This window comes from Streptomyces sp. NPDC002698 (genome assembly GCF_042888945.1).
In the GTDB taxonomy this organism is placed as follows: Bacteria; Actinomycetota; Actinomycetes; order Streptomycetales; family Streptomycetaceae; genus Streptomyces.
On the sequence record NZ_JBIAQM010000001.1, the window covers coordinates 328,331 to 386,001 of the forward strand.

46 protein-coding genes (2 of these 46 running past the window's edge) are annotated in these 57,671 nt (G+C 71.7%); 28 read left to right on the top strand and 18 right to left on the bottom strand.

Translation table 11 applies throughout. The features are described from left to right. The 3 genes from ACFYW9_RS01460 to ACFYW9_RS01470 all read right to left on the bottom strand — a co-directional run. Positions 1-239, bottom strand: partial view of a helix-turn-helix transcriptional regulator gene (locus ACFYW9_RS01460; protein ID WP_389143574.1) — the 5' portion only. Its footprint begins 142 nt before the window's first position; only the first 239 of its 381 coding nucleotides appear in the window; it begins with the start codon at positions 237-239; the stop codon falls past the left edge of the window. Positions 240-388: 149 nt separating this feature from the next. After that, complete coding sequence (locus tag ACFYW9_RS01465) at positions 389-802, bottom strand: SHOCT domain-containing protein (RefSeq protein WP_351859272.1); 414 nt, start codon at positions 800-802, stop codon at positions 389-391. 243 nt (positions 803-1,045) lie between these two features. After that, the gene (locus ACFYW9_RS01470; protein WP_389143134.1) at positions 1,046-2,284 is read right to left on the bottom strand and encodes a DUF2254 family protein; all 1,239 of its coding nucleotides are present in this window, start codon (positions 2,282-2,284) and stop codon (positions 1,046-1,048) included. A gap of 326 nt (positions 2,285-2,610) precedes the next feature. On the opposite strand from ACFYW9_RS01470, the gene ACFYW9_RS01475 reads away from it, so the two are divergent. Then, on the top strand, positions 2,611-2,808 hold the full coding sequence (locus ACFYW9_RS01475; RefSeq protein WP_326785570.1) for a hypothetical protein: 198 nt from the start codon (positions 2,611-2,613) through the stop codon (positions 2,806-2,808). A 138-nt stretch (positions 2,809-2,946) separates the two neighbouring features. Here ACFYW9_RS01475 and sodN read toward each other — a convergent pair whose 3' ends face one another. Beyond that, entirely contained in the window at positions 2,947-3,342 is a 396-nt protein-coding gene (sodN, locus tag ACFYW9_RS01480) for a superoxide dismutase, Ni (protein WP_261707948.1), read from the bottom strand. Between the two features lie 145 nt (positions 3,343-3,487). Between sodN and sodX the strand changes: the two genes are divergently transcribed. Continuing rightward, on the top strand, positions 3,488-3,922 hold the full coding sequence (sodX, locus tag ACFYW9_RS01485) for a nickel-type superoxide dismutase maturation protease (RefSeq protein ID WP_351859629.1): 435 nt from the start codon (positions 3,488-3,490) through the stop codon (positions 3,920-3,922). On the opposite strand, the gene ACFYW9_RS01490 is transcribed toward sodX, so the two are convergent. Then, the gene (locus ACFYW9_RS01490) at positions 3,826-4,455 is read right to left on the bottom strand and encodes a CGNR zinc finger domain-containing protein (protein ID WP_389143139.1); all 630 of its coding nucleotides are present in this window, start codon (positions 4,453-4,455) and stop codon (positions 3,826-3,828) included. The genes sodX and ACFYW9_RS01490 overlap by 97 nt on opposite strands. Positions 4,456-4,555: 100 nt before the next feature. On the opposite strand from ACFYW9_RS01490, the gene ACFYW9_RS01495 reads away from it, so the two are divergent. Next, on the top strand, positions 4,556-5,314 hold the full coding sequence (locus ACFYW9_RS01495) for a class I SAM-dependent methyltransferase (protein WP_389143142.1): 759 nt from the start codon (positions 4,556-4,558) through the stop codon (positions 5,312-5,314). Positions 5,315-5,527: 213 nt separating this feature from the next. Here the strand turns inward: ACFYW9_RS01495 and ACFYW9_RS01500 are convergent, their stop codons facing one another. Genes ACFYW9_RS01500 through ACFYW9_RS01510 form a run of 3 tightly spaced genes read right to left on the bottom strand, consistent with a single transcriptional unit; the run spans position 5,528 to position 8,239 of the window. Continuing rightward, on the bottom strand, positions 5,528-6,289 hold the full coding sequence (locus ACFYW9_RS01500) for an amino acid ABC transporter ATP-binding protein (RefSeq protein WP_389143145.1): 762 nt from the start codon (positions 6,287-6,289) through the stop codon (positions 5,528-5,530). Further along, the gene (locus ACFYW9_RS01505; RefSeq protein WP_389143148.1) at positions 6,286-7,251 is read right to left on the bottom strand and encodes an amino acid ABC transporter permease; all 966 of its coding nucleotides are present in this window, start codon (positions 7,249-7,251) and stop codon (positions 6,286-6,288) included. Before ACFYW9_RS01505 ends, ACFYW9_RS01500 begins: the two co-directional genes overlap by 4 nt. A gap of 28 nt (positions 7,252-7,279) precedes the next feature. Further along, positions 7,280-8,239, bottom strand: coding sequence for an ABC transporter substrate-binding protein (locus ACFYW9_RS01510; RefSeq protein ID WP_389143151.1), 960 nt, complete (start codon positions 8,237-8,239; stop codon positions 7,280-7,282). A gap of 539 nt (positions 8,240-8,778) precedes the next feature. On the opposite strand from ACFYW9_RS01510, the gene ACFYW9_RS01515 reads away from it, so the two are divergent. The 4 genes from ACFYW9_RS01515 to ACFYW9_RS01530 all read left to right on the top strand — a co-directional run bounded on the left by ACFYW9_RS01515 (position 8,779) and on the right by ACFYW9_RS01530 (position 12,270). Next, a complete protein-coding gene (locus ACFYW9_RS01515; protein WP_389143154.1) occupies positions 8,779-10,002 on the top strand; it encodes an NADP-dependent malic enzyme in 1,224 nt (407 codons plus the stop codon). Between the two features lie 334 nt (positions 10,003-10,336). Continuing rightward, positions 10,337-11,302: a zinc-binding dehydrogenase gene (locus ACFYW9_RS01520; RefSeq protein WP_389143157.1), complete on the top strand. Its 966-nt coding sequence runs from the start codon at positions 10,337-10,339 to the stop codon at positions 11,300-11,302. A gap of 171 nt (positions 11,303-11,473) precedes the next feature. Continuing rightward, positions 11,474-11,683 (top strand): helix-turn-helix domain-containing protein, encoded by a 210-nt coding sequence (locus tag ACFYW9_RS01525; RefSeq protein ID WP_148010429.1) that lies wholly within the window; start codon positions 11,474-11,476, stop codon positions 11,681-11,683. Then, the gene (locus ACFYW9_RS01530; RefSeq protein ID WP_351859287.1) at positions 11,683-12,270 is read left to right on the top strand and encodes a Clp protease N-terminal domain-containing protein; all 588 of its coding nucleotides are present in this window, start codon (positions 11,683-11,685) and stop codon (positions 12,268-12,270) included. Before ACFYW9_RS01525 ends, ACFYW9_RS01530 begins: the two co-directional genes overlap by 1 nt. A gap of 330 nt (positions 12,271-12,600) precedes the next feature. Here the strand turns inward: ACFYW9_RS01530 and ACFYW9_RS01535 are convergent, their stop codons facing one another. Together ACFYW9_RS01535 and ACFYW9_RS01540 are read right to left on the bottom strand one after the other, a co-directional pair. Next, positions 12,601-13,680, bottom strand: a complete 1,080-nt coding sequence (locus ACFYW9_RS01535) for a helix-turn-helix transcriptional regulator (RefSeq protein ID WP_351859289.1) — start codon at positions 13,678-13,680, stop codon at positions 12,601-12,603. A 1-nt stretch (position 13,681) separates the two neighbouring features. Further along, the gene (locus ACFYW9_RS01540) at positions 13,682-14,797 is read right to left on the bottom strand and encodes a DUF4097 domain-containing protein (RefSeq protein ID WP_389143162.1); all 1,116 of its coding nucleotides are present in this window, start codon (positions 14,795-14,797) and stop codon (positions 13,682-13,684) included. A gap of 164 nt (positions 14,798-14,961) precedes the next feature. On the opposite strand from ACFYW9_RS01540, the gene ACFYW9_RS01545 reads away from it, so the two are divergent. After that, complete coding sequence (locus tag ACFYW9_RS01545) at positions 14,962-15,795, top strand: hypothetical protein (protein ID WP_389143165.1); 834 nt, start codon at positions 14,962-14,964, stop codon at positions 15,793-15,795. A gap of 42 nt (positions 15,796-15,837) precedes the next feature. Here ACFYW9_RS01545 and ACFYW9_RS01550 read toward each other — a convergent pair whose 3' ends face one another. Continuing rightward, positions 15,838-16,023, bottom strand: coding sequence for a DUF6104 family protein (locus ACFYW9_RS01550; protein ID WP_007266501.1), 186 nt, complete (start codon positions 16,021-16,023; stop codon positions 15,838-15,840). A 154-nt stretch (positions 16,024-16,177) separates the two neighbouring features. Between ACFYW9_RS01550 and ACFYW9_RS01555 the strand changes: the two genes are divergently transcribed. The 13 genes from ACFYW9_RS01555 to fxsT (ACFYW9_RS01615) all read left to right on the top strand — a co-directional run bounded on the left by ACFYW9_RS01555 (position 16,178) and on the right by fxsT (ACFYW9_RS01615) (position 38,338). Then, positions 16,178-16,714 carry a CU044_2847 family protein gene (locus ACFYW9_RS01555; protein ID WP_389143168.1) on the top strand — a complete coding sequence of 179 codons (537 nt, stop codon included), beginning with the start codon at positions 16,178-16,180 and terminating at the stop codon, positions 16,712-16,714. After that, positions 16,711-18,834, top strand: coding sequence for a trypsin-like peptidase domain-containing protein (locus ACFYW9_RS01560; protein WP_389143171.1), 2,124 nt, complete (start codon positions 16,711-16,713; stop codon positions 18,832-18,834). Before ACFYW9_RS01555 ends, ACFYW9_RS01560 begins: the two co-directional genes overlap by 4 nt. 156 nt (positions 18,835-18,990) lie before the next feature. Further along, positions 18,991-20,019 (top strand): AAA family ATPase, encoded by a 1,029-nt coding sequence (locus ACFYW9_RS01565; RefSeq protein ID WP_389143174.1) that lies wholly within the window; start codon positions 18,991-18,993, stop codon positions 20,017-20,019. A gap of 7 nt (positions 20,020-20,026) precedes the next feature. After that, entirely contained in the window at positions 20,027-23,338 is a 3,312-nt protein-coding gene (locus tag ACFYW9_RS01570; RefSeq protein WP_389143177.1) for an SAV_2336 N-terminal domain-related protein, read from the top strand. A gap of 54 nt (positions 23,339-23,392) precedes the next feature. After that, a complete protein-coding gene (fxsA, locus tag ACFYW9_RS01575; protein WP_389143180.1) occupies positions 23,393-23,755 on the top strand; it encodes an FxSxx-COOH cyclophane-containing RiPP peptide in 363 nt (120 codons plus the stop codon). A gap of 542 nt (positions 23,756-24,297) precedes the next feature. After that, complete coding sequence (locus ACFYW9_RS01580) at positions 24,298-25,554, top strand: FxsB family cyclophane-forming radical SAM/SPASM peptide maturase (protein WP_389143579.1); 1,257 nt, start codon at positions 24,298-24,300, stop codon at positions 25,552-25,554. After that, positions 25,554-27,035: an aKG-HExxH-type peptide beta-hydroxylase gene (locus ACFYW9_RS01585; protein WP_389143582.1), complete on the top strand. Its 1,482-nt coding sequence runs from the start codon at positions 25,554-25,556 to the stop codon at positions 27,033-27,035. Before ACFYW9_RS01580 ends, ACFYW9_RS01585 begins: the two co-directional genes overlap by 1 nt. A gap of 273 nt (positions 27,036-27,308) precedes the next feature. Continuing rightward, positions 27,309-30,320: an FxSxx-COOH system tetratricopeptide repeat protein gene (gene fxsT / locus ACFYW9_RS01590; protein ID WP_389143183.1), complete on the top strand. Its 3,012-nt coding sequence runs from the start codon at positions 27,309-27,311 to the stop codon at positions 30,318-30,320. Positions 30,321-30,452: 132 nt separating this feature from the next. Beyond that, on the top strand, positions 30,453-30,821 hold the full coding sequence (locus ACFYW9_RS01595) for a CU044_2847 family protein (protein ID WP_389143186.1): 369 nt from the start codon (positions 30,453-30,455) through the stop codon (positions 30,819-30,821). 59 nt (positions 30,822-30,880) lie between these two features. Beyond that, positions 30,881-31,777 (top strand): AAA family ATPase, encoded by an 897-nt coding sequence (locus ACFYW9_RS01600; protein WP_351859307.1) that lies wholly within the window; start codon positions 30,881-30,883, stop codon positions 31,775-31,777. Positions 31,778-31,786: 9 nt separating this feature from the next. After that, positions 31,787-33,598, top strand: a complete 1,812-nt coding sequence (locus ACFYW9_RS01605) for a magnesium chelatase (protein WP_389143190.1) — start codon at positions 31,787-31,789, stop codon at positions 33,596-33,598. Further along, a complete protein-coding gene (locus tag ACFYW9_RS01610) occupies positions 33,588-34,895 on the top strand; it encodes a CHAT domain-containing protein (RefSeq protein WP_389143192.1) in 1,308 nt (435 codons plus the stop codon). Before ACFYW9_RS01605 ends, ACFYW9_RS01610 begins: the two co-directional genes overlap by 11 nt. Beyond that, complete coding sequence (gene fxsT, locus ACFYW9_RS01615; protein WP_389143196.1) at positions 34,892-38,338, top strand: FxSxx-COOH system tetratricopeptide repeat protein; 3,447 nt, start codon at positions 34,892-34,894, stop codon at positions 38,336-38,338. Before ACFYW9_RS01610 ends, fxsT (ACFYW9_RS01615) begins: the two co-directional genes overlap by 4 nt. A gap of 99 nt (positions 38,339-38,437) precedes the next feature. Here the strand turns inward: fxsT (ACFYW9_RS01615) and ACFYW9_RS01620 are convergent, their stop codons facing one another. The 5 genes from ACFYW9_RS01620 to ACFYW9_RS01640 all read right to left on the bottom strand — a co-directional run bounded on the left by ACFYW9_RS01620 (position 38,438) and on the right by ACFYW9_RS01640 (position 46,024). Further along, on the bottom strand, positions 38,438-42,235 hold the full coding sequence (locus ACFYW9_RS01620; protein WP_389143200.1) for a multifunctional oxoglutarate decarboxylase/oxoglutarate dehydrogenase thiamine pyrophosphate-binding subunit/dihydrolipoyllysine-residue succinyltransferase subunit: 3,798 nt from the start codon (positions 42,233-42,235) through the stop codon (positions 38,438-38,440). Positions 42,236-42,516: 281 nt separating this feature from the next. Then, positions 42,517-43,656, bottom strand: coding sequence for a HAMP domain-containing sensor histidine kinase (locus ACFYW9_RS01625; protein ID WP_351859318.1), 1,140 nt, complete (start codon positions 43,654-43,656; stop codon positions 42,517-42,519). Between the two features lie 62 nt (positions 43,657-43,718). Then, the gene (locus ACFYW9_RS01630; protein ID WP_037620929.1) at positions 43,719-44,456 is read right to left on the bottom strand and encodes a response regulator transcription factor; all 738 of its coding nucleotides are present in this window, start codon (positions 44,454-44,456) and stop codon (positions 43,719-43,721) included. Positions 44,457-44,569: 113 nt separating this feature from the next. Continuing rightward, positions 44,570-45,247, bottom strand: coding sequence for a spermidine synthase (locus tag ACFYW9_RS01635; protein WP_351859320.1), 678 nt, complete (start codon positions 45,245-45,247; stop codon positions 44,570-44,572). A gap of 498 nt (positions 45,248-45,745) precedes the next feature. After that, positions 45,746-46,024: a hypothetical protein gene (locus ACFYW9_RS01640; protein WP_389143205.1), complete on the bottom strand. Its 279-nt coding sequence runs from the start codon at positions 46,022-46,024 to the stop codon at positions 45,746-45,748. Between the two features lie 191 nt (positions 46,025-46,215). Between ACFYW9_RS01640 and lon the strand changes: the two genes are divergently transcribed. Next, complete coding sequence (gene lon / locus ACFYW9_RS01645) at positions 46,216-48,630, top strand: endopeptidase La (RefSeq protein ID WP_351859324.1); 2,415 nt, start codon at positions 46,216-46,218, stop codon at positions 48,628-48,630. A 153-nt stretch (positions 48,631-48,783) separates the two neighbouring features. On the opposite strand, the gene ACFYW9_RS01650 is transcribed toward lon, so the two are convergent. Beyond that, positions 48,784-49,602 carry a lysozyme gene (locus ACFYW9_RS01650; protein WP_351859326.1) on the bottom strand — a complete coding sequence of 273 codons (819 nt, stop codon included), beginning with the start codon at positions 49,600-49,602 and terminating at the stop codon, positions 48,784-48,786. A gap of 296 nt (positions 49,603-49,898) precedes the next feature. On the opposite strand from ACFYW9_RS01650, the gene ACFYW9_RS01655 reads away from it, so the two are divergent. Continuing rightward, positions 49,899-50,417, top strand: coding sequence for a MarR family transcriptional regulator (locus ACFYW9_RS01655; protein ID WP_351859328.1), 519 nt, complete (start codon positions 49,899-49,901; stop codon positions 50,415-50,417). Between the two features lie 170 nt (positions 50,418-50,587). Here ACFYW9_RS01655 and ACFYW9_RS01660 read toward each other — a convergent pair whose 3' ends face one another. Then, the gene (locus ACFYW9_RS01660; protein WP_389143210.1) at positions 50,588-51,376 is read right to left on the bottom strand and encodes a protein phosphatase 2C domain-containing protein; all 789 of its coding nucleotides are present in this window, start codon (positions 51,374-51,376) and stop codon (positions 50,588-50,590) included. Between the two features lie 369 nt (positions 51,377-51,745). Here ACFYW9_RS01660 and ACFYW9_RS01665 point away from each other — a divergent pair, with 369 nt between their 5' ends. The 5 genes in view from ACFYW9_RS01665 to ACFYW9_RS01685 are tightly spaced (at most 31 nt apart) and all read left to right on the top strand, a layout consistent with a single transcriptional unit that may run on beyond the window. Beyond that, the gene (locus tag ACFYW9_RS01665; protein WP_389143214.1) at positions 51,746-54,874 is read left to right on the top strand and encodes a nitrate- and nitrite sensing domain-containing protein; all 3,129 of its coding nucleotides are present in this window, start codon (positions 51,746-51,748) and stop codon (positions 54,872-54,874) included. Beyond that, entirely contained in the window at positions 54,871-55,371 is a 501-nt protein-coding gene (locus ACFYW9_RS01670; protein WP_351859334.1) for a roadblock/LC7 domain-containing protein, read from the top strand. Before ACFYW9_RS01665 ends, ACFYW9_RS01670 begins: the two co-directional genes overlap by 4 nt. After that, positions 55,371-55,781 carry a DUF742 domain-containing protein gene (locus ACFYW9_RS01675; protein WP_326785542.1) on the top strand — a complete coding sequence of 137 codons (411 nt, stop codon included), beginning with the start codon at positions 55,371-55,373 and terminating at the stop codon, positions 55,779-55,781. Before ACFYW9_RS01670 ends, ACFYW9_RS01675 begins: the two co-directional genes overlap by 1 nt. Next, on the top strand, positions 55,762-56,400 hold the full coding sequence (locus ACFYW9_RS01680) for an ATP/GTP-binding protein (protein WP_328671385.1): 639 nt from the start codon (positions 55,762-55,764) through the stop codon (positions 56,398-56,400). Before ACFYW9_RS01675 ends, ACFYW9_RS01680 begins: the two co-directional genes overlap by 20 nt. 31 nt (positions 56,401-56,431) lie before the next feature. Further along, positions 56,432-57,671 carry the 5' portion of a styrene monooxygenase/indole monooxygenase family protein gene (locus ACFYW9_RS01685; protein ID WP_389143219.1) on the top strand. It continues 14 nt past the right edge of the window, so 1,240 of the gene's 1,254 nt are visible here — the first part of the coding sequence; its start codon is at positions 56,432-56,434; the stop codon falls past the right edge of the window.

Genomic DNA, 57,671 nt, shown 5'->3' on the forward strand with positions numbered 1-57,671 from the left:
GTGAACCGCGAGCTGAACGAGCCGAGGGAGGTGCAGCCCACCGCGAAGCACACCTCGGTCACCGTCAGGTCGCCGCGCCGCAGCAGAGCCTTCGCGCGCTCGATCCGCCGGGTCATCAGATACGTGTACGGCGTCTCGCCGAACGCCTCCCGGAAACTGCGCTGGAAGTGTCCGGGTGACATCAGCGCGGTGCGCGCGAGCGTGGCCATGTCCCACGGCTCGGCGTACTCGCGGTTCATCCGGTCGCGCGCCTGCCGCAGCCGGACCAGGTCTTCGAGCGGTCGGGGATTCGCCACCTCCCCAGAATGGCACACGGACCGCCGCCCCCCGGGGGATCACTGGCCCGGGGGACGGCGGTGGTCGTGCGTACGCGGGGGTGCCCGTGCCGTCAGGCGGCGAGGACCTTGGCCTTGGCCTTCTCGAACTCGTCGGCCGTGATGTGGCCGTGGTTCTTGAGGTCCGCGAGCTTCGCCAGTTCGTCGGCCTTGCCGGTGGTACCGGCCGTCTCGCGGATGTAGGAGTTCATGTCCTCCTGGCTCTTCTGGATGCGCCGCATCTCACGCTCACCCATGCCGCGGCCCCGCGCGATCAGGTACACGAAGATGCCCAGGAAGGGCAGGATGACGACGAAGACGCACCAGCCCGCCTTGCCCCAGCCGTTCAGGTCGTCGTCGCGGAAGATGTCCCCGATGACGCGGAAGAGCAGCATGAACCAGAGGATCCAGAGGAAGAACCACATCGTGGTCCAGAAGACCTGCAGCAGGGGGTAGTCCGCTGCCAGATTGACCGTCGAGCCGTTCATGGTCGAACTCCTGTCGGTTGCGCGACATCTCCGCGAGCGTGACGTCTTGCTTCGGCTCCAGAGTGCGGTCACTCCCCGCCCCGGCGGATCACCCTCCGCGGGTGAGCTCGCGGATCCGCCTCCGCGGGTTCCTCGGCGACCGGCACCGGCACCGGTATCGGCACCCGCCACGGCGACGGCACCGGCGGCCGCGCCCGGCGGATCCGCCCCAGCCGGGTCACCCCGGAGGCCCCGGCGGGCCGCTCACCCGTCGCGCTCCTCCGCGAGGGCGTCCCGGAGGCGGGGGAACCGGGCGTCGAGCTCCTCGTCCACCCAGGTCAGCCGCCTGGTGAGGGGCGCCCCGCCGCGGCCCGCCCCGCGCAGGTCCTCCAGGAGGGTCCGGAGGCGGATCAGGACCATCGGGGAGTTCCGGGCGGCCGGGATCACCTCGTCGACGGCGGTCCGCAGGAAGTCCTCCCAGCCCGGCAGCGGGACGACCACGCGAAGGCTGCCCGCGCGGTCGGCGATCTCGCGGGGCCGGGCCCGCGCCGGGACCGGCCGGCGCAGCAGATCGTCCACGGCGTCCAGGGCCTGGACCGCCGTGGCGGGGTCGTTGACCGCCGGGGACAGCGCCCTGAGCGCGATGTCGGCGAGCAGCCGGAAGGCGAGTCCGGGGTCCTGGTCGAAGACGCGTTCGGCACCGGTCTCCAGGCCGCGCAGCACGGCGGAGGCGGCCAGTTCGCCGCCGTACACCTCGGCTACGGTCGCGCCCTGCTGCACGGTGGCGCCGGGGGCCACCCGGAGCACGACGACCGCGTCCGCCGCCCGTGCCGCCCCCGCCAGCAGGTCCTCGTCCACGCGTTGCAGCACCGCGCCGCCCTTGGGCCAGCGGACCGTCGAACACGGCCCGCCCGGACCGGCCGGGTCCCCCAGGTCTCCCCGGGTGCCCGGATACAGGACGTCGAGGTTGTGCCGGCCCCGTTCCGTGATGGAGCCGAGCACCGGGGCCAGCTGGATCGCGGCGACGGCCCGCAGCAGGAGGGCGCGCAGCAGCGTCAGCAGCAGGAGGAGCAGGACGCCCGTGCTGATCGGCACGACCACCGAGACCTCGTCCCGGTTGGCGATGGTCAGGGCAGCGGTGGCACAGAAGACGGTCAGTCCGACGGCGAAGGCGAACGTCCGCCACACGATCGGCGCGTCCCGGAAAAGGGTGAGCCGCGGGGTGAAGGTGGTGGCCGCCCACTGCACCACCAGGAACAGCACGGAGAAGATGACGGTGGCCGTGCCGAGCACTCCGAAGCCCGTCGCGAGCAGCATCTCGGCCACCTGGCGGGACGGCAGCACGGGTCCTCGGGCGAACTCCGGGACGAGGAGACCGAGGCCCAGTCCGATGCCGATGAACAGCAGTTGGAGGAGGCCCGCGCGCCACCACCGCCGACGGCGGAACGCGGCGTGGCCGGTGCGGACGGAGGTGCCCCGGCCGGCTGCCGCGAGAGGGTTCATCGGACATCCTCCGAGGCGGTCCCGGGGGCCGCCGGAACGCGGACCCGCCTCCCCAGGTTCGCCGTCCGCGCGGTCACCCGCATCACCCGTCGAAGGTGAGCCCCCGCGCGGCGAGGGCCCGCTCACCCTTTTTTCGGCCTTTTCCGTCGCCCGGAGGGCGTAGCGCCGGGGTACGGGTGGAAAGTGGAGTGGCGAGGGCGTGAGCGGGAGAGTTCCGAGGTGGGCGGATGTCGCCCGCACCGGGGGATGTCATGTCGGTGCGGGCGGCCGACGATGGCAGGGCTTCGCAGCGGACCCCGCGCCCCGGCCCCGAGGGAAGTGCTCGTATGCGCTACGAATTCCGCATCGCCGGCATTGTTTCGGACACGCTCGCCTCGGCCTTCTCCGAACTCGACAGGGTCCGTACGAAGGAGCAGACCCTGTTCTTCGGCACCGTGATCGACGACGCCCATCTCTACGGACTGCTCACCCGGTTCCAGGCCCTGGGCCTCCGGGTGATCGAGATGCGCCAGCTTCCCGTGTGACCGGGGGACGTCCACCGTCCCGGGAAAGCAGTACGCGCCCGGACCGTCGGGCCGCCAGGAACGGCGGCCCGACGGTCCGGGCGCGTACGGACGGGCGACGCGATCCGCGCGAACGCGGCCCGGACGCCCGGACGAAGGTCAGGCCTTCTTGGTCTCCCAGAAGATCTTGTCGATCTGGGCGATGTAGTCCAGCGCCTTCTGGCCCGTCGCCGGGTCGGTGGACGCCTTCGCGGCCGAGAGGGCCTTGAGGGCGTCGTTGACCAGCTGGTGCAGCTCCGGGTACTTCTCGAAGTGCGGGGGCTTGAAGTAGTCGCTCCAGAGCACCGACACGTGGTGCTTGGCGAGCTCGGCGCGCTGCTCCTTGATAACCGTGGCGCGAGCCTGGAAGTGCGGGTCGTCGTTGCCGGCCATCTTGTCCTGAACGGCCTTGACCGACTCCGCCTCGATGCGGGCCTGGGCCGGGTCGTACACGCCGCAGGGCAGGTCGCAGTGCGCGCTGACCTTGACCTTGGGGGCAAACAGGCGGGAGAGCATTGAGCTGTCCTTCCTCGTGATCGTCTTCTCAGGTGGGACATTACTCCGTGGGAGACGCTATTTCGCGGGTGCCCCCATGGGCTTAGGGCAAAAGTCCGGGGTGAAACTGGGACTGGTGGAGGATAGGACCGGGGAGGTGCCGGTGATGCCGGAGCTGTCGCAGGAGACCGGGCGGGGGAAGGCCCTGCTGCCGTTCGGGGCGGCGGAGGTGACGGGCCCTTCGATGGTGCCCACGCTCCAGCACGGGGATCGGCTCGTCGTTCAGTGGGGGGCGAGGGTGAGGCCGGGCGACGTCGTCGTCCTGCGGCATCCGTTCCAGCAGGACCTGCTCGTCGTGAAGCGGATCGCGGAACGGCGTGAGGGCGGCTGGTGGGTGCTCGGGGACAACGCGTTCGCGGGCGGGGACAGCACCGACTACGGAACCGTTCCCGAGGAACTCGTCCTCGGGAAGGTGCGGTTCCGTTTCCGGCCGCCGAAAGCGGGTCAGCGTTCGCCGTTCGCCGTCGTCCGCTGGGTGCTGGTGGCCGCCAGGCCCGTGCTTCCCGTCCGGTCCGCCTCCAGGCGCTTGCGGGCGCGGTAGGCCGCGACGTTGGCGCGGGTCGCGCAGCGGTCCGAGCAGTAGCGCCGGGAGCGGTTGGTGGAGGTGTCCAGGTAGGCGTTGCGGCACGGGGCGGCCTCGCACAGGCCGAGACGGTCCACGCCGTACTCGGTCAGATGGAAGGCGAGGCCCATCGCCGCGATCGCCGCGTAGCCCGCGGTCGCGTTCGACGGGTGGTCCGCCAGATGCATGTGCCACAGCGGGCGGTCGTCGTCGTCGCGGTGGTCGTGCCCCGAGATCTGCGGGCTCACCGGGAATTCCAGGAGCAGGGAGTTCAGCAGGTCCACGGCGAGGGTCTCCTCGCCTCCGGCCGCCGCCTCGAAGACCGCGCGCAGCCGTCCCCGTACCGAGCGGAAGCGGGTGACGTCGGCCTCCGCGGCACGGCGGGCCGCCGAGGCGTTGCCCCCGAACAGGTCACGGACGGCCTCGACGGAGGTCAGCGAGTCCTTGCCCCGGGCCGGTTCCTCGGTGTTGACGAGGCGGACGGCGTAGTCCGAGTAATAGGCCAGTTCCACTTGTAGTCCTTACGGGGGCGCTCTATCGTCGTGACGGTGGTCAGGTAACAGCTGATCGCCCTTACAGGGTATTACGTCGTCGACTGGAGGAGGGGCTTTCATGGCCATCGGCACCGGAACCGACTGGCATGCCTGGCAGCAGAGCTGGGACCGGCAGCAGGAGTGGTACATGCCGGACCGCGAGGACCGCTTCCGGGTGATGCTCGACATGACCGAGGCGCTCGTCGGACCCGAGCCCCGCGTCCTCGACCTCGCCTGCGGGACCGGCACCATCACCGCCCGGCTGCTCGCCCGCCTCCCCGGAGCCACCAGCACCGGCGTCGACCTCGACCCCGCCCTCCTCGCCATCGCCGAGGGCACCTTCGCCGGCGACGACCGGGTCTCCCTCGTCACCGCCGACCTCAAGGACCCCCGCTGGCGCGAGCGGCTGCCGTACGACACGTACGACGCCGTCCTGACCGCCACGGCCCTGCACTGGCTGCACAGCGAACCCCTCACCGTCCTCTACGGCCAGATCGCCGAACTCGTCCGTGACGGCGGTGTGTTCATGAACGCCGACCACATGACCGACGAGACGACACCCCGGATCAACGCCGCCGACCGCGCCCAGCAGCACGCCCGCAGGGAGCGGGCCAGGAGGGACGGCGCCCTCGACTGGGCCGACTGGTGGGAGGTGGCCGCCCAGGACCCGGTCCTCGCCGGCCCCACCGCCCGCCGCTTCGAGATCTACGGCGAGCACGCCGACGGGGACACCCCCTCCGCCGACTGGCACGCGCGTGTGCTGCGCGAACAGGGCTTCGGCGAGGCCCGCCCGGTGTGGCGCTCCCCCTCGGACGCGCTGGTGCTCGCGGTCAAGTAGGCCACCCGCGGACCAGGTGCGGTGACCGACCCCGCCGCTGACCCGGGCCCGGCCGGCGAAGCCGATCCAGAACCCGGCGCTGCCGAAGCAGTGGGAAAGGCACGGGAACGGGGGGACGGGAACGGGGCGTGAGGAACGGGGGCATGAGGAAGGGGCGGTACGGGAGACCCGTACCGCCCCTTGTTCCTGCGCTCCGCAGTGTCGGCGTCCTGGTCAGAGGACCTTCGACAGGAACGACTTCGTGCGCTCGTGCTGCGGGTCCGTCAGGACGTCGCGCGGGTTGCCGGACTCGACCACCACACCGCCGTCCATGAAGACCAGGCTGTCGCCGACCTCACGGGCGAAGCCCATTTCGTGCGTGACGACGACCATCGTCATACCGGACTCGGCGAGGTCGCGCATGACGTCGAGGACGTCACCGACCAGCTCCGGGTCCAGGGCCGAGGTCGGCTCGTCGAAGAGCATCAGCTTCGGGTCCATCGCCAGCGCGCGGGCGATGGCCACGCGCTGCTGCTGGCCGCCGGACAGCTGCGAGGGGTAGTTCTTCGCCTTGTCGGAAAGACCGACGCGCTCGAGCAGCTCCATCGCGCGATTCTGGGCGTCCGACTTCTTGGAGCCCTTCACCTGGATCGGTGCTTCCATGACATTCTCGGCAGCCGTCATGTGCGGGAACAGGTTGAAGCGCTGGAAGACCATGCCGATGTTCCGGCGCTTCAGAGCGACTTCGCTGTCCTTGAGCTCGTAGAGCTTGTCACCCTTCTGGCGGTAGCCGACCAGGTCGCCGTCGACGTACAGCCGGCCGGCGTTGATCTTCTCCAGGTGGTTGATGCACCGCAGGAAGGTCGACTTGCCGGAGCCGGAAGGGCCGATCAGGCAGAACACCTCACCGGTGTTCACCTCCAGGTCGATGCCCTTGAGGACCTCCACCGGACCGAAGGACTTGTGGACGCCCTCCGACTTCACCATCGCGGTCATGCCTTGCCCCTCTCACTGCCGAGCCCAAGCATGTTCGCCTTGATCTTCTGGAAGACGGTCGGCGGCAGGCTGCGGCTGGAACCACGTGCGTAGTAGCGCTCCAGGTAGTACTGGAAGACGCTGAACACGCTGGTCATGGCCAGGTACCAGATGGAGGCGACGAACAGCATCTCCATCACGGCGTACGACGTGGAGCCGATCGCCGAGGTGGAGCGCAGCAGCTCGTTGTACGTGACCGCGTACACCAGCGACGAGGTCTTCAGCATGTTGATGAACTCGTTGCCGGTCGGCGGCACGATGACACGCATCGCCTGCGGGATCACGATCCGGCGCAGCGTCTTGGTGTGGCTCATGCCGAGCGCGTGCGCGGCCTCCGTCTGACCCTCGTCGACGGCCAGCAGGCCGGCGCGGCAGATCTCGGCCATGTACGCGGCCTCGTTCAGACCGAGACCCAGCAGGGCGCACATGAACGGAGTCATGACGTCCGTCATCTCGTTCTTGTAGATCGGACCGAGATTCAGAACGGGGAAGATCAGCGCCAGGTTGAACCACAGCAGCAGCTGGACGTACACCGGCGTGCCGCGGAAGAACCAGATGTACAGCCAGGCGACCGAGCTGGTCACCGGGTTCTTCGAGAGCCGCATCACCGCGAGGACGACGCCCAGCACCACGCCCACGATCATGGCGAGCACGCTGATCAGCAGCGTGCGGCCGGCGCCCTGGACGACACTGGACACGAAGAGCTGGTCGCCCACCGTGGACCACATGATGTTGCCCTGGGAGAAGGCGTAGATCAGCGCCACCAGGAGCGCGACGACGATGACGCCGCTGACCCACCGGCCCCAGTGCCGGACGGGGATCGCCTTGATGGCTTCCGGGGACGGCCCGGACGCCCCGCTCTTGGACACCGTGTCGCCCGGGGGCGGGGTGTCCGAGGGGGACTTGTCGAGATTGTCAGTCACGTGACTGCCCTTCAGTGGTGCGCTCGGCTTACTTGCCGCCGTTGATCGCGGACTGCTCGATCGCGCCGGACTGGGCGCCCCACTTCTCCAGCACCTTCTGGTACGAGCCGTCCTTGATGATCGCGTCGACGGCTTCCTTCAGCGCGTCACGGAGCTGGGTGTTCTTCTTGCTGAGGACGATGCCGAACGGGCCGGCGTCGTACTGCTTGTTGATGACCTCGAAGGCCTTGCCGCCGTCGGCCTTGTTGGCCAGGTCGACCGCCACCGGGTAGTCGTTGATGCCGGCCACCGCGCCGCCCGACTTCACGCGGGTCTGGGCCTCGGTGTCGTTGTCGAACGACTCGATGTTGATGGCCTTCTCGCCGCCGTCCGTGCACTTCTTGGACTGGTCCTTGAGGGCCGTCTCGTACGTCGTGCCCCGCTGCACCGCGACGGTCCTGCCGCAGAGGTCCTCGAGGCCCTTGATGCCCTCGGGGTTGCCCTTCTTCACGTAGATGGCCGTACCGGCCGTGAAGTAGTCGACGAAGTCGACGCCCTCGCCGAGCTTCTTGCCCTTGTCGTCCAGGCCTTCCTGGCGCTGCTTGTTGTCCGTGATGGACGACATCGCGATGTCGTAGCGGCCGGAGTTGACGGCCGTGATCAGACCGTCGAAGGAGCCCGAGGTGAAGGTGAACTTCACGCCGAGCTGCTTGCCCAACGCGTCGGCCAGGTCGGGGTCGACGCCGACGATCTTGCCGCCGTCGATCGACTCCATGGGGGCGTACTCGGCGTTCGTGCCGACCTTGATCTCGCCCGCGTCCTGGATCTTCTTGGGCAGCTTGGAGAACAGCGGAGCGCTGTTGGACTTGGCGGACTCCGTGGAGCTGCCGCCGCCGTCGTTCGTCTGGTCACCGCAGCCGGTGAGGATCAGGGCGCCGGCGACCGCGATCGCACCGACCGCTGCTATCCGGGACCGGGCGGTGGTACGACGGGTGGTGCGTGCGGTCATGAGGGTTCCTCCGGCGGATCAGGGAGTAGCCGATAGGTCGACGGAAACACACACCTTCGAGTGTCGCGACCTCGTGTAATGACGGCATCTTGCCATTCGGACGGCGAGATTCACGGTGCCCGCCATGTCAAAATCGGATAACGGGTGACCCCCGAACCATTACCGGGCGGTCAGGTCCGGCCGGATCATGTGCGGGAATCATCCCTTCCGGCCGGAAAATCTTCGGCGCCGCGCAGGAAGCGGAAGACCGCTAGGCGGCACTCACGTCCGAACGAGGACATGTCCGGAAGTGTCAATGGATCCAGGCATGAATCATCTCACCGCCATGTGATCTTGGCTCTATGGACTCGTCCTCGACACCGTCCGTCCGGTAAGAAGGTTCTTTACACCCCTCATCCGGGGCTCAGGGCGCGTGTGCGGCGCGCCCGTCGCGCAGCGGCCCGTACGCAACCACGGCGGCAGGGCCTGCGCGGTGCCCGCCCACCCCTCAACCAGGAGTGGTCACCCTCAAACAATGAAGACTTAAGGGGTAAAACAAAGTGGCAGCGGAGATCGTCAATCCTCGCAGCGACAGCAGTACGGATCACGAAGGCGGGGCCGAGCCCCTCGATGCCTTCGACCCGGCTTTCGCGCTGCACCGCGGCGGCAAGATGGCTGTGCAAGCCACGGTGCCCGTCCGCAACAAGGACGACCTGTCCCTGGCTTACACGCCCGGCGTCGCGAAGGTGTGCAGCGCGATCGCCGAGCAGCCGGAACTCGTCCACGACTACACGTGGAAGTCGTCCGTGGTCGCTGTGGTGACCGACGGCACGGCAGTGCTCGGGCTCGGTGACATCGGCCCGGAGGCCTCGCTCCCCGTCATGGAGGGCAAGGCCATCCTGTTCAAGCAGTTCGGCGGAGTGGACGCGGTGCCGATCGCGCTCGCCTGCACCGGCGTCGACGAGATCGTCGAGACGGTGGTCCGGCTCGCTCCCTCGTTCGGCGGCGTCAATCTGGAGGACATCTCGGCACCGCGGTGCTTCGAGATCGAGCGCAGGCTCCAGGAACGACTGGACATCCCCGTCTTCCACGACGACCAGCACGGGACCGCGGTCGTCACCCTCGCGGCCCTGCGGAACGCCGCCCGGCTGACCGGGCGCTCGCTCGGCGACCTGCGCGCGGTGATCTCCGGCGCGGGCGCGGCCGGTATCGCCATCGCCAAGTTCCTGCTGGAGGCGGGTCTCGGCGATGTCGCGGTCGCCGACCGCAAGGGCGTCGTGTCCCGTGACCGGGACGACCTGACGGACGTCAAGCGCGAGCTCGCGGAGATCACCAACAAGGCGGGGATCTCCGGTTCGCTGGAGGAGGCGCTCGCGGGCGCCGACGTCTTCATCGGTGTCTCCGGCGGTACGGTGCCGGAGCCGGCGGTCGCCTCCATGGCGAAGGGGGCCTTCGTCTTCGCGATGGCCAACCCCAACCCCGAGGTGCACCCCGACATCGCCCACAAGTACGCGGCCGTCGTCGCGACCGGGCGGTCGGACTTCCCGAACCAGATCAACAACGTGCTGGCCTTCCCGGGAATCTTCGCCGGTGCGCTCCAGGTCCGGGCCTCCCGGATCACCGAGGGCATGAAGATCGCCGCCGCCGACGCGCTGGCCGCGGTGGTCGGGGACGACCTCGCCGCGGACTACGTCATCCCCTCGCCGTTCGACGAGCGGGTGGCTCCGGCGGTGACGGCCGCGGTGGCCGCCGCCGCCCGGGTCGAGGGCGTCGCCCGCCGCTGACGCTCCGCGTCCTGCTGGGCCCCGCCGGGAAGTCTCCCGGCGGGGCCCGCCGCTTTTCCGCCCCCTCCGCCCCTGCCCGTCCCGTCCCGTACCCGGGGGCTGCCGCCCCCAGCCCCCGCTTCGGCCTGACGGCCTCGTCCTCAAGCGCCGGACGGGCTGAAACTTTCCGGCGCCGGACAGGAAAACCCAGCCCCTCCGGCGATCGAGGAGCGGGGGTCCGGGGGCAGCGCCCCCGCTACGGGGCGGCCTGTGCCGGGGGCCACCCGGTCGGTGGGGGCCGTGTCACAGGCGGAGGCGGTTCCCCCGGCCGGTGGCGGAGCCTATCGTCAAGGTCATGTTCGCTGCCTATGCCGCCCGAATCGACCGTGACCAGCCGCTGAACGGCCTGGAGTTGGGGGAGCGCCCGGCCCCCGGACAGAGGCCGGGCTGGACGACCGTGAACGTACGGGCCGCCTCCCTCAACCACCACGACCTGTGGTCGCTGCGCGGAGTCGGCCTCGCCGAGGACAAACTGCCGATGATCCTCGGCTGCGACGCCGCCGGAATCGACGAGGACGGCAACGAGGTCGTCCTGCACTCCGTCATCGGCCAGAGCGGGCACGGGGTCGGCCCCGACGAGCCCCGGTCCATCCTCACCGAGCGCTACCAGGGCACCTTCGCCGAGCAGGTCTCCGTGCCGACGTGGAACGTGCTGCCGAAGCCCAAGGAGCTGTCCTTCGCGGAGGCCGCCTGTCTGCCGACGGCCTGGCTGACGGCGTACCGCATGCTGTTCACCAACGCCGGGGTCCGGCCCGGCGACTCCGTGCTCGTCCAGGGTGCCGGCGGGGGCGTGGCCACCGCCGCGATCGTGCTCGGCAAGGCCGCCGGGCTGCGGGTCTTCGCCACCAGCCGTGACGAGGCCAAGCGGAAGCGGGCGCTCGAACTCGGAGCCGTCGAGGCGCTGGAGTCCGGGGCGCGGCTGCCGCAGCGGGTCGACGCGGTCATCGAGACGGTCGGCGCCGCCACCTGGTCGCACTCGGTCAAGTCACTGCGTCCCGGCGGAACCGTCGTCATCTCGGGCGCCACCAGCGGTGACCGGCCCTCGCACGCCGAGCTGACGCGGATCTTCTTCCTCGAACTCAAGGTGGTCGGCTCCACCATGGGAACGAAGGACGAGCTGGAGGACCTGCTGGCCTTCTGCGCGGCCACCGGTGTGCGGCCCGTCGTCGACGAGGTGCTGCCGCTCGACCGGGCCCGTGAAGGGTTCGAGCGGCTGGAGTCCGGCGATCTGTTCGGCAAGATCGTGCTGACGACGAGCTGACGAAGGGTCGTTCCAGAGCGTCGTTCCAGAGGGGTGTCGCCAGAGGGTTGTCGCGGCGGGTCCGGGTTTCCGGGCCCGCCGTTTCGCGTGTCCGGTGAGTGCGGGTGCGGGTGCACCCCGGTGGTGTCAATTTTGGTTGACAAGAGCGAGGCGTCAACGTAAGTTGACACCATGACCGAAGCAACGGATCTTGCCGAGCGCGCGGGTGATCGCGATCCGCGGATCGGGCTGCGGGCGGTCTCCGCGCTGCGGAGGCTGCTGGAGCAGCTGGAGGCGGTACAGGTGCGCAGTGCGCGCCATCAGGGCTGGTCGTGGCAGGAGATCGCCGCGGAACTCGGCGTGAGCCGGCAGGCAGTGCACAAGAAGTACGGGAGGCAGTGATGTTCGAACGCTTCACGAAGGACGCGCGTGCCGTCGTCGAGGGCGCGGTGTCGCACTCCGGGCGGGTGGGCGCCGAGACGGTCGAGGAGGAGCACATGCTGCTGGCCCTCCTGGACCGGGAGGGCAGCCGGGGTTCCTTCGCGCTGACCTCGCTCGGGGAGTCCGGGTTCCGGGAGTCCCTGGAGCGGGACCTCGCCGTCGCGCGGCGCAGGGGCGGACTCTCGCGCGCCGACGCGGACGCCCTCTCGGGGCTCGGCATCGATCTGTCCGAGATCGTCTCCCGGATCGAGGAGGCCCACGGAGAAGGCGCCCTGGAGTCGGGCGGGCGGGGCGGGAGCGGCAGGCGGGCCCGCCGTCGGCCCTTCGGGCAGGGGGCGAAGGACGTGCTGGTACGAGCCCTGCGGATCGCTGCCGCGCGACGGGACCGGCACATCGGGGACGAGCACCTGCTGCTGGCGATCACCCTGAGGGGCGGAGTCGCCGCCGAGGTGCTGGCCGATCACGGCGTCACCCACGAGTCGGTGACACGAGTGCTGTACGGCGCCACCGGGGCGGCCGACGAGGGCGGTGTGGCGGAAGCGGGGTGAGCCGGGGAGCGGGCCGGCGTGACCGGTCGGCGCCGTGGGCCGGCCGGCGCGCGCGGAGGCCGGCCGGGGTGCGGGCCGGGTCCCGTGCGGTCGGGTGTGTCTTGTGCGGACCGGTGGAGCCGTGCGGTCCGGGGCGATCCGCGGCCTGGTGCGACGTGTGGCCCGGTGTACCCGGGCCGGCGAAGGCCGCTGAGCCGTGTTCGACGCCGGCCGGTGACAACCGGTGACAGCCGGGGTGACCGAGCCGGCGGGGCCGCGTGTGTGGTCCCGTCCGGCCGGCCGCCCCGGCGCCCGTGAGAAGGGCCGGGGCGTCGAGGGCCGCCGGGGGAACTACGGCCGCCTGCCTCGCAGGGTCGAGCCGATGTGGGCCGCCGCTGTCGACAAGTGGCGGCGGATGTCGCCGAGTTGGTCCTCCGTGACACCGTGGTCGCGGGACGCGTCGCGGATGTCGTCACGGAAGCGGTCCAGCAGACGGTCCAGGTCCCGGGCGGGGTTGCCCGTGGAGTCCTCGTGCGCCCAGGCCGGTTCGTACTCGGCCGGGAAGTCCTCCGGCGTGGTCGAGTACTCCGGATCCACGGGCGCTCCGGACGGCGTGCGGCCGAAGCCGAACTCCTTGCCGAGGTCCTTCCCCAGGTCCTTGCCGAAGTTCTTCCCGAAGTCGCCGAACTCCTTGGCCAGTTCGGTCAGCCCCTCGCGCACACCCGTCGGCCAGTCCCCGCGCGCGAAGTGGTCCTGGACCTGGTCCTGGACGTGCTTGGCCATGCGCTGCATCTCCTCCTGGGCCTGCGCGCGGGCCTTCTCCTGGGCCTCCTTGGCCTGGCGGCGGGCGCGCTGCGCCTCGTCGCGGGCGCGACGGCTCTCGTCCTTCGCGCGGCGGGCCTGTTCCTTCCACTCCTGACGGACGCGCCGCATCTCCTCCTTCGCCGCCCGCCACGACTCCCGGTCCTGGAAGTCGTCGGGGCCGCCGGACCCGCCCGCCGGATCGTCCTGCTGTCCCGGCCGGGCGCCGGCCCTGGAGCCGTGGCGTGCCTCCGTGGCCGCCGCCCGCATCTCGCGGCGCAGGTCACCGGCGGCGCCCCGGACGTCCGCGCGGATCTCCGCCGCGAGCTCCGCGACCGACTCGCGGATCTCCAGCTCCAGATCGGCCAACTCGCCGCTGCGGTCGGCCAGTTCGGCGCGGCCCGCGTCGGTGATCGCGTACACCTTGCGGCCGCCCTCGGAGGTGTGCGTGACGAGTCCCTCGGCCTCCAGCTTCGCCAGCCGGGGGTAGACGGTGCCCGCCGAGGGCGCGTACAGGCCCTGGAAGCGCTCCTCCAGGAGGCGGATCACCTCGTAGCCGTGGCGCGGGGCCTCGTCCAGCAGCTTGAGGAGGTACAGGCGCAGTCGGCCGTGGGCGAAGACGGGGGCCATGTCAGAGCACCTTCTTGTCGGTCGAGGAGTCGGCCGGCCGGCCCTCGGTGGCATCGTCGCCCGGCGTGCCGCTCGCTGTGCCGTCAGCGGTGTCCGTCGCGGAGTGGTCGTCGTCGGCGGCGGTGTCCGTCGCCGTGTCGTCAATGGTGGCGGTCGCGGAGTCGTCCGTGGTGTCGTCCGCCGAGCCGCCCGTCGCGTTGCCCGCGGTGCCGCCCGCAGTGGTGTCCGGGGTGGTGTCCGCGGTCGTTTCCGGGCCGGCCGAAGGCGCCGCGTCCCGCGGTTGGGGGACCTCCTCGTACGGCTCGTCCTCCGTCGGGGGCCTGCGCAGCAGGGCGATCGAGCCCGAGACGGTCATGGCCCTCAGCCTGCCGTTGCCCGCGCCGAGGCGGCCGGTGATCTTCTTGGCGCCCCACTGGCCGTTGACCCGCAGATCCTCGAACGTGCTGGAGACGCTGCCGCTCGCGGTGTTCGCCTCCACCTCGGCGTCCGCGGGATGGGGGAGCCGGATGGCGATCTCGCCCGAGACGTTCGACAGCCGGACGTCGGTCGGCGTGCCCGTGGCGTCGAGGTCCACGATCATCGAGCCGCTCACCGACTCGGCCCGCACGGAGGTGCCGGAACCCTCGACGACGGTCAGGTCCCCGGAGACCGAGTTGAAGTGGAGGTCGCCGGTGACGGCCTGGGCCTCCAGGTTCCCCGAGACGGTCTCCACGCGCACGGGGCCGGAGACGCGGACGAGCGTGGTGTCGCCGGTGACGCCCTTCACCTGGACCCGTCCGTCCGTCCCCGAGACCACGGCGGCGGCGCCGACCACGCCCACCTCGACGTGCGTGTGCGTCGGGACGGCGAGCGAGACGACGGCCGCGCGGCGCCAGCCCTTGCGGTCGAGCCACTTAAGGAAGCCCTTCCAGGGAAGGTCCTCGTAGGCCACCGTGAGCGTGCCGCCCTCCTGGGTCACCTGGAGCGGGGGGCCGTCGAGCTCCGACACCTCCAGCCGGGCGGAACCCTCGTCGGTCCCCACGACGTTCACTGTTCCGTTGACGATGCGCACGTGCAGCGTCTGCACTGGGCCGTCGAAGGAGAGCTTCTTCGGCTCTGTCACGGACCACTCGGACATGGTGCAGACCTCCTCGAACGGACCGGACCCTCGCATGAGTCCGAGCTCGACACGCCATATCGCGTCTCTCGTATTCACGATATATCGCGGATATCGAAAGTCAAGACACCCGTTCTGGGGATCATTGGTGCATCGAAGCGGGCAATTCGCCCTAAAGTAGGGCTATGTCGACTCCCTCCGGCGCGTCCAGGGACGACCGTCCGGCCCCCGGCGCCCTGCTGCTGTGCCGGGCCCGTCCGGAGTCGGTCGGTCCCGCCGTCCACCTGTTGCGCGAACGGATGCTGCTCGCCGGGGCGGGCCCCGACTGGAGCGTGCTGGTCCCCGAGGGCAAGCCCTGGCAGGAGGGCGCGGAACCCGTCGACCGCGTGCTCACCGGCTGGGCCGCGGCGCTCGCCGTCGGCGCGCCCTGGCCCGTCCTCGCGCTGTGGTGGGACACCGACCGCAGCGGGTTCACCCTGGCCTCGGGCTTCCGCCGCACCGTGGGCTACGAATGGCTGGCGAACGGCACCCCGGTCGGCGAGGACGAGGCGATGCGCACCTTCGCCGCCCGTCTGGGGCTCGATCCGGTGCTCGACATACAGGTGCTGGAGCCGTTGACGCGGCCCGACCCGGCGGCCGACGCCCACGCGCGCGTGAGCGGGCTGCTCGCCGTCCTCACGCGCGCGGGGGTGCTGCTTCCCGCCGGGATCGACCCCGGGGAACCCGTGGAACGGCTCCGGGACGCGGTACGGAGCCGGCCGGACGCCGAGCAGATCGAGTGGACCGGCTGGCGGGCCGCCGTGGGCGCCGAACTCGACGTCGTGGAGAGCGGCGGTCTCGGACCCTGGCTGCGGGGCCCGAGGGCCCGCACCCTCGCCGCGGCCCAGCTCGTCGTCGGCCTCCCGCTCACGGCCTGGGGGATCCGGCGCCACAGCGGCGGCTGGATCGTCGCCGGCGCGGTCCTGACGCTCCGCGGTGCCCTCGGCCTGGCGTACGACCACCTGCGCGCCTACGACTGACCGTCCTCGCGCGGGAGCGGTGCCCCGGGCCCGCGCTCGCTCCTACTCGTCGTCCTCGTCCTCGTCGTCCAGTCGGGCCAGCCAGGTCGCCAGCCGCTCCACCGGTACCTCGAAGTCCGGGTTGAGGTCGACGAACGTACGCAACTGCTCGGCGAGCCACTCGAAGGTGACCTCTTCCTCGCCGCGCCGCTTCTCTAGTTCCTCGATGCCGCGGTCGGTGAAGTACATGGATGGTGCTCCGTCGGTGAAAGGGAAGTGGAACGCTGGGAAAAGGATAGGCGGGGTCAGGGGGCCGGTGGAGGGCCTCTGTCGTGCGCGGGCCCCGGCCGCTAGCCTGCAAGGTCGGCTCGAACCACGGGGGCGTGGGGGAACGGGGGATGCCATGAGCGACGCGGTGACGCGCATCGCACGGATCGAGATGCCCGACGGAACACCGGTGTGGGCCCGGATATCGGGGGCCGACGAACTGGAGGATCCCGGCGGCGAGCTGTCGCTGACGGACGTCGGCTTCGCGGAGCGCGTCGAGGCGCAGGTCGAGAGCCTGCACGCGGTGATCACCGGTGTCGCCCGCTCGCTCGCCGCCCCGCTGCGCGCGGTGCGGCCCGACGAGGTCAGCGTCGAGTTCGGCATCGAGCTGACGGCGAAGGCCGGCAAGGTGGTCGGGCTGCTCGCGGACGGCGAGGCCAAGGCGGGCATCACCGTGACGCTCACCTGGAACGGCGCTCCCCCCGACCTGGAAGGGAACGGGGCCGCCGCCCCACCCGCCGGTCCACCCGGCCGGGGAGGGGGCGGGGCCGCCGTCCCGAACGCGAGGCCACCCGGCCCGGAAGGGCACCGGGCCGCCCCGCACGCGGGCGCGTCTCCCGGCGCCCCGGCGCACGGTGGAGCCACCGACCCCTCCGGCGGGGGCGGAGCATGACGGACGGGCACGCCCCGGGCGCACCGGGCGGCCCCGGAAACGCTCACCGTGCGCTGCGTGATCTCGTCATGGCCGCCACCGTGCGCATCCATCGCGCAGGCCCCGGGTATGCCCTCGACGAACCCGGCACGTTCCTCGGGAGCGGCTTCTTCATCGCTCCGAACTGGGTTCTGACCTGCGCACATGTGGTCCGGAGCGGAGAGGGGGACGAGGTGCGGGTGGTGTACGAGAGGGGGCCGGGCCGCGGTACGTCCGCGGTCGCCGGCGAGGTCGCGACGGTCCTCCCGGACCGCGCTGGGCTTCCGGCGCGCGGCACCTGGCCGTCCCCCGACCTCGCCCTGGTACGGCTGCGCGAGCCGGTGGACCACGACTGCGCGTACGTCACCGAACGCCCGGCCGCCTACTACGAGGAGGGCGTCGTCCTGTACTCCGGCTGGTCCGTGGTCGGCGGGGAGCTGCGCCGGCTGAGCGGCACCTGCACGGTCCAGGGCACGCTCGGCGGCTGGTCCGACGACGAGCAGATCCGCCTCGGCGGCGACGTGCTGCCGCCCGGCGTCTCGGGCGGGCCGGTCGTCGACCCCGTACGCGGTGAGGTCGTCGGAGTCCTGAAGTCGCGCACGGACCGGGGGCTCGGCGGCACCTGCACGGGGGTGGAGCAGTTACGGTCCCTGCCGGTGCCGGCCGAGGAGCCGGCCGCCGAGCACGACGATCCGTACCACGCCGTCTTCCACGCCCACGACCGCTACCACCGGGACCGGCAGCGCCACCCGGACACCGATCGCAGCACCTGGGCCGACGTCCAGAACCAGCTCGGCGCCCGGCCCGGCCGCGCCCTGAGCCCCGAGGAGCGGACCCAGCTGCTCGGCAGGCTCGCCGATCTGCCGCCGCCGGCCAGCACCCGCGCCCTGCTCGGCCTGCTCGAATCCCTCCTGGGCGACCAGGCGGCGATCCCGCATCCGGCTCCGCGCGGCTGGCGCGACGGACTCGGGGCGCTGTACGAGAGCTCGCGCCAGGACGCCGCCCTCGACCTCGTCCTCGACTACGCCATGCGGGCGATGTCCGCCGAACGCCCCTTCGTCACACCGGGCACCCGGGCCGCCGAACGGGCGCTGTGGGAGTGGGTGCGGCAGACCGCCGAGGGCCGTCCGGGCCCCGCGTACCGGCGCCGCCTCGGCCAGCAGTGGATCGAACGGCTCCAGTTGGCGCCCCGTGGCCCCTCGGCGGCGGAAGCAGAGGCGGCGCACGGCACCGCGCACGGCGCCGGCCGTGCGCCCCGTCTCTTCGTCCTGCTCGAACTGGAGCAGCTGGGCTGGGAGCCGGGCCGCTGCGACTGGCACGTCTCGGTGGGCCGGCCGACCGGCGAGGTCGTGCGACTGCGTGACGGCGAACGCGCCCCGCTGGAGGAGTTGCCGGCCGTTCTCGCACCGGCCCTGACGGAAGCCTTCCGCCAGTGCGACGAACCCGGACGGCCCGCCGACCTCCAGGTGGCGCTGCCCCATCTGCTGCTCGGACTCGACGTCGACACCTGGCAGTTCGGACCGGACGAAGTGCCGCTCGGCGCCCACCGGCCCGTCGTCGTGCGCTGCGCCGACCGGGAACAGCTTCCCGAGCCCGCCGACGCGGCCGCCCGGGCCGGAAAGACGCTTCCCGCCGACGAGGAGCGGCGCGAGCGGGAGGCCCGCTGGCGGTGGATCCACGAGCACGGCGCACAGGCCGAAGTCCTCGACTGCGAGGACGGGTTGCGGGTACCCGTACCGGCGGCGGAGTCGTTGCGCGGCCTGCCGCACAAGACCGTTCCCGTGCTCTGCCGCTACGGCGACCACCGGTTCGAGGACGACCCGGTCGCGCTCGTGCGGATCGTGCACGGCGGATACGGCGTCGCCCTGTGGCGGCGCTGGCGGGGGCAGTCCGAGGCGGTCTGCGGCGAGTTCCACCGAAGAGCCGGCGACACGGTGGCGGGCGCGGGCGGTGCGGACCGCCTTCCCGAACTGGTGCACGCCCTGCGGGCCGGGCTGCGCGAGGGCCGGCCGGAGACCTACTGGGCCCACGGGATCGCCCTGTTCTACGACGACCCGCGCCGGCCCCTGCCCGGGACCGGGGACCTGCTGGAGGCGCCATGACCGCATCGCTCGACCCGCTGTCGCGCGACGCTCGAAGCAGGCGGAGCGGGCTGCCGCGAGCCCCTCTTGGGGCCTTACGAGGCCCTCCGCGGGTCGATACGGTGAGGCGACGATCGACGGCTGCCGGGGTGGACGAGTGACGACGAGGACTGGGCAATGACCGATTCCAGCGAGTGGCTCATCTACCGAGGCGCAGGCGAACCCCACGACGGCCTGAACCGGCTTCCGGCCCCACCGCCGTGGCGCGACTTCGCGAGCCGGGACGCCGCCGGGAGCGACGGTGACGGCTCCGAGGACCGCAGGCTGGGCGCCTACCGGCATCTGGCCGAACTGCACCGGCCCGGCGCCGAGGAACTCGAAATGATCAACGCGGCGCTCTATCTGCGCCGGCCCCTGCTGGTCACCGGCAGCCCCGGCGCGGGCAAGAGCACGCTCGCGCACTCGGTGGCGTACGAACTCGGCCTCGGCAACGTCCTGCGCTGGCCGATCGTCAGCCGCTCCACCCTGCGGGACGGCCTCTACCACTACGACGCGATCGCCCGGCTCCAGGACGTGCAGCTCGCCGCGCCGCACGGTGGCGACCCGGCCGCGACCGGCGCCCCCGGTTCCGTCGAGGGCATCGGCAGCTACATCCGGCTCGGCCCGCTCGGCACCGCTCTGCTGCCCTCCGAGACCCCGCGCGTGCTGCTCATCGACGAGCTGGACAAGAGCGACATCGACCTGCCCAACGACCTCCTGAACGTCCTGGAGGAGGGCGAGTTCGCGATTCCCGAGCTGGAACGCGTCGCCGACCGCCTGCCCGACGGCGAGGCCGCGGTGCTCACCGACGACGGCACCAAGGCGCGGGTGCGCGACGGCCGGGTGCGCTGCCACGCCTTCCCCTTCGTGGTCCTCACCAGCAACGGCGAACGCGACTTCCCCGCCCCGCTCATGCGCCGCTGCATCCACCTCGAACTGGGCCGCCCGGACCACAAGCGGCTCGCCACCTTCGTACGCGCCCACCTGGGCGACGAGGCCGCGCGGGCCGGGGACGATCTGATCACCCACTTCCTTGAGCGCTCGCGCAGCGAACTCGTCGCGGCCGACCAGCTGTTGAACGCCATCTACCTCACCGACGCCGCGGCCCCGCCCAGCCGGGACCGGCTCGCGGACCTGCTCATCCAGCGACTCGACCGCCCGAGGTGACGCGCTGATGACCGGCGGCGACCCGATCGCCGAACTCATCGCCCGGATACGGCAGGCCGGGCTGGATCCCGATGCCCGCCAACTGGCCGACGCCCTGTGGCTGGCACGCTGGTCGCGCCCCACGGACCGGCCCGGGAACGAGTGGGGGAGCGCGCCGGCGTCCGGTCACCAGGGAGCGGCCGAGGACCCCGCCGCCGGACGCCGGGACACGCGGCGGGAGGAACGGCCACCGTCCGGCGGCCGGCCCGCACCGGCCCTGCGGGACACGGAGGCGGACCGGCGCGTCGCGCTGTACCCGGTGCCGCGCGACGGCGCGCCGCGCGGCTACGGGCAGGGCCGGTCGGCGGTGCTGCCGGTCGGCGTACCCGCCGCGCCCGCGTTCCCCTCCCCCCTCGAACTCCAGCGCGCATTGCGCCCGTTGCAGGGCTACCGAACCGCGGCACCGCCCCTGCGCGAAGTCCTCGACGAGACCGAGACCGCCGAACGCACCGCCCGGGCCGGCGGATTGGTCCTGCCGGTGTTCCGCGGGGTGACCCGGGCCGACGCCACCCTCCAGCTCGTCATGGACGCCTCCTCGTCCATGCGCGTGTGGGACCGGATGTTCGCCGAACTGGAACAGGTCTTCAGCGGGCTCGGCGCCTTCCGGGACATCCAGGTCAGCCACCTCCACCAGGGCCCGGACGGAGAACCCGCCGTCAGCCGCAGCCCCGAGCCCGGCGCGGCCCCCCTGCACTCCGCCGACCGGCTGAGCGACCCGACAGGCCGCCGCGTCACCCTCCTCGTCAGCGACTGTGCCGGCCCCCTGTGGCACAGCGGCCACGCCCACCGGCTCCTGCACCACCTGTCCCGGCTCGGCCCCGCCGCCGTGCTCCAGCCGCTGCCGCAGCGCATGTGGAACCGCACCCGGCTTCCGGTGTCGTACGGCGAACTGACCCGCGGCGAAGCCCTCGCGGGCGCCGCCACACTCAAGGTCCGGCTGCCCGCCGGCACCCCGCCCGAAGCACGCGACGGCGCGCTCCCCGTGCCCGTCCTGCCGCCCGAGCCCGCCGCGCTCGGCGCCTGGGCCCGCCTGCTGTCCGGAGCCGGCGCGGGACCCGTGGCCGGCGCCGTCGGCTGGGTGCGCAGGCACCACGAGCCCGCCCGGAGCACCCGGCCCGGACGCCGGATGTCCGGGCTCGAGCTGGTCAGCCGGTTCCGCTCCAACGCCTCCAAGGCCGCCGGACGACTGGCCGGCTATCTGGCCGCAGCCCCGCTCAGCCTCCCCGTGATGCAACTCGTCCAGCGCACCATGCTCCCCGACTCCGGGCCCGCCGAACTGGCCGAGGTCCTGCTCAGCGGCCTGGTCTCACGCGCCAGGACCGAGGAGTACGGCGCGGACGGCACCCAGTGGTACGAGTTCGTGCCCGGCGCCCAGGAAGCCCTGCTGTCCCCGCTGGGCCTCGACGAGGCCATGCTCGTGCTCAAGCACTGCTCCGAATACATCGAGCACCGCTTCGGCAAGGGAGGCCCCAACTTCCCCGCCCTGGCGCTCGCACAGCTCGGCGAGGGCGGCTCCGGACCGCCGTTCTCGCCCGGCGCCGGATATCCGGGCGAGAACGGCGACAACGGCGGCGCCACCCTCGTACCCCAGCCCTTCGCCGAGGTCGCCGCACGGGTACTGGAGCGATTCATGCCGCTGCCGGAACACTTCGCCACCTACGCGCCGACCCGCGGCCCCGACGGCCCGCCCGACCAGCGGCCCACCCACCCCGCCGTGCTCAGGGCCCGCTCACTGGCCGGCCAGTTCGGCAGCGACGGCATGGTGCAGGACCTCATCGACGCCGTCCAGCTCCTGCGCGGCGCGACCGAACACGAACCGGTCCCCGGCGCCGACCCGGAACTGTGGGCCGAGTACGCCAACTGCGTACTGCTGCTGTGGGAGGTACAGGGCGGCGCGGACCTGCTGCGCGAGGCGGAGGCCGCCGCCGAACGCGCCGTCGCGCACCCCCGCGCCCTGCGCGAGAGGGCCAGCCTGGCCAGGGTGCTGCACGCGGCCGCCACCGACCGCAGGCGGCGCGGCGACCGGCGCGGCGCGCTCGACCTGCTGCAACGCGCCGACCGCGAGTACGCGGTGGCCTGCGCCGCGCCCGACCTGGACGCCACCGAGGCCCTGCGGCTCACCCTGGAGCGGGTCCGGGCGCTGGAGGCGCAGTGGCGACTCGGCGGCGACAGCGCGCTCCTCCAGGGCGCCGTCGGCATGCTGGAGGCGTTCGCCGACGTCTGGCCCGACCGGCGCAGCCGCCCCTCCGGGCTCCCGCTCGCCCACGGCCGCGTCCTGCTGCGCCTGTCGGGCGCCACGGCCGACCACGAACAGGCCAGGCTGTACGCGGAACAGGGCGCGCGCTCCCTGCGCGCCGCCCTGGAAACCGGCCCCGAGGACACGCCCGCCGCCGGTGAGTCCTCACGCGTCCGCATCCTCCTCGATCTCGTCGACGCGCTCCTGAGGTCCGGCGGCGCGCTGGACGACGCCCGCGACCACGTCGAGGAGGCGCTCGCCCTCACCCGCGAACAGGGGCTGCGCTCCGCCCTGCTGGTACGCGCCGGGCGCATCCACGTCGCCCGGTACGCCGACACGGGCGACCCGCGCGAACTCCAGGACGCCGCCGCGCGGTTCGAGCAGGCCTCCCGCGGAGTGCCCCGGGACGCCCCCGCGCACGCGGACGTCCTCGCCGAATGGGGCGAGGCCTTGCTGCGGCACGCCGTGCCGGACCACGGACGCGCCCCGAGCGAATCGCTGTACCGGGCCATCCGCGTGCTGCGGGACTGCCGCACCGAGACACCGGCGGGCAGCACCGAACTCGCACACCGCCTGCTGCTGCTCGGCCGCGCGCTGATGCTGCGCTACCGCGCCCGCGGCGACCGGGTCGACCTGCGGGAGGCCGAGCACCTTTTCGGCCTCGCGGCACTGGAGGACGGCCCACCGCTCACCACCGCCCGCTGCTGGCTGGAGCTCGGACAGGCCCAGATCGAGGCGTACCAGAGCCTCGGCCGCAAGGCGCGGCTCGACGAGGCCGTCGACGCCTTCCGGGCCGCGGCCGAGTCGGCCCGCGAGGCCGAGGAGGAGGCGGAGACGGAGCGCACGCGCCAGGAGGCCGTGGAACTGGCCGCTCGGGCACAGCACTGGCGGGGTATGTCCTACGAAGCGGCGGCGCGTCCGCGTGCCGCGCGCGAGGCCTACCGGGCCGCCCGGACCGAGTGGTCCCGGCTGCCGGACGGTGTCGCTAGCACGGGCGAGCCGACGGCCCGGCAGACGGCACAGCGGCTGGCCGAGCTGGAGTGAGGAGCGCCTGCCGGCGGCCGCCGGGGCGGAGTCAGGGAAGCCGAGGGAGAAGACATGGGCGCACGCGACGACGTACCGGACGGCGCACGGGACCGCGAAGCGACGGGGGACCGACCGCCGTGGTCACCGCTCCCGACACCGGGTCCGGAACGGCCGGCGGACCCCGAAGCCGCCTGGGACGACCTGGCCGGAACAGCGGACACGGCGGACCTGGCGGACCCGGCCGGAACACCGGGCACGCCGGACCCGGCCCGGACACCGGACCCGGCGGACCTCCCCGTCCTTGACCTGCTGGACCTCGACCTCGCGGAGCTGCGGACGCTCCAGCACCCGGTACTGACCGAGGTGCTGGCCGATCTGCGAGCCCGCTCCGGAGAGCCGAGCGAGATCCTGTGGGGATTCAACAACGCTTTCTGACGGCTGACCTGACCTGACCTGACCCGACCCGATCGGTCCAGGGATCGCTCGCTCCGCACCCCACGGCCGGGGCCGGAGCCGGCCGAGGGCGCCGCGTCCCGGGCGCCCCGGCCGCCCGAGCTCTTCCACCGCTGGTCGAACACGTTGGAACACCGTCGGCCGAACACGTCGTGAGGCCGCCTCGCGCGAGCGGTTTTCCGCCTCACTTCCGGCCCGCCGTGCGGTTGAACCGGACAAGTTCGGACGTCCGGTGTTTGTGACCGGTGCGTGGCCGGGAATGTCGCCCGGTACGGGCAGGGGGCCGTGGCGCGGTTCGCGGCGTGGGATCGAGCGGCCGTACACCTTGGGGGTGCCGGGCCGTACACCATGGGGGTGCCGGAGTGTCTGCAGAGGCGACCTCCCCGGCACCGATTCCGGTCACCGTGACCCCGGCTCCGACACCGATTCCGGTCACCGCGACCCGGGCACAGCACCCCGAACGGCCCTCGCGTGCCGGTCCCGCAGCCGAACCGCCTTTCCCCTTCCGGCAGTTCATCGTCAAGATGCACGGCCGCTGCAACCTCGCCTGCCGCTACTGCTACCTCTACGAAGGCCCCGACCGCGGCTGGCGCGACCGTCCCGCCGCAGCTCCGCCCGGCGTCCTGGAGCGGACCGCGCTGAGGATCGGCGAACACGCCCGCGCCCACGGCATGACGGCTGTGTCCCTGGTCCTGCACGGCGGTGAACCCCTGCTGGCCGGCGTGAGCACCCTCGTCCGGTTCACCGGTCTCGTACGCGACCGGGTCCCGGACGACTGCACCGTGCACGCCACCGTCCAGACCAACGCCACCCTGCTCACCGAGCGGCGGCTCGCCGTCCTGGCCGGGCACGGCATCCGCGTCGGCATCAGCCTGGACGGCGGCCTGCCCGAGCACAACACGCTGCGCACCGACCACGCCGGCCGCCCGTCCTGGCCCGCGGCCGCACGCGGCGCCCGCCTGATCGCCGAACGCCATCCGGAGGCGTACGCCGGGATCCTCACGGTCGTGGACCCCACCACGGACCCGGTCGAGCTGTACGAGTCACTGCTCTCGCTGCGGCCGCCGGCCCTCGACCTGCTGCTCCCGCACGGCAACTGGTCCGCGCCGCCACCCCACCGGGAGGGCCCGGGAACTCCCTACGGCGACTGGCTGTGCGCCGTCTTCGACCGCTGGTGGCGGGCCGGGCGACGCGAGACGCGGGTACGGCTCTTCGAGGAGTGCGTCGCGCTGCTCCTCGGGCTGCCCGCCGCCACCGAGTCCCTCGGCCTCGCGCCCTTCGACGCCGTCGTCGTCGAGACGGACGGCTCCATCGAGCAGGTCGACTCCCTCAAGTCCTGTTACGAGGGGGCGGCCAGGACCGGCCTCGACGTCTTCCGGAACGGTTTCGACCAGGCACTGCGCCACCCCGGCGTCGCGGCCCGGCAGGCGGGCGCCGCCTCGCTGGCCGCGGCCTGCCGGGCCTGCCCCCTGCTCACCGTGTGCGGCGGCGGACACTACGCGCATCGATACCGGGCCGGACACGGCTTCACCAACCCGTCGGTGTACTGCGCCGACCTCCAGCGCCTCATCCGCCACGTCGCGCGGAGGATGGCGGGGGCGGTCGCCGTTCCCGCCGTGCCCGGTGTCCCCGCCGGATCAGCCGTTTACCCCGTGCCTGCCGGGACGGCCGTTCCCCCCGTCCCTGCCGCGCCGGTCTCTTCGCCCGGGCCGGCCGTTTCCCCCGCGCCCGTCGTACGCGCGCCCGTCGCACCCGCCGCCCTCGAAGGAGACGTCCTGTGATCCTGCCCGCGGTCCCGGAACGGGCCGTGGACGAACTCGGCCGCACCGAAGGCGGCCCCGAGACCCTCGGGCTCCTCGTCCGCGACCAGCACACCCGACGGCTGCTCCTGCTCCGCGCGGTCCTCGACGCGGCCGGGTCGGCCGGCCCGGACGTCTGTCCCGCGGCCGCGCTGACCCGGCTGCGCGAGGACTGGTCCCTGCTGGAGGAGGCCGAACGACTGGAGCCGTACGGGCCCGGCGGCCCCTTTCCGGTGTCCGAGGGGGACGCGGCCTCCGGGAACCGGCCGCCGCCGTCCCCCGTGCGAGCCCTCCTGCTCCACCCGTTCATCGGCCCCTGGGCCAGGGACCTCCTGCGCACCCTGGGTGCCGGAACGGACCCGCTCCCCGCCCGGGACGCCCGTGAACAGGGCCGTGCGCTCTCCCGCTTCGGGGCACTCGCCGCCGTCGCGGCCGCGCGGGCCGGGGTGTCCTACGCGGTACGGCTGACGGCCCACGACGGCGTGCTGGCGCTGCCCTCGCTCGGCGCGCTGCGCACGGGCGGTTCCGGTTCCGGGGACACGGAGGTGGCCGTCGTGCACCGGCGCGGGCGGCTGACGTTCCGGGTACGCGGCGAGGCGGACGTGGTCGTCCGCCCGCAGAGCGGTGCCGGCGCCTGGTCGGAGGCCGCCGCCTGGACACCGGCGTACACGCTGCCCGGTCTGGTGCCGGGCTCCGCCGCCGTACCGCTGGACGACCTCGACCCGTATCGCACGGCCCGCGGCGGACCCCGCCCGGACACCCTGAGCGGCCCGGCCGTCCTCGACGAAGCCGACCGCAAGCACTGGCTGCACACCTGGTCGGGCACCGCCGCGGCCCTCGGGACGGGCGGCGAACGCCGGCTCGCGGAATCGGTGACCCTGCTGCGCTGTCTGGTCCCGCTGGCCGCCCCGCCCGGCTCGGTACCGGGCGGGGCGGGCGGAAGCTGCAGCGGTACCCGGCGCGAGGCCTTCGGCGCGGTCCTCAGCAGCGCGCCGGCGACGGCGACCGCCTTCGCGGCCACCCTCGTCCACGAGATCCAGCACACCAAACTCGCCGCGCTCAGCGACATGATGACGCTCCATCACGCGAGCCCGGCGCCACGCCACTTCGCACCCTGGCGCCCCGATCCGCGCCCGTACGACGGCCTGTTGCAGGGCGCCTACTCCCACCTCGCGCTGGCGGACTTCTTCCAGCGCGGCGCGCTCGCCGCCACGCTCCCCACCCTCCGGGACGCCGCCTGGACGCAGCACGCGCGCTATCAGGCACAGGTCGGGGCCGTCCTGCCGGCGCTCGTCGGATCGGGTGATCTCACCGTGCGGGGACGCAAGTTCGTCGACCGCATGGTCGAGGTGCACGAACGGCTCGCCGAGCAGCCGCCGCCCCGCGGACACGCGGCGCGCGCGACGGCGTACGTCCAGGCCGCCCGGGCACTGTGGAACCGGCGTCACGCACCGGGCGAATGAACCGCGCATCCCGAGGCGGGCGCGGAGCGTACCGACCGAGTCGTGCGAGGCCCGCCGAACGCGCCCCGCGCGCCCGTCGAACGCCTCACGCCCCGCCCCGATTGAGCCATCCTCGCCGAAAGCCGCGGGTTCCCGGACACGGGAGGCCCAGTGCGCCAAGATCGTCGCTGAACACCTTTGAAACCGAACCGTGGAGCAAGCGACTGGTGTGCGTCGGCGCCCTATCGCCGACCCTCGCGGCGGTTCTAAAATCACGCGCGGGGAGGCCGCTGCATGTCTGGAGCTCGTACGCCGGTCGGGCCAGCCGAAAGGGGGTCCGCGAAGCAGACCGTCACCATCAGCTTCGCCGGTTTCAACCGGGCCTGGGCGGCCTGGATCGGGGACCGTCTGGAGCGGCGTGGACATCGCGTGGTGTACCAGCGCTGGGACTCCCCGGCCGAGGTGCCCCTCGTCGACCTGCTGCGCGACCTGACCCTGGCCAAGGGCCGCATCCTGATCGTCGTCAGTGAGTGGTACTTCCAGCTCGGCCCGCGTACCCACGAGGAGTGGAACGCCGCGCTGCGCGAGGTCGTCGCGCCCGACCCGTCCCGCTTCGCGGCCGTCTCCGTCACCAACAGCACGCTGCCGACGGCCACCACCGTGCTCAGCGCGGTCGACCTGAACAACATGGGCGCCGACGAAGCCGAGCGCCGCGTTCTCGAACGCCTCGACCTGCCCTCCGAACCTCTTCCCGAGTCCGTCGAAGGCGCCCGGCGCGGCCCCCGCTTCCCGGCCGCCATGCCCGAGGTCTGGGGCGGAGTGCCGCGTCGCAACACCCGCTTCACCGGCCGCGAGCCGCTCCTGAACGACGCCTACCACCTGCTCCAGGGCGCCGAGGCGGGCGCGGGCGTGGTCACGCTGCACGGCATGTCCGGGGTCGGCAAGACCCAGCTCGCCGCCGAGTACGTCTACCGCTTCGGCTCCGAGTACGACGTGGTCTGGTGGGTCAACGCCGAGAAACGGGTCACCTACCGGCGCCGACTGGCCGAACTCGCCCCGCAGTTGGGCCTGTCGACCGGGGCGGAGTACGGCGAACGGCTGCGCGCCGTACGCGACTCGCTGCGCCGGGGCGCCCCGTACTCCCGCTGGCTGCTGATCCTGGACGGCGCGGACGAGCCCGACCAGATCTACGACCTCGTCCCCACCGGGCCCGGCCACGTCCTGATCACCTCGCGCAACCCCGAGTGGAGCGAGCACAACAGCAAACTGCTGGAGGTGCCGGTCTACGCCCGCGACGAGTCCGTCGCCTTCATCCGCCGCCGCGCACCCCGCCTGACCGAACCCGAGGCCGACCAACTGGCCGAAGCCCTGGAGGACCTGCCCCTCCTGCTGGACCAGACGGCCGGCTGGCTCAACGACTCGGACCTGTCCGTCCAGGAGTACATCGCCCTGCTGGACGGGGGCATCGACCAGGACGTCGTCAAGATCTCCGCCGACTTCCCGGTCGCCTTCCAGACCGCCTGGTCGATACTGCTGAACAAACTCCGCGACACCGTCCCGGAGTCCGTCGACCTGCTCCGCCTGTGCACCTTCTTCGCACCGGGGTTCATCCCCGTGCGCCTGCTGAAGGAGATGCCGCACGACCAACTGCCGGAACAGATCGCGGGACTGCTCAACGATCCGCTGCTGTGGAACAAGGCCATCAACCAGCTCCGCCAGTACTCCGTCGTCCGCCTGGAGTCCCACGAGGCGGCCGGCGACGAGGCGGCCTCCTCCGGCGAGTCCCTGTACCTGCACCGCATGGTCCACCAGATCGTCCGCAAGGACATGCCCGACGGGGACCGCCGCGAGTTCATCGACGTGGTCCGCCGAGCCCTGGCGGCAGCGGACCCGAGGCGCCCGACGGACACCCGGCTGTGGCCGGGGTACGCCGAGATCGTCCCGCACCTGAAGTACGCGGACGTGCTGCAGAGCAAGGACCCGGCGGTACAGACCCTGGTGTTCAACTGCCTGCGGTATATGTACATTTCAGGTGAATACCAGTCGGGCATCACCCTCGGTGAGCGCGCCATGGATGCCTGGCGGACCCTGCTGGGCGAGAACCACCCGCGGGTCTGGGAGCTGACGCACCACTACGCCAACCTGCTGCGCGCCGTCGGTGACTACCAGCACACCGAAGCGATCGAACGTGCCGCCGTCGAGCACCTGCGCGAGGAACGCGGTCCGCAGGACCTGGAACACCTCCGCGCCGCCACCGGCCTGGCCGCCGACCTGCGCGGCCTGGCCCGCTACGACGAGGCCCTGGAACTCTCCCAGTGGATCTTCACGGCCTACAGCGACCTCCTGGGCGACGCCGACTCCCGCACCCTGGGCGCCCGGAACAACCTGGCGGTGTCCCTGCGGCTGCTCGGCCACTACGGAGCGGCGTTGGACATCGACCGGCAGACGCTGGAATCACGCCGACAGCTGCTGCGGGCCCGGCATCCGTGGACGTTGTCCTCCGAACTCCACTACGCCGTAGACCTCCGCCTGCTCGGCCGCTATACCGAGGCCGAGTCGATCCAGGCCAAGAACGTGCATGAGTACCGTCTCGTGATGGGGCCCGATGCTCCGCAGACCCTTGAAGCCGAGCACAACCTCGCTCTGTGTCTGTATCGCACCGGGGACCGTGTGACGGCGGGCACCCTGCTCACCCGGGTGCTGGAGCGTTGCGAGCGTGCCCTCGGCGAATCGGATCCGCAGACGCTGAGGTTCGCCGCGTCCACCAGCTGTTTCATCCGTGAGCACGGCGACATCGACCAGGCGCGGGAGATCGGCGAATCCGTCGTCGCCCGGTACGAGGTGATGCTCGCCGAGGGGCACCCCTACATCGCCGGGGTCCGCGCCAACCACGCCTCGGTCCTGCGCAACGTCGGCGAACGGGACCAGGCCCACGTCGTCATCGAGCAGGCGCTGGCCGACATGAAGGCGGCCCTGGGAGAGCGCCATCCTTGGACGCTGGGCTGCGCGATCAACGCCTCCGCCCTGCGCAACCTGGTGGGCGACCCGGAGCGGGCCGCCGCGCTCAGCCAGGAGACGGTCACCCGGGCCACGGAGAGCCTCGGCCGCACCCACCCGCTGACGCTCTCCGCCCGCATCGCCCTCGCCGCCGACCTACGGGCTCTGCGGGACGGCCGTCAGGCGGAGAAGGTCGAGCAGGAGGCCCTCTCCGATCTGGACTCCACACTCGGCCCCCGGCACGTCCACACCATCTCCGCCCGCTCCCGCAACCGTCCTTACTGGGACTTCGAACCGCTGGAGACATGACCGGCCATGTCGATCCCCGGCACGCATAACCACCGGTGTGCCGGGGAATGACCCAGTTCTCGCTCAACGACCATGCACGGCAGGTGAGTTCGACCAGGGGGACGCGTGGTGATTTTAGTGGGGCCTGTCCCGGTGGGCGCGGATGGACCCATTCCCGTCGAGGTCGAGAGCGATCCGGCCTCCGGAGGTCTCGACCTCGTCTACGGAGACGAGGACACGAGAGGAGGAGCCGCCCGCAGAGTCGTCGAGGTGGCCCGTGACGCCTACAGCGACGGACTGGACCTCGCGCGCCGGTGCGCCGCGCAAGCCGTCAGGAGATTCGAGGAGCTCGACGCGAGCCTGCGGCCCGACGAGATCGAGATGCAGCTCTCCATCAAGGTCGACGCGGGGGTGGCGGCCCTCGTCAAGAGCGGGGCCGAGGCGCAGCTCCAGATCACCTTCCGGTGGCAGACTGCCGGAGTTCCGGACACGGCGGGGGGCACGGCCGGGGTCGCCTCGTGAGCGGCGCGGCACCGGAGACGAGCCGATGGCGTGGCTCGATCCTTCCGTACAGCCGTGTCGTGGAACAGGAAGAACTGAAACTGGCCCTGGAGCTCAACCACGTGGCGCCGCGCATCGGTGGCGTGCTCATGGCCGGGCCCCGTGGAACGGCCAAGTCGACCCTCGTACGCGGCTTCGCCCTCATGGCCCACGGGGAGCTGCCGGTCACCCTGCCCATCAACGCGACCGACGACCGGGTCGTCGGAGGCTGGCGGCTCGACGCGCTGATCCGCGGTGAGCCCCTCGAACAGCCCGGACTCCTCGAAGAGGCGCACGACAAGGGAATCCTCTACGTGGACGAGGTGAACCTCCTCGACGACCACGTCGTCAACATCATCCTCGATGTCGTGTCCACCGGAGTGCTCACCGTGCAGCGCGAAGGGCTGGCCACCGAGAAGCCGCTCGCCTTCGGGCTCGTCGGCACCATGAACCCCGAAGAAGGCGGACTGCGCCCGCAGTTGCTGGACCGGTTCGGGCTCATGGTGACCGCCACGGAGCTGGACGCGGACGCCCGGCACCGCATGATCCGTACCGTCCTCGCCTTCGAGGAGGCGCGGTCGCCGGACGGCTCCGAGTGGATCGCGCAGGCCGAGCGGGACGACGCCGCCGTGCGAGACCGTCTCGAAGCCGCCCGGTCCCGGCTCCCGCGTGTCGACGTGCCCGACCGGGTCCTGCGGCTGTGTGCCGAGGCGGCCGGCCGCCTGGACGCGGTCGGACAGCGCGGTGAGATCGTCGCGACCCAGGCCGCTCGCGCGCTGGCCGCTCTGGACGGTTCCGATCGCGTCGCGCCGGACCACCTGCTCCGGGTCCTGCCACTTGCCCTGCGCCATCGCCGCCCCGAGGCGGCGCACGGCGGCACCTTCGACTGGGGGCCTGACGACGATGCAAGGATCAAGGACCTCTTCGACGCGGACTGAGCCCGTCACATGACCACGCGAACCCGTGATCCCGAGACGTCCGACGACGTGTGGCGTCTGGAGCGCGCCTTCCGGTGCGCCGCGCTCGACCCGGCCCTGTCCGGCGTACTGCTCTTCGACCTCGAGCCCCGGCTCGTACGCCCGGTCGCCGGGCTCTTCGCCGCGATCCTCGGCGAGCCGGGCCCGCCCGCGGTCCGCGTCCCGCTCGGCGCCGCCACCCGCGACGAGGACCTGTGGAGCACCTCGCGGTTCGACCGGCACCCGGACGGCATCGCGTTCACCGTCGTGCCCGGTCCGCTCGTCTCCGCCGAGGGCCCGCCACCCCTGGCGGTCGTGCCCGACCTGGCACATCTCAGCATCGCCGGGACGCGGGCCGCGGTGCAGCTCCTCGGTTCCGATGTCGTCTGCGTCGAACAGCCGGGCCTGCGGCTCGTGGACAGGCCGCGGGCCCGCTGGCTCGCCGTGTGCCGCTCCGAGGACGTGGGGCGGGTGACCCCGCACCTCCTGGACCGCTTCGCGCTGCGGCTCGCGGTGCCCGGATTGCGTACGGTTCCTGCCGAGCGGCCGCTCAAGACACCGCCGGCCCCGCGGCCACTCAAGACACCGCCGGCCCCGGCCCCGGTCCCGCTGGCCGTCAGCGGAGACGAGACCGTCACCCGCGTACACGAGATCCTCGGACCCGGCGCGGGCCCGCGCCGAAGCCTCGCCCTGGCACGGCTCGCGAGAGCGCTCGCCACCCTGGGCGGCCACCGCGAGGTGACGGCGGCGCACTGCGAGGACGCGGCACGGCTCATCGGGATCCGAGTCGCCGAGGCCCCGCCGCCCGCCGAGCCGCCGGAGAGCGGAGAGTCCCGCGTGTCGCCTCCACCGCTGCCGCGCCCCGGCGATCTCACACGCCGAGGGGCACGGAGCGAGAACCGGCCCCGCCCGCCGGACGAGGCACCCATGCTGGCGTCCGGACCCGCCCAGGGAGTCGGCCCCGGGCCGGGTGCCCCGGCCGGAGTGCCGTACCCGGAGGACGAGGCGACGGCCCTCCGCGAATTCACGCCCCTGCGCAACCCCTGGCAGCGGCGCTCGGGGCCGGCCGCAGCGCGCGGAGCCGTCGTGGGCACCCGACGGGCGCGAGACCTGCGGGACCTCGCGCTGGTACGGACCGTACGGGAAGCCGCCGTGCACCAACGGATACGAGGCCACGCGGAGTTCACCGTCACCGCCGTCGACCTGCACAGCAACGTCCGGGCTCCCGCACCCGAACACCTGCTCACCCTGCTGCTCGACCACACGTGCCGGGGCGACTGGGACTGGCAGGACGCGCTCACCCCGTTCCTCCAATGGGCCTACACCACGCGGGCCGCCCTCCAGGTCATCGAGGTCGGCGGCGCCGACGCGCCGAACGAGCTGCGGGCCGAGTCGTTCGCCGCGCGCGGAGTGCTCGACCCACGGGTCCTGGCCGCCCTGTACCGGGCCAAGGGGCGGGCGACGCCCCTCGCCCACGGCATCGAGCAGGCCGGTCGGGTGCTGCGCCAGGCGTTTCGCCTGCAAGGAAGCGCCCTGGCCGAGGCCTGGCTGGTCGTGGTCACCGACGGCCGTGGCAACGTCCCGTTGCAGGCCAGCCACACCGGCCGTCTGCTCGGACCCGTGGCCGCGCAAGGTGTCGAAGACAGTTTCGCCGCGGCGGCGCCCCTCGCCGTCCTGGACCGCGGCAGGCTGCGCGTGGCCGTCGTCGACGCGGCGCGAACTCCGTACGGGGACCTGCCGTTCGCCTTGGCGGAGAAGCTCGGCGCCACCGTCGTCGAGGGACGGGAGGGCCATGGGGGCTGACCCGCAGCACGGCGCCCGGTGGCTTTCCGGGACGGGATCCATGGTGCGCCGGGCGTCGCTGCCCGGCCTGAAGGAGGCGGCTCGCCGCGCCCCCGCCTCCCTGCGCAGCCTCCGGCAGCCCCGCGAGGCCGCGTTCGGTGTCGGCGGTGCCGCGGCCCACCCGTACCGGCGTCTTCAGGAGGGAGAAGCCGTGCTCTACGTCGTCCGCGCCCACGACAGCGCGGGCCGTGACGCCTACCGGGTGGCCGGCTGGTGCGGCGACCTCGCGGTCCGTGGCGCGGCCCAGTCCCCTCGTCTGAGCGCACCCGGAGCGGGTCTGGGCAACCTCCGCCGTGACGGCGAATACCCGGCCGACGTCCTCCACGCCATCCATCTGTGGTCGCGCAACCAGCCGGAGCTGGGCGACTGGCTGAACCGCATCCGTGCCCGGCACGACACCGCCCTGCGGCTCCTCGTCTGGGACGACACGGGTTACGAACTCCCCTGGGAACTCTTCCTGTTGCCCGAGGACCACGGGCGAGGCCTTCGGGAGGCATGGCTCGGCGCGGAGGTGGTGATGTCCCGGTGGACCACCGTGCACGACAGCGGTCACGACCTGCCGCGGGAGACGAGGGCCTGTCGCGGCCGTGTGCTCGGATACCTGCATCACGAAATGGCCGACGACGGGCAGGTGTTCCTCCCCTACGCCCATCAACTCCACGCCAGGATGGGCGCGTTCCTGCAAGCCCTCGATACCCCCGACGAGCCCACCGGGCTCGTCTACATGGGCTGCCACGGCACCTACGGCGAATCCCTCCCGCGTCTCACGCTCGGCAACCGCACCTGGGCCGAACTGAACGGCCAGGCCATGGGAGCCCTTCGAGCCGACCGCTCGCTGGTGTGCCTCAACGCCTGTCACTCCGGGCGTGCCGTCGTCAACAGCGCCCAGGGAGAACAGGCGTTGCGCGGCTTCGCCGAACTCTTCCTGCGCAAAGGCGCCGGCGGCTGCATCGTCACGGCGGGTCAGGTCGGTGACAAGGAGGCACGCGCGCTGGTGCGCGGACTCGTCGAACAGGTCGCACGGCACCCGCAGCGGCCGGTCACCCATACGCTGCTGTCGTTCAGGGCTCGCGCGGCCGAGGATTTCGGCCCGCCGACCGCGGTTCCACCGATCCGTGACGACGACGGCAAGGTCGACGAACTCGGCCAGAAGCGGATCCTGAGACTGCTGTACGCGTTCATGTTCCACTACTACGGTCACCCCCTCACCACACTGCGGCTGACAGCCCGAGAGGCCGGGAAGGGCGGAGCTCCATGAGCGATCCGTCCCGCCCCGACGAGCGCCCGCTGCTCATCGAACCGGTCGTCGCCTGGCCGCACAGCGCCGAGACGGACTGCGACTACCTCGTCACGGTCGATCTGCGGGGACCGCTCGCGGAGGACGACAGCGACGCCGAATGGCCCTACCCCGACGAGGAGTTCGCCTTCACCGTCGCGCTCGACGGTTCCCCGCACTTCGTCTGCACGGCACTCGACGAGCCGAGTGTCGTCCTTCACCGTTTCGGCGGCACCTACGGACCGGCCAACTTCCGTGTGACCACGGGCCCTGTCCCCGGGCCCGCCGCGTTGTGGCTGACGGTGACCAACCAGTGGGGCGTGCCCGTCCGAAAGGCCGAACTGCGCTCCGAGATCAAGGAACGTGACTCGGAACGGAACCCGCGGGCCCGACTCGCACAGGTCTTGCCCGCCCGCGCGTCCGGCCCTTTGCCATCGCATCACCAGGCGCCGCCGCGCGGCGGGGAGCGGCGGCCCGCCGTCACCGTCCCGCTCGAGGACGGGCGGCAGAGCGTGACCGTCAGCTATGCCGGTTTCAACCGGGACTGGGCGGTGTGGATCGCGGACCGGCTCGAGCGGCGCGGTCACGAGGTCGCGCTGCGTCTCTGGGACCCACCGGACGGCATGTCCACAGCGGACGCTCTGCGTGACTGTCTGCCGACCTCCGGCCGGGTGCTCCTCGTCCTTCACGACCACTACTTCCGGACAGGGATGCGCGGCCACGACGAATGGGACACGGCCGTGCGCGAGGTCGTCGTCCCGAACGCCGGCCGATTCGCCGCTGTCAGCGTCACCTCGTCGTCCCTGCCTTCAGCGGCTGCGGTCCTGGAACCGGTCGCGCTGTACGGCCTCGGCGCCCGGGAGGCGGAGCGGTGCCTGCTGATCCGCTTGGGCTTCCCGGCGTCGCCCTCGCCGGACGACGAGGGCCACGAAGGTCCCCGCTTCCCCGAGGACGCTCCTGAGGTGTGGGGCGGTGTACCGCTCCGCAACCCGGGCTTCACCGGCCGCGACGCGTTGCTCGACAAACTGGGGAGGCGCCTTCGCGCCGCAGATTCCGGTGCGGTGGCGCTCTGCGGCATGTCGGGCGTCGGCAAGACCCAGTTGGCCACCGAGTACATCTACCGCTTCGGCCCCGCATACGACGTCGTGTGGTGGGCGACCGCCGACCAGCTCGGCACACTCCGTGAACGCCTGGCCCAGCTCGCCCCGGCACTGGGGCTGGAGACGGGCAGGGAGTACGGCGAACGCATTCGCGCCGTCCACCAGGCACTGCTCCGCGGAGTGCCGCACCGACGCTGGCTGCTCGTCCTGGACAGCGCCGACGAGGCCGACGGCATCGCGGACCTGGTGCCGACCGGAAGCGGTCACGTCCTGATCACCACCCGCAACACGGACTGGGCGCTCCACGGAGCCGAACTGCTGGAGGTTCCGCTCTACGGACGAAACGAGTCCGTCGACCTCATCCGCCGCCGTGCGCCCCGGCTCACCCGGAGCGAGGCCCACCGGCTCGCCGAGGCTCTGGAGGACCTGCCTCTGCTGATCGACCAGACCGCGAGCTGGCTGAACGACTCGAACCTGCCGGTGCAGGAGTACATCGATCTGCTCGAACGCGGCGCCGACGGCAACGCACTCGCTCTCTCCGCCGACTTCCCGGCCAGCTTCCGGACCGCCTGGGCGATCCTGCTGAACAGGCTGCGCGAGACCGTCCCCGAATCCGTCGGCCTGCTCCGTCTGTGCGCGTTCTTCTCACCGGGCTCCATACCCGTGCGCCTCCTCCAGAGCGTGCCGGTGGAGGTACGGCCGGAGGGGCTGGCCGGGCTGATCGACGATCCGGACCTGTGGGACAGGACGCTCCGGAAACTGTCGCAGTACTCCGTGGCCCGGCTGGAGTCGCAGGCCACGGTCCTGTGCCTGCACCGGATGGTGCACCGGATAGCCCGTCAGGACATGTCACCGGAGGACGCCGAAGGATATGCCGCCGCGGCCAGGGCCTCGCTCGCCGCGGCGGTCCCGGGCCGGCCGACCGACCCGGACACGTGGCCCGACTACGCCGAGATCGTTCCTCATCTGGAGTACGCCGACGCCCTGGGCGACACCGATCCGGCCTCGCAGGACATGGTCCTCGAATGTCTGCGCTACCTCTACATCTCCGGCGAGTACGCCGCTGGGCTCCACCTCGCCGAACAGGCCTTCACCGCTTGGCAGTCGCGCCTCGGAGACACCCATCCCCGCATCTGGGAACTGACCCACCACTACGCCAACCTCCTGCGCGCGGTGGGCGACTACAGACGAACGGAAGCCCTGGAGAGGAAAGCCGCGGACCACCTGCGCCGGGAGCGGGGCGAACAGGACCTCGACCACCTGCGCGCGGTCAGCGGCCTCGCCGCCGACCTGCGTGGCCTGGCCCGCTACGACGAGGCTCTGGAACTGTCCCGGTGGATCTTCACGGCCTACTCGGACCTCCTGGGCGACGCGGACACCCGCACCCTGGGCGCCCAGAACAATCTGGCCGTGTCCCTGCGTCTGCTCGGGCATTACGAAGCGGCACTGGACATCGACGGCAAGACGCTGGAATCACGCCGACAGCTGCTGCGGGCCCGGCACCCTTGGGCGCTCAGTTCAGAGATGTCGTACGCCACTGATCTGAGGCTGCTCGGCCGCTATTCCGAGGCGGAGTCGATCCAGGCCAAGAACGTACGTGAATACCGTCTTGTCATGGGGGCGGACGGCCCCCAGACGCTCGAAGCCGAGCACAACCTGGCCCTGTGCGTCTACCGAACCGGGGACCGTGCGGCGGCGGGCGCCCTTCTCACCCGGGTGCTGGAGCGCTGCGAGCGTGCCCTCGGTGAAACGGATCCGCAGACGCTGAGGTTCGCCGCGTCCACCAGCTGTTTCATCCGTGAGCACGGCGACATCGACCAGGCGCGTGAGATCGGTGAGACCGTCGTCGCCCGGTACGAGGTGATGCTCGCCGAGGGCCACCCCTACATCGCCGGGGTCCGCGCCAACCACGCCCTGGTCCTGCGCAACGTCGGCGAACGGGATCAGGCTCATGCCGTCATCGAGCACGCACTCGCCGACATGGCAACGGCAGTGGGGGAGTCCCATCCCTGGACGCTGGGCTGCGCGATCAACGCCTCCGCCCTGCGCAACCTCGTGGGCGACCCGGAGCGGGCCACCGTGCTCAGCCAGGAGACGGTCACCCTGGCCACCCGGACTCTCGGCCGCACCCACCCGCTGACCCTCTCCGCCCGCATCGCCCTCGCCGCGGACCTGCGGACCCTGAGGGACGGCCGCCAGGCCGAGAAGGTCGAGCAAGAGACACTCTCAGACCTGGACGCGGCACTGGGCCCCCGGCACGTCCACACCATCTCCGCCCGCTCCCGCAACCGCCCCCACTGGGACTTCGAACCGCTGTCCACGTGAACCGCCCCCGGCTTCGCCACCGCCCGGAACACCGAAAGGCCCGCCCCCGAGTCCACCAGGACTCGGGGGCGGGCCCCTTCACGCTGTCGTGCCGGAGGCCTACGCCTCGAACACCTCACGCACCAGCTGCTCCTGCTCCGCCTGGTGCCGCTTCGCGGAACCGACGGCGGGGGAGGAGGAGTGCGGACGCGAGATGCGGCGCAGGCGCTCGGCGCCCGGGACGTCCGCGCCGACCGCCAGGTCCAGGTGGTCGATCAGGTTGAGCGCGATGAACGGCCAGGCACCCTGGTTCGCCGGCTCCTCCTGGGCCCACAGGTACTTCTCGGCGTTCGGGTACTTGGCGATCTCCGCCTGGAGCTCGGCACCCGGCAGCGGGTACAGGCGCTCGATACGGATGATCGCCGTGTCCGTGGAGCCGCGCTTCTTCCGCTCGGCCTCCAGGTCGTAGTACAGCTTGCCGGCGCAGAACACGACCTTGCGCACGGCGGCCGTGTCGACCGAGTCGTCGCCGATGACCGGGCGGAACTGGCCCGAGGTGAACTCCTCCGCCTTCGACGCGGCGGCCTTCAGGCGCAGCATCGACTTCGGGGTGAAGACCACCAGCGGCTTGTGGTGCGGGTTGTGCACCTGCCACCGCAGGAGGTGGAAGTAGTTCGACGGGGACGTCGGCTGGGCGACCGTCATGTTGTTCTGCGCGCACAGCTGGAGGAAGCGCTCGATCCGGGCCGAGGAGTGGTCCGGGCCCTGGCCCTCGTAGCCGTGCGGGAGCAGCAGGGTGACGCCGGACGTCTGGCCCCACTTCTGCTCGGCGGCCGAGATGTACTCGTCGACGACCGTCTGCGCGCCGTTGACGAAGTCGCCGAACTGCGCCTCCCACATCACCAGCGCGTCCGGGCGGGCCAGCGAGTAGCCGTACTCGAAGCCCATGACCGCGTACTCGGAGAGCAGCGAGTCGTAGACGTTCAGGCGGGCCTGCTCGTCCGAGAGGTACTGGAGCGGGGTGTAGTCCTCGCCGTTGACCCGGTCGATCAGCACCGCGTGGCGCTGGCCGAACGTGCCGCGGCGCGAGTCCTGGCCGGACAGCCGGACCGGCGTACCCTCCAGGAGCAGCGAACCGATGGCGAGGGTCTCGCCCATGCCCCAGTCGATCGTGCCGTCCTCGATCATCGCCGCGCGGCGCTGGAGCTGCGGGAGCAGCCGCGGGTGCACGGTGACGTTGTCGGGGATGTTGACCTGGGACTCGGCGATCCGCTTCACGATCTCCTGGGAGACCGCGGTGGAGACGGCGACCGGGAACTCGGCCTGGACGTCCGGGACGTGGGCCTCGGGCGCCTGCGCGACGGCCTCGCGGACCTCGGTGAAGACCTTCTCGAGCTGGCCCTGGAAGTCCTGGAGCGCCTGCTCGGCCTCTTCGAGGGTGATGTCGCCGCGACCGATCAGGGACTCGGTGTAGAGCTTGCGCACCGAGCGCTTCTTGTCGATCAGGTCGTACATCAGCGGCTGCGTGAACGCCGGGTTGTCGGACTCGTTGTGTCCGCGGCGGCGGTAGCAGATGAGGTCGATCACGACGTCCTTGTTGAACGCCTGACGGAACTCGAAGGCCAGACGCGCGACACGGACGACGGCCTCGGGGTCGTCACCGTTCACGTGGAAGATCGGCGCCTCGATCATGCGGGCCACGTCGGTGGCGTACATGGAGGAGCGTGACGACTCCGGGGCGGCGGTGAAGCCGACCTGGTTGTTGATGACGATGTGGACCGTGCCGCCCGTGCGGTAGCCGCGCAGCTGCGACATGTTGAGCGTCTCGGCGACCACACCCTGGCCGGCGAAGGCCGCGTCACCGTGCAGGGCGACGGGCAGGACGGTGAAGTCCGTGCCGCCCTTGTTGATGATGTCCTGCTTGGCGCGGACGATGCCCTCGATGACCGGGTCGACCGTCTCCAGGTGGGACGGGTTGGCGGCCAGCGAGACCTTGATCTGCTCGCCGTCCAGGCCGGTGAAGGTGCCCTGGGCGCCCAGGTGGTACTTCACGTCGCCGGAGCCGTGCATCGACTTCGGGTCGAGGTTGCCCTCGAACTCGCGGAAGATCTGCGCGTACGACTTGCCGACGATGTTCGCGAGGACGTTCAGGCGGCCGCGGTGGGCCATGCCGATGACGACCTCGTCCAGGCGGGACTCCGCGGCGCTGTCGATGACGGCGTCGAGGAGCGGGATGACGGACTCGCCGCCCTCCAGGGAGAAGCGCTTCTGGCCGACGTACTTCGTCTGCAGGAAGGTCTCGAAGGCCTCGGCGGAGTTCAGCCGGCGCAGGATCCGCAGCTGCTCCTCGCGCTCCGGCTTGGAGTGCGGGCGCTCGATGCGGTCCTGGATCCACTTGCGCTGCTTCGGGTCCTGGATGTGCATGAACTCGATGCCGGTGGTGCGGCAGTACGAGTCGCGCAGGACGCCGAGGATGTCGCGCAGCTTCATCAGGGACTTGCCGGAGAAGCCGCCGACGGCGAACTCGCGCTCCAGGTCCCACAGCGTGAGCCCGTGCTCGGTGATGTCGAGGTCGGGGTGCTTGCGCTGCTTGTACTCCAGCGGGTCGGTGTCGGCCATGACGTGGCCGCGGACCCGGTAGGAGTGGATCAGCTCGAAGACGCGGGCGGCCTTGGTGACGTCGTCGTCGTGGCTGGCGTCGATGTCCTTGAGCCAGCGGACCGGCTCGTAGGGGATCCGCAGCGCCTCGAAGATCTCGTCGTAGAAGCCGGTCTCGCCCAGCAGGAAGTTCGCGACGATGCGCAGGAACTCGCCGGAGGCGGCGCCCTGGATGACCCGGTGGTCGTAGGTCGACGTGAGCGTCATGACCTTGGCGATGCCGAGCTTGTTCAGGGTGTCCTGGGAGGTGCCCTGGAACTCCGCCGGGTAGTCCATGGAGCCGACGCCCATGATGACCGACTGTCCGGGCATCAGGCGCGGGACCGAGTGGACGGTGCCGAGGCCGCCGGGGTTGGTCAGCGAGACCGTGACACCGGTGAAGTCGTCCATCGTCAGCTTGCCGTCACGGGCGCGGCGGACGATGTCCTCGTAGGCCTGCCAGAACTCGAAGAAGTTCAGCGTCTCGGCCTTCTTGATGCCCGCGACGACCAGCTGGCGGTCGCCGTTGGGCTTCACCAGGTCGATGGCGAGGCCGAAGTTGACGTGCGGAGGCTTGACGAGGGTGGGCTTCCCGTCCTTCTCCACGAAGTGCCAGTTCATCGACGGCATGGCCTTGATGGCCTGCACCATCGCGTACCCGATGAGGTGGGTGAAGGAGATCTTCCCGCCCCGGGCGCGCTTCAGATGGTTGTTGATGACGATGCGGTTGTCGAAGAGCAGCTTCACCGGGACCGCGCGCACGGACGTGGCCGTGGGCAGCTCCAGGGAGGCGTTCATGTTCTTCGCGACAGCACCGGCGGGACCGCGCAGGGTGACGTACTCGGGGCCCTCGGGCGCCTCGGTGGCCGGAGCCGCCTTCGGCTTCGCGGCGGCCGGAGCGGCCTTCACGGGAGCCGGGGCGGCGGCCGCGGGCTTCGGAGCCGCGGGAGCGGCGGCCGGAGCGGGCGCGGGCGCGGCAGGGGCCTGGGGAGGAGCCTGGCGCGCCGCGGGCGGCACGGGAGCGGCCGGCGCGGCCGTGGTGGTGGTCCCTGCGGCCCCCGCGGCCGCAGTACCCGCCGGAGCCGAGGCGGCGGGCGCCCCGGGCTTGTAATCGGCGAAGAAGTCCCACCAGGCTCGGTCTACGGAATTCGGGTCCTGGAGGTACTGCTGATAGATCTCGTCGACGAGCCACTCGTTGGCACCGAAGGCGGCCGCGGGGTTCTTCCCGGCGGCTTGGTCATCGGTCGAGATACTCGAGTTACTGGGGGACTGTGGCGACACGGCGCTAACCGCCCTCTTCCGCTTCGCAAGGTGATGGACAGCGGGAATAAAGGCTACGCCTCCCTGGCCGGGAAGGTCAGGCCGGGCCCGTCCAACGTCGCGTAAGTCACATCGGAATCCGTGTTTCGCCCATGGAAATGGCGGGAAACAAGCGAGGTTCCGCAGGGGAAAGGGTACGTCGGCCCGAGGCCGCGGCACGGCTCACGCGGTCCTGTGCCTGATCACACGTGTACGCCGGCGGCGACAGTGGTGGATCTTGCGGCTCCGGTTCGAACTTTACGTCAACTTGGCAGAGAAGGGAGTCCCGGAAGGATGACCTGGATCCGGCAACCCCGCTGAGATTCGGCCACACCTATGCGTCCGCCGTGCAGATCCACCGCCCAGCGGGCGATCGCGAGGCCCAGTCCCGTACCGCCGTCGCTGCCCGGACCGTGCGGCGCGGGCACCCCGCCGCGGTTGAACCGCTCGAAGACGCGGTGCCATTCCGACTTCGGAATGCCGGGCCCCTCGTCCAGGACCTCCAGGGCCAGCGACTCGGGATGGTCGCCCCGCCGGGCCCGTACCGTCACCCGGCCGTGCGGCGGGCTGTGCTTGACCGCGTTGTCGATGAGATTCGCCACGACCTGGTGGATCCGCTCCGGGTCCGCGTGCGCGGTCAGCTCCGGCGGGGACACGTCGAGGTGCAGATGGACGTCCTTACGGGTGTGGCCGCCGCCGGAGCCCGAGGCGAGGTCCGCGCGCGCGGAGGCGACCATGTTGGCCTCCTTCAGCACCCCGGACAGATACGGCCACACCTCGAAGCGCCGCCTGCGCAGCGGTACGACGCCGTTGTCCAGCCGGGACAGGTCGAGAAGGGTCTCCACCAGCCGCCCCAGGCGCTCCGTCTGCTTCAGCGCGGTGCGCATCGTCTCGGGATCGGCGGCCGAGACGCCGTCCACGACGTTCTCCAGGACCGCGCGCAGACCCGCGATGGGGGTCCGCAGCTCGTGCGAGACATTCGCCACGAGCTCCTTGCGCTGACGGTCCTGGGCCTCCAGCTCGTCGGCCATGAGGTTGATCGTCTGGGCCAGGTCGCCCAGCTCGTCGCGCCGGTCGTCCCGCACCCGGCGGGTGTAGTCCCCGTGCCAGATCGAGCGGGCCACCGCGTTCATCTCGTCCAGCGGCGCGGTGAGCGAGTGCGCGACGAACTGCGTGATCAGCAGGGTGGCGATCATCGAGAACACCGTGATGAAGCGGAGCTCCGTCTTGGTGTGCACCGCGATCATCGACAGACCGGTGGTGATGAGCACGGAGATGACGACCAGCGCGCCCAGCTTCGTCTTGATGGAGAAGGGTCGCACCTCGCCCCAGGAGCCCGAGCTCCTGCGCTCACCGGACGCGCGCTCGCCGAGCCCGCGTCCCCGCTCTCCGGGTCCGCTCATCACATCAGCCCCTCACCCGGGTCCCGGTCGCCCGGGTCCCGACCCTCCTGCGGAGTCCCGGCTCAGGGAGTCGGGGTCTCCAGCGCGTAGCCGACGCCGTGCACCGTACGGATCCGCTCGGCACCGATCTTGCGGCGCAGCGCCTTGATGTGGCTGTCGACGGTCCGGGTACCGGAGGCGTCCGCCCAGTCCCACACCTCGGCGAGCAGCTGCTCGCGCGAGAGTACGGCACGCGGGGTGTTCGCGAGGCAGACCAGCAGGTCGAACTCGGTCGGAGTGAGGTGTACGTCCTCACTGCGGACCCGCACCCGGCGCTGCGCGTGGTCGATCTCCAGCTCGCCGAGCCGCAGGATGCCGCTGCGCGGAGTGGAGGCCGCGACGACCGCGCGCTCGACCCTGCGGAGCAGGACGTGCACCCGGGCCGCGAGCTCGCGCATCGAGAACGGCTTGGTCATGTAGTCGTCGGCGCCGACTCCGAGCCCGACCAGCATGTCGGTCTCGTCGTCGCGCGCGGTGAGCATCAGCACCGGCACCGGGCGGGCGGCCTGCACACGCCGGCAGACCTCCAGACCGTCGAAGCCGGGCAGCATGATGTCGAGGATCAGCAGATCGGGCTGCCATGCCTCGGCGGTGTCGACGGCGGCCGGGCCGTCGCCCGCGGTTTGCACGAGGAATCCCTCGGCTCGCAGACGGGCCGCGATGGCGTCGACGATCGTGGGGTCGTCCTCGACGACCAAAACCCGGCGCTGAGCGCCCGGGGTCGCCGCCGTACCGTTCTGGGAGGTGTGTGTCTGCTCCATCGCCCGCCCCTGAAGTGTGCTTTCCGGAATCCGTGGGGTGATCCCATGACTGCGCTTGACGCTTGAATGATCCGCGCCAGGCAAGCAGGGTACGGGCAGTGGGTGCGCCTCGGCTATCCAGGCCTCACCGCGAGATGCACCACGTCGGGAACGCCCCGGGCAACGGGGATCACTTCGGTACGGACCCGTCGGAATCCGGCATTCCGCAAGGTAACTTCAAATTCCGGAGAGGGCTGCGCCGACCATACGGCGAGGACGCCGCCAGGCCTCAACGCCCTTGCGCAGCTTGCCAGTCCGGACGCACCGTACAGTCCCGCGTTGCCTTCGGTGACCGTCCAGCCGGGTCCGTTGTCGATGTCGAGGCACAGGGCGTCGAACGTGTCGGAGATCTCATTGACGTAGTCGACGAGGTCCCTCTCGACGATGTCGGTGCGCGGATCGGCGAGCGCCTCGGCGGACAGCGCGGCGAGCGGGCCGCCCCGGTGCCAGTCGATGACGGCCCGTTCGCGCTCGACAACGGTGATGCGTCCCCAGCGGCGGTCGGCCGCGGCGTGCGCCAGCGAGAACCCGACGCCGAGCCCCCCGATCAGCACGCTCGGTTCCGGGCGCCCGTCCAGCGCGTCGTACGCCGCGTCCATGAGCAGCCGCTCGGAACGCCCGTCGGACGTGTCCATCAGGAAACACCCGTTGGCGATGATCTGGAGCAGTGCTCCGTGGCGCCGCAGCACGACCTCGCCGTACGGGCTCTGACGGCGGTCGATGACTTCGGGAGTCTCGTACGAGGCGGTCATGGCCGCCATCCTGGCATTTTCACCTGTACGGGTCGCGGGAATTCGCCGAGGAACGGGGGGATGGCGTGACGGGGTGACGGCGGGCACCGCGAGGTTGACGCGGCGCGGTCCGGAAGCCTCGGGCACGGCCCAGGCGACCCCTCGGCGACCGCCGACCCGGGCCTCCGCCCTCACCGGCTGGGCGTCCAGCCACGCCGACCCGGGCTTCCACCCTCACCGGCTGGGCCTCCACCCTCCGTCGGCTGGGCTTCCGCCCTCGCCGGCAGGGTCTCCACCCTCCGTCGGCTGGGCCTCCACTCTCACCGGCCGAGTTTTCGCATCCACCGGCCACTGCCCGAGCGGCCGTCCGCCGGCCACTGCCCGGGCGGCCGTCCGCCGGCCACTGCCCGGGCGGCCGTCCGCCGGCCACTGCCCGGGCGGCTCACGGGCCTCTTCGTCCGTCCCCTCGCGGACAGGAAGCGACCCGTTGAGCCATAGGAGGGACGACGGGGCGCCCGGTCAACGGTGGGGCGCCCCGTTCTGGGCGTCGGACGCGGACTGCCAGGCCTGCGCGCCCGCCAGGGAGGCCTCCTTGGCCTGCCGCCACTTCATGGCCGCCACCTGCGAGGGAGGCACATCCATGGCGCGGAGCATGCGCCGGCCCGCGGCGAACACGGCGGCGGCGGCGATGACCATGCCGGTGCACGCCACCAGGGCACCGGCCGCGGTGAGCACGGCGCCGGCCGTGACGAGCCGGGTGTCGATTTCGATCTTGTTCTGGGCGAGGTGATGGTTCATGACTCCAACCATCCGAGGCCGGTGGCCACCTCGCATCCCGGGGACGGCCCGCGAGGCCCCGGAGTCCAGGGGCCGGGACGCCCGCACCGGGTTCGCAAGCGATCGCTCACAGCGAACGGCCTCCGGGGAACATTGCGGAGTCCCCGTGCATTGAGTCGGCATAGCTCAACTTGACTGCCGAAGGGGAGATCATGGCTTCGACGTCCGCATCACTCACTCTGCCCGTGCTGCCGCTCGACGACGAGGTAGTGCTGCCCGGAATGGTGGTTCCGCTGGATCTGAACGACCCCGATGTGCGGGCCGCGGTGGAGGCCGCTCAGGCCGCCGCCCGTTCAACGCCGGGAAAGCCTCAGGTACTCCTGGTGCCACGCATCGACGGGACCTACGCGAGCACCGGTGTGCTCGGCACGGTCGAGCAGGTCGGCCGGCTGGCCGACGGTGACCCGGGCGCGCTGATCCGAGGGCGTGGGCGCGTGAGGGTGGGCGCGGGGACCACGGGTCCCGGCGCGGCACTGTGGGTCGAGGGCACCCGGGTCGAGGAGACCGTGCCCGACCCGCTGCCCGGCCGGGTCACCGACCTGGTGAAGGAATACAAGGCCCTGGCCACGAGCTGGCTGCGCAAGCGCGCCGCCTGGCAGGTCGTGGACCGGGTGCAGCAGATCGACGACGTCTCCGCCCTCGCCGACAATGCCGGTTACTCACCGTTCCTCTCCGTGGAACAGAAGGTCGAGCTGCTGGAGACCGCCGACCCGGTGGCCCGGCTGAAGCTCGCCACCGAACAGCTCCGCGAGCACCTCGCCGAGCAGGACGTCGCCGAGTCCATCGCCAAGGACGTCCAGGAGGGCGTCGACAAGCAGCAGCGCGAGTTCCTGCTGAGGCGCCAGCTGGAAGCCGTACGCAAGGAACTGCGCGACCTCAAGGGAGAGGACGGCGAGGACGAGTCCGACGACTACCGCGCCCGGGTCGAGGCCGCCGACCTTCCCGAGAGCGTCCGCGAGGCCGCCCTCAAGGAGGTCGAGAAGCTGGAGCGGTCCAGTGACCAGTCGCCCGAGGGCAGCTGGATCCGGACCTGGCTCGACACCGTCCTGGAGCTGCCGTGGAACGAACGGACCGAGGACGCGTACGACATCCGGGGCGCCCAGGCCGTGCTCGACGCCGAGCACGCCGGTCTGGACGACGTGAAGGAGCGCATCACCGAGTACCTCGCCGTGCGCAAGCGGCGCTCCGAGCGCGGTCTCGGAGTCGTCGGCGGCCGGCGCGGCGGCGCCGTGCTCGCGCTCGTCGGCCCGCCCGGCGTCGGCAAGACCTCGCTCGGCGAGTCCGTCGCGCACGCGATGGGCCGCAAGTTCGTCCGCGTCGCCCTCGGCGGCGTCCGGGACGAGGCCGAGATCCGCGGACACCGCCGTACGTACGTCGGCGCGCTGCCCGGCCGGATCGTGCGCGCCATCAAGGAGGCCGGGTCGATGAACCCGGTGGTCCTGCTCGACGAGATCGACAAGGTCGGCTCCGACTTCCGGGGCGACCCGGCGGCGGCGCTGCTCGAAGTCCTCGACCCGGCGCAGAACCACACCTTCCGCGACCACTACCTGGAGGTCGAACTCGACCTCTCCGACGTCGTGTTCCTCGCCACGGCCAACGTCCTGGAGGCCATCCCGGAGGCCCTGCTCGACCGTATGGAGCTGGTCCGCCTGGACGGCTACACCGAGGACGAGAAGGTCGTCATCGCCCGGGACCACCTGCTGCCGCGTCAGCTGGAGCGGGCGGGCCTGGAGAAGGACGAGGTCGTCCTCGACGAGAGCGCGCTGCGCAAGCTCGCGGGGGAGTACACCCGGGAGGCGGGCGTACGGAACCTGGAGCGGGGCATCGCCCGGCTGCTGCGCAAGGTGGCGGCCCAGCACGAACTGGGCCGCAGGGAGCTGCCGTTCACGGTGACCGACACCGATCTGCGCGAGCTCATCGGGCGCCCGCACCACGTGCCCGAGTCGGCGCAGGACCCGGCCGAGCGCCGTACGGCGGTGCCCGGCGTCGCCACGGGTCTCGCGGTCACCGGCGCGGGCGGTGACGTCCTCTATGTGGAGGCGTCGCTGGCCGACCCGGAGACGGGCGCGGCCGGTCTGACCCTCACCGGCCAGCTCGGGGACGTGATGAAGGAGTCGGCGCAGATCGCGCTCTCCTTCCTGCGCTCGCACGGCGCGGAGCTCGAACTCCCCGTCGGCGACCTGAAGGACCGGGGCGCGCACATCCACTTCCCGGCGGGCGCGGTCCCCAAGGACGGCCCGAGCGCGGGCGTCACGATGACGACCGCCCTGGCGTCGCTGCTGTCGGGCCGGCTGGTCCGCACCGATGTGGCCATGACCGGTGAGGTCTCGCTGACCGGCCGGGTCCTGCCGATCGGCGGGGTGAAGCAGAAGCTGCTCGCCGCGCACCGGGCGGGTGTCACGACCGTGATCATCCCCAAGCGCAACGAGGCCGATCTGGACGACGTCCCGGCCGAGGTCCTGGAGAAGCTCGACGTCCACACCGTCACGGACGTCCGCCAGGTCCTGGAGCTGGCACTGGCGCCGGCGACGAACGGCGCGGTGCCGGAGGTTCCGGTAGCGGCGTGACGGACGCTGCCGGAAGGGAAGGCCCGGGTCCCGTGAGGGAGGCCCGGGCCTTCGCCGTGCCATGCGCCATGCGTCGAGCGCCAAGTCGAAGAGCGTCGGGCGCCTTCGCCGTACGCCGGCTGTCCTGCTGTCCTGCTGTACGTCAGGTGTCTGTCAGCCGTTGGCCAGTGCCTGCACCCGGTCGAGCGCACCGTTGAACTTGTCGTGGTCCCCGACCGTCGGGCCCGACGACGTGTACTGCCACATCGTGTAGAAGCCCCAGCCCGCCGGGAGCGTCCCCGGATCGGAGGCGTACCGCGCGATCCACAGGGGATGGGCGGACGCGAAGCCGCTGTAGTTGCCGGTGCACTGGGTCCACCAGCTCGCGGCCGTGTAGATCACCGCGTCACGGCCCGTTCTGGCCCTGTACTGGGTGAGGAAGCTGCTGATCCAGCTGACCATCGCGCTCTGCGTCTTGCCGTAGCAGGCGGCCCCGTACGGGTTCCACTCGATGTCGAGGGTGCCGGGCAGCGTCCTGCCGTCGCCCGACCAGCCGCCGCCGTGGTCGACGAAGTAGTTGGCCTGGGCGGCACCGGTCGTGGTGTCCGGGGTCGCGAAGTGGTACGACCCGCGGATCATGCCGATGTTGTACGCGCCGTTGTACTGCTGGGCGAAGTACGGGTTCGTGTAGTACGTCCCCTCGCTCGCCTTGGTGTAGGCCCACCTGACCCCGCTGTTCCACAGCGTCGACCAGGCGACGTTGCCCTGGTAGCCGGCCACGTCCACACCTTCTGTCTGGGTGGCGTCACCGGTGGACGGCGTGCCGTCCTGGCCGTCGTGGCCGATGACCCCCATGCCCATCCGGGCGGAGCCGCGGGCGGGGGTGTCGGCGGCGGAGGAAGGGAGGGTGGAGAGGAGGGAGAAGGCGGCGAGCAGGGTTCCTGCCGCGAGCACTCGCAGGCGGCGGGCCGTTCCGGATCCGTGCACGGACATGTGCGTGCCTCCGAAGGGCGATGGAGCTCCGGAGCCCGGGGGAGCTCGGGGGAGCTCGGTGGGGGGAAAGCGCGGGCATGCGTGCCCCGGGGGGATCAGGCCGTCTCGACCTGGGAGTGGCGTGCGCATGCCAGTAAAGGGTGTCTGATAAAGAAGCTACGCACGTAGACGACGGTGTGGGAAGAGGGGCCGGGGGCTGCCGTTGGTCTACGCCTGCGAAATACTGGCGGAGCTGCGGCAACGGCGAGTTCCGGCAGAAACTTTCAGGATCGGGAAACCGGGTCAGGGGTGCTGACGTGCACGAGGGCGGAAACGACGGCGGACGTCCGGTCGAATCCGGCGTGTCGGGAAATGGTGTGGACCGGCCCGCGGCGCACGGCGGTGTGGAGCGCGAGTTCCTTTCCCTGGAACGCGAGTTGACCGTGTTTCTGCGCCGCGCCCGCGCCAACCAGGGGGAGATGGCCCGCGAGGTGCATCCGGACCTGGAGTCCGCCGCGTACGGGCTCCTCGTCCGTCTGGAGGAGTGCGGCCGCCAGCGCGCCACGGAACTCGCCGCCTACATCGGCGTCGGCAAGGCCACGATGTCCCGGCAGCTGCGCGCCCTGGAGGAGCTGGGCCTGGTCGCGCGCGAACCCGACCCTGCCGACGGCCGCGCCTGGCTCGTCCACCTCACCGACGAGGGCCGCGGACGTGTCTCCAGCGTCCGCGAGGCCCGCCGGGCCCGCTATGTCCGCCAACTCGCCCACTGGGACCAGAACGAGGTCGCGGAACTCGCCCGCCTGCTGAACCAGCTGAACCGCGGCATGGAGAGGTAGCTCCACCCGGCCGGCGCCCGCGCCTTCGGACAGCTTCCCGCACGGTTCCCCTCGCGGCTCGACGCGCGGCGCCGTGCGCGGTTCGGTTCGCGGTTCCCCGCGCGGTTCCCCTCACGATTCCCCGAAGAGCACGACGCGCGGCGCCGTTCACGGTCCCCTCGCGGTCCCGCTCACAGGTGCACGAACACCACCGTCGCGTCGTCGTGCGTCTTGCCCCGCCGGGACCCCGGCCGCTCCGCCGCGTCCGAGCGCTCCAGGCGCCGTACGCGCTCGACGAGCGAGGCCGGGCCCTCTTCGCGCACGAGGGCGAACAGTTCGGCCCAGTCGCCCGCGTGGAACCTCTCCACCCACCGGGTGGCGCCGTCCGTGAGGGCCGTCAGGGCGCGTACCGAGGGCCGGGGGAGGGTGCCCGTCACCGCGCGCGAGGCGACCGAGGGGTCCGCGGCGGCCGTGAAGAAGCCGCCCTCCTTGTTGCGGACGGTGGAGTCGGCGACGGCGTCCGAGGCGAGGGCCGTGCGCGGGAGCCGTGAGAGGCGGTCGTCCAGCAGGGCGGTGACCTCGCCGGAGGGGGATTCCACCAGCAGGGCCGAGTCCGAGAGGATCAGGTACTCGACCCGCGACGCGGACCACCGCGCGAGGACCACGGTTGCCTGGGGCGTACGCGGGTGAGAAAGGTCACAGGTGTCGGTGTGTGCGTCGGCGACGCGGTGGATCGCCCGCGCCAGGATCTCCCGCAGGGACAAATCCCCCTGCGAAACGGACAGTTCGGTCAGCGCGCCGCCGAGCCGCGCGGAGAACCAGGGGACCGAATGCAGACAGCCGTCGCCGCTCCGGGGTGGTGTCACCCCGTCGAGCACGACCAGTGAACCGCCCTGTCCTGAAGCGGGAAGCCCGACCGATGCGAAGTCCTCATTGGGGTGGTCCGGGTCTCCGGGCTCCGACACGAGTTCAGTGCGCATTCCGCCAGTCTGCACGAGCCCTTCACAAGGGTGCCGGAAGGACGCCGGGCGACGCCCGACGTGCGGTTCAGCAGCTCAGGCGCCGGGTTTGGCATGGAATGATCGACTCCGGCAAAACGTGGCGGCGAATACTGCCAAAGCCCGTCCCGGACGTCCAACCGGCCCGCCGCGCGGGTCCGTCGCGGGCACCGGGGAGACTTGCCCGCCAACTCCCCTCCGATGTTCACTCCTTCGGGTGGCGGGTCAGATGATGCGGGACCACTGCCCACCGGCACTGGGAGGGTCGGGAGCCGTACCGGGCGTACGCCGCGATTGACGGGACGTCACCCGGGCCCCAAATGGGTACACGAGTCAGGAATGCGAGCACCGGTGCAGAAGACGCGGCCGAGGCGCACAGGCAAGAAGACGGCCTCCAACTCCACAGAGGGTGGCGCCGTCGGCGACGCCACCGGCTCCACGGGCCGGGGCAGGACCGCCCATGTACGCAACCGGCTGATCGTGGCCGTGGCGGTCGTCGCGGCCTCCATCGCCGGAGCCGGGGCGCCCATGGTCCTGTCGGCCTCACAGCAACTGAATGATTCCCAGAATCTGGTGACGCTCGCCCAGCGCACCCAGCAGGCGCTGACCCTCGCGCACGCGCTGGCCGACGAGCGCGACGAGGTCACCTCCTACGTCGCCGCCGGCAGGCCCAAGGCCAAGGCGCCCTCCGAGCGGCGCAGCGCGCTGGTCGACCGCCAGGTCGACGAGCTGCGCGCGGACGCGGACGCCCCCGCCGCGCTGCTCGAGGACCTCGACGGCATCGCGACACTCAGGCGATCGGCGCTCACCGGGAAGAGCTCCGCCCTGGAGGCGCACCAGGCCTACTCCGGCGCCATCGCCGAACTCCACGCCCTCGCCGAGGACCTGGCCGACCGGATGCCGCCGCGCGCGGGCGCCGGTTCGCACGCCCTCGCCGAGCTGGACACCGCCGTCCAGCAGTCCGCCGCGGCCCGCGGACTGCTCCTGGCGGCCCTCGGCATCCCGCACACCACCCAGAGCGTCTACAACCCGGTCACGGGTCTGACGGACACCACGAACACCTCGTCGGCCGCCGACACCAAGCAGCGCGACGCGCTGAGCGCCGCCGCCCAGCAGGCGCGCCTCCGCTCCGACGCGGCCATCGCGGACTTCCGCGAGACCGCGCCCAAGCAGGCCGTGACGTCGTACGACTCCACGGTCACCGGCCCCGACGTCGGCTCCGCGGACAAGTACCTGGCCGACCTCACCGCGCAGCCGAAGCTCTCGGACTCCGCGCTCGGCACCGGCGTCAAGAAGCTCGACGCCGCCCTGTCGGCCCGGATCGAGCTGATGCGCGGAGCCGAGGCCTCCCTCAACGACCGCCGCACCAAGAACGTCGAAGCGCTGCGGGACGACGACGTCACCGCGCTGGAGCTCCGCGTCACCCTGCTCGGCATCCTGATGCTGGTCGCCGCCGGCATGACGATGGCCATGGCCCGCAGCCTGACCAGACCGCTCGCCGTCCTGCGCCTCGGCTCGGCCAGGCTCGCCGCCGACCCGGCCTCCGGAGAACCGGTCAAGTTCACCGGCCGCAACGACGAGTTCGCCCAGGTCGTCCGCTCCGTCAACGCACTGCACGCGCACGCCGCCGGCCTGCACGAGCGGATCGCCACCCTCGAGGGCGACCGCAAGCACCTCGTCGGCCAGCGCCAGCTGATGGCCGACGAGCGCGACCGGCTGCGCGCCGAACTCGCCGAGTCGGCGGCTCACCTGGAGCAGGTGCGCGGCACCATCCACAGCACCTTCGTGAACCTCGCGCTGCGCACCCTCGGTCTCGTCGAGCGCCAGCTCGGCGTGATCGAGGGCCTGGAGGAGCGCGAGCAGGACCCGGACCGCCTCTCCACCCTCTTCAAGCTCGACCACTTCGCCACCGTCATGCGGCGGCACAGCGAGAACCTCCTCGTTCTCGCGGGCGCCGAGCACGTCCAGCACCACGCGGGCCCGGTCCCGCTCGTCGATGTCGCCCGTGCCTCGGTCAGCGAGATCGAGCGGTACGAACGGGTGCGGATCGCCGCGCTGCCCCCGCACGCGCACATCGCCGGGTTCGCCGCCGACGACCTCAGCCACCTGGTGGCCGAACTCCTGGAGAACGCCACCTCGTTCTCGCCGCCCGACGTGCCCGTCGAACTCTCCGGCTGGCTGCTGGAGAGCGGTGACGTGATGCTCTCCGTGCAGGACGAGGGCATCGGCATGACCGACGACCGGATGAGGCACCTCAACGCCCGCCTCTCCGAGTTCGACCCGGAGGACACGTACGACCAGGAGAGCGGAGAGGGACTCGGGCTCGGCCTGTACGTCGTGGCCCGGCTCGCCCACCGGCACGGCGTACGGGTGAAGCTGCGCGAGCAGAAGCAGGGCGGGGTGGCCGCCGTGGTCGTCCTCCCGAAGGCGCTGCTCGCCGCCGCCCCCGCGTCCACCGTCCCCGCCTCCGTCCGGCTAGCCGGCGGAGCCCCCGCGGTGGCCCTGCCGGGCGCGGACGCCGAGGCCAACTCCAATGTGCTGCGCGGCCGTTCGGTCCTGCGCGCCTCGGTCGTGGCCTCGGCCCCGGCCGACGCCGAGGACCCGCTGATCGCGGCGGCCGAGGCGGCCCTCGAGGAGTCCGCCACCGAACCGGAGACGGTGCCCGAGCGGACGCAGGCCTCCGGGTCCGGGCCGGCCGTGCAGGCTCCGGTCATCCCGGCGCCCCGTGGGCCCGAGCCGGAACGCACCTCCGAGACGACGATGGAGCTGCTCCTCCCGGAGCTCGCCCCGCAGGCCCCCGCACGGGACGCCGCCGAGGAACCGGCCGCCACAGGCGTCACGACCGGCACCACGGGGACGGCCGACGCACCCGGCCCCGGATCCCCCGGGGCGGCCCGGGCACTCGCCGGGGACACCACGCCCGCCGGTGTCACGGAGACCCTCTCCCGCACGGACGGGACGGCCCCCGGTGTCACGGAGACCGCCTCCCACGCCGGCGAACCGGCCGCGGAGCGCGCTCCGGCGGCGGACGTCCCCCAGGGAACGGCCACCGAGGCACCCGCGGGGTCCGCGGCCGACGGCCCGGCCGCGGGTCCGGCGGCCGCCGACCCGTACGCCATCGGCCCCGACGACCACGAGCGTGTTCCCGACGAACACCCCAGGCTCACCGACAAGGGCCTGCCCAAACGCACACCGAAGATCTCCGCCCCCGCGACCGCACCGCGCCCCCGCGTGGGCGGCGTGGACGCCGACGCACTGCGCCGCAGGCTCGGCGGGTTCCACCGGGGCGCGGTCGAAGGCCGACGCGACGTGGAGGCCGAGATCGCGGACCGGACGGCGGAGACCCCCACGCCCGAAGGACAGACCCCGCCGGCCCCCGCACCCGCACACGCGCCCGCAGGACCCGCGTCCACCGGTCACCGGACCGACGCACAGGACGTAGAAGCATCGGGGGGCACAGCCGAGGAGGCAAGCAGTTGACCGCGACCAGTACCTTCGGCCTGAGCAGCGAAGCACGTAACCTGCACTGGCTGCTGACCAATCTCGTCGAGGAGGTGCCCGGCCTGCAGTCGGTCGCGGTCGTCTCCTCCGACGGCCTGCTCCTGCTCTCCTCCGACCCCGGCCACAACGCCGAGGCGAGGACGGCCGACAGCGCCCGGCCGAAGGGCCCCAAGGGCTCGTCGGCCGACCTCGCCACGATCGTCTCCGGCATCGGCAGCCTCACCCTCGGCGCCGCCAAGCTGATGGACAACGGCGGGGTCAAGCAGACCATGGTCGCGATGGACGAGGGCAGCCTCTTCGTCATGGCGATCAGCGACGGCTCGCTGCTCGGAGTGCACGGCTCCGCGGACTGCGACATGAGCGTCGTGGCGTACCACATGGCGCTCTTCGTCGGCCGGGCCGGACACGTCCTGACCCCCGAGCTGCGCATCGAGCTCCGAAAATCCCTCGAGGCCGACGCCCCCGGGAGTGCCTGATGACCGTGTCGAACGGCGTCAAGAAGCTCCCGGTCCGCGGCGGCGACCGCAAGCCCGCCCGGGTACGCCCCTATTCGCTCACCGGCGGACGTACACGCTTCGGCCACGTCCTGCTGGTGGAGACGTTCGTGGCCGCGCTGGAGGCCCCGGAGGCGCGCAAGGAGCTGACCAACGGCTCGCTCACCACCCGGGTCATGCCCGAGATGCGGGCCATCGTCGAACTCTGCCGCCGGATGCGGACCGTGGCGGAGATCGCCGCCCTCCTCAGGATGCCGCTCGGAGTGGTCCGCGTGCTCTTGAGTGATCTGGCGGACCAGGGAAAGATCCGCGTGTACGGAACAGGTCACGGCCCGGGACAGCCCGACCGTGCCCTGCTGGAAAGGGTGCTGAGTGGACTCCGCCGTCTCTGACGCCGAACCTGGCGTCGCCCCCCTCCTCGACGAAGAGGAGAACCTGAAAGCCTGGCAGACGGACCGCACGCGCGCGCCGATCGCCACGAAGATCGTGGTGGCCGGCGGCTTCGGCGTCGGCAAGACCACCCTCGTCACGTCCGTCTCGGAGATCACGCCTCTCCAGACGGAGGCCCTGATGACGCAGGCCAGCGAGGAGACCGACGACCTCACGGGTACGCCGGACAAGCTGACCACCACCGTGGCCATGGACTTCGGGCGCATCACGCTCGACGACGACCTGGTGCTCTACCTCTTCGGCACGCCGGGCCAGCAGCGGTTCTGGTTCATGTGGGACGACCTGGTGCGCGGCGCGATCGGCGCGGTGGTCCTCGCCGACACCCGCCGCCTCTCGGACTGCTTCCCGGCGCTCGACTACTTCGAGAGCTGCGGACTGCCGTACGTCGTCGCCGTCAACCACTTCGACGGCAGCGACGAGTTCGAGCCCGACGACGTGCGCGAAGCACTCACGGTGCCTTCACACATACCTGTCATGATCATGGACGCGCGTCGCCGGATCTCGGTCGTCGAGACCCTGCTCGCGCTCGTCGGCCACGCGCTCGAAGTCAGCCCCGAATAGGGACGCCCGAGAACTGGGAGAAACAACCCGCATGCGGAAGATACTCGTCGTGGGAGCCGGCCAGTCCGGACTCCAACTCGCCCTCGGACTCCAGTCGCACGGGTACGAGGTCACCCTGATGTCGAACCGGACGGCGGACGAGATCCGTTCCGGCCGGGTCATGTCGACGCAGTGCATGTTCGACACGGCGCTCCAGCACGAGCGCGATCTTCAGCTGAACTTCTGGGAGTCCCAGGCCCCGAAGATCGAAGGGCTCGGGGTCTCCGTCGCCGTCCCCGGCTCCTTCGACCCGGGCCCCTCGCAGCGTGCCATCGACTGGGTCGGCAAGCTCGACGGCTACGCGCAGTCGGTCGACCAGCGGGTCAAGATGGCGGGCTGGATGGAGACGTTCGCGCAGCGTGGCGGCCAGCTGGTCATCCACGGTGCCGCGGTCTCCGACCTCGACTACTTCTCCCGCGCCTACGACCTGGTGCTCGTCTCGGCGGGCAAGGGCGAGCTCGTCTCCATGTTCGGCCGTGACGCCTCCCGCTCCCCGTACGCCGAGCCGCAGCGCGCCCTCGCGGTGTCCTACGTGCACGGCCTGGGCCCGCGCCCGGAGCACCCGGACTACGACGCCGTCCGCTGCAACCTGGTCCCCGGTGTCGGCGAGCTCTTCATCATGCCGACGCTCACCACCTCGGGACGCGCCGACATCCTCTTCTGGGAGGGCATCCCCGGCGGCCCGCTCGACGTCTTCAACGGCGTCAAGGACCCCGCCGAGCACCTCTCCCTGACCCTGGAACTCATGGAGCGGTTCACGCCCTGGGAGTACGCGCGCGCCACCAACGTCGAACTGACCGACGCGGGCGGCACGTTGTCCGGACGGTACGCTCCCACGGTCCGCAACCCGATCGGCCGGCTGCCCGGCGGCGGACTGGTCCTCGGCGTCGCCGACGTCGTCGTGGCCAACGACCCGATCACCGGCCAGGGTTCCAACTCGGCGTCCAAGTGCGCCGCCGCCTACCTCGCCTCGATCGTCGAGCAGGGCGACAAGCCCTTCGACGAGGAGTGGATGCAGGCGACGTTCGACCGCTACTGGGACACCGCGCAGCACGTCACCAAGTGGACGAACGCGATGCTGGGCGTCCCGCCGGAGCACGTGCTCAACCTGATCGGAGCGGCGGGCCAGCTCCCGCCCGTGGCCGACCGGTTCGCCAACGGCTTCGACAACCCGGCCGACTTCGAGAACTTCTTCTTCGACCCCGAGAAGACGGCCGCCTACCTGGCGTCGG

Coding starts and splice junctions, on each gene's coding strand:
- ACFYW9_RS01465 (WP_351859272.1), bottom strand. CDS start 802: ATGAACGGCTCGACGGTCAATCTGGCAGCGGACTACCCCCTGCTGCAG.
- ACFYW9_RS01470 (WP_389143134.1), bottom strand. CDS start 2,284: ATGAACCCTCTCGCGGCAGCCGGCCGGGGCACCTCCGTCCGCACCGGC.
- ACFYW9_RS01475 (WP_326785570.1), top strand. CDS start 2,611: ATGCGCTACGAATTCCGCATCGCCGGCATTGTTTCGGACACGCTCGCC.
- sodN (WP_261707948.1), bottom strand. CDS start 3,342: ATGCTCTCCCGCCTGTTTGCCCCCAAGGTCAAGGTCAGCGCGCACTGC.
- sodX (WP_351859629.1), top strand. CDS start 3,488: ATGCCGGAGCTGTCGCAGGAGACCGGGCGGGGGAAGGCCCTGCTGCCG.
- ACFYW9_RS01495 (WP_389143142.1), top strand. CDS start 4,556: ATGGCCATCGGCACCGGAACCGACTGGCATGCCTGGCAGCAGAGCTGG.
- ACFYW9_RS01500 (WP_389143145.1), bottom strand. CDS start 6,289: ATGACCGCGATGGTGAAGTCGGAGGGCGTCCACAAGTCCTTCGGTCCG.
- ACFYW9_RS01510 (WP_389143151.1), bottom strand. CDS start 8,239: ATGACCGCACGCACCACCCGTCGTACCACCGCCCGGTCCCGGATAGCA.
- ACFYW9_RS01520 (WP_389143157.1), top strand. CDS start 10,337: ATGTTCGCTGCCTATGCCGCCCGAATCGACCGTGACCAGCCGCTGAAC.
- ACFYW9_RS01525 (WP_148010429.1), top strand. CDS start 11,474: ATGACCGAAGCAACGGATCTTGCCGAGCGCGCGGGTGATCGCGATCCG.
- ACFYW9_RS01530 (WP_351859287.1), top strand. CDS start 11,683: ATGTTCGAACGCTTCACGAAGGACGCGCGTGCCGTCGTCGAGGGCGCG.
- ACFYW9_RS01535 (WP_351859289.1), bottom strand. CDS start 13,680: ATGGCCCCCGTCTTCGCCCACGGCCGACTGCGCCTGTACCTCCTCAAG.
- ACFYW9_RS01540 (WP_389143162.1), bottom strand. CDS start 14,797: ATGTCCGAGTGGTCCGTGACAGAGCCGAAGAAGCTCTCCTTCGACGGC.
- ACFYW9_RS01545 (WP_389143165.1), top strand. CDS start 14,962: ATGTCGACTCCCTCCGGCGCGTCCAGGGACGACCGTCCGGCCCCCGGC.
- ACFYW9_RS01550 (WP_007266501.1), bottom strand. CDS start 16,023: ATGTACTTCACCGACCGCGGCATCGAGGAACTAGAGAAGCGGCGCGGC.
- ACFYW9_RS01555 (WP_389143168.1), top strand. CDS start 16,178: ATGAGCGACGCGGTGACGCGCATCGCACGGATCGAGATGCCCGACGGA.
- ACFYW9_RS01560 (WP_389143171.1), top strand. CDS start 16,711: ATGACGGACGGGCACGCCCCGGGCGCACCGGGCGGCCCCGGAAACGCT.
- ACFYW9_RS01565 (WP_389143174.1), top strand. CDS start 18,991: ATGACCGATTCCAGCGAGTGGCTCATCTACCGAGGCGCAGGCGAACCC.
- ACFYW9_RS01570 (WP_389143177.1), top strand. CDS start 20,027: ATGACCGGCGGCGACCCGATCGCCGAACTCATCGCCCGGATACGGCAG.
- fxsA (WP_389143180.1), top strand. CDS start 23,393: ATGGGCGCACGCGACGACGTACCGGACGGCGCACGGGACCGCGAAGCG.
- ACFYW9_RS01580 (WP_389143579.1), top strand. CDS start 24,298: ATGCACGGCCGCTGCAACCTCGCCTGCCGCTACTGCTACCTCTACGAA.
- fxsT (WP_389143183.1), top strand. CDS start 27,309: ATGTCTGGAGCTCGTACGCCGGTCGGGCCAGCCGAAAGGGGGTCCGCG.
- ACFYW9_RS01605 (WP_389143190.1), top strand. CDS start 31,787: ATGACCACGCGAACCCGTGATCCCGAGACGTCCGACGACGTGTGGCGT.
- ACFYW9_RS01610 (WP_389143192.1), top strand. CDS start 33,588: ATGGGGGCTGACCCGCAGCACGGCGCCCGGTGGCTTTCCGGGACGGGA.
- fxsT (WP_389143196.1), top strand. CDS start 34,892: ATGAGCGATCCGTCCCGCCCCGACGAGCGCCCGCTGCTCATCGAACCG.
- ACFYW9_RS01625 (WP_351859318.1), bottom strand. CDS start 43,656: ATGAGCGGACCCGGAGAGCGGGGACGCGGGCTCGGCGAGCGCGCGTCC.
- ACFYW9_RS01630 (WP_037620929.1), bottom strand. CDS start 44,456: ATGGAGCAGACACACACCTCCCAGAACGGTACGGCGGCGACCCCGGGC.
- ACFYW9_RS01635 (WP_351859320.1), bottom strand. CDS start 45,247: ATGACCGCCTCGTACGAGACTCCCGAAGTCATCGACCGCCGTCAGAGC.
- ACFYW9_RS01640 (WP_389143205.1), bottom strand. CDS start 46,024: ATGAACCATCACCTCGCCCAGAACAAGATCGAAATCGACACCCGGCTC.
- lon (WP_351859324.1), top strand. CDS start 46,216: ATGGCTTCGACGTCCGCATCACTCACTCTGCCCGTGCTGCCGCTCGAC.
- ACFYW9_RS01650 (WP_351859326.1), bottom strand. CDS start 49,602: ATGTCCGTGCACGGATCCGGAACGGCCCGCCGCCTGCGAGTGCTCGCG.
- ACFYW9_RS01660 (WP_389143210.1), bottom strand. CDS start 51,376: ATGCGCACTGAACTCGTGTCGGAGCCCGGAGACCCGGACCACCCCAAT.
- ACFYW9_RS01675 (WP_326785542.1), top strand. CDS start 55,371: ATGACCGTGTCGAACGGCGTCAAGAAGCTCCCGGTCCGCGGCGGCGAC.